Annotated in this window: 52 protein-coding genes, 2 tRNA genes and 1 riboswitch (2 of these 55 cut by a window edge); of the genes, 22 read left to right on the top strand and 32 right to left on the bottom strand. The window is 71.3% G+C overall.

The features are described from left to right. The 4 genes from ACZ7LY_RS06340 to ACZ7LY_RS06325 all read right to left on the bottom strand — a co-directional run. Nucleotides 1–437, bottom strand: the 5' portion of a protein-coding gene (locus tag ACZ7LY_RS06340; RefSeq protein WP_471623361.1) for a glycoside hydrolase family 3 protein. It extends 1,144 nt beyond the left edge of the window; the window shows 437 of its 1,581 coding nt (coding positions 1–437); the start codon lies at nt 435–437; its stop codon lies beyond the left edge, outside the window. Between the two features lie 9 nt (nt 438–446). Further along, nucleotides 447–1,277 carry a carbohydrate ABC transporter permease gene (locus ACZ7LY_RS06335; RefSeq protein WP_471623360.1) on the bottom strand — a complete coding sequence of 277 codons (831 nt, stop codon included), beginning with the start codon at nt 1,275–1,277 and terminating at the stop codon, nt 447–449. Then, nucleotides 1,274–2,266: a carbohydrate ABC transporter permease gene (locus ACZ7LY_RS06330; RefSeq protein ID WP_471623359.1), complete on the bottom strand. Its 993-nt coding sequence runs from the start codon at nt 2,264–2,266 to the stop codon at nt 1,274–1,276. Before ACZ7LY_RS06330 ends, ACZ7LY_RS06335 begins: the two co-directional genes overlap by 4 nt. Before the next feature lie 110 nt (nt 2,267–2,376). Beyond that, a complete protein-coding gene (locus tag ACZ7LY_RS06325; RefSeq protein ID WP_471623358.1) occupies nt 2,377–3,657 on the bottom strand; it encodes an extracellular solute-binding protein in 1,281 nt (426 codons plus the stop codon). A gap of 438 nt (nt 3,658–4,095) precedes the next feature. Here ACZ7LY_RS06325 and ACZ7LY_RS06320 point away from each other — a divergent pair, with 438 nt between their 5' ends. The 6 genes from ACZ7LY_RS06320 (at nt 4,096) to ACZ7LY_RS06295 (ending at nt 11,711) form a co-directional block, all read left to right on the top strand. Continuing rightward, entirely contained in the window at nt 4,096–4,860 is a 765-nt protein-coding gene (locus tag ACZ7LY_RS06320; RefSeq protein WP_471623357.1) for a GntR family transcriptional regulator, read from the top strand. Between the two features lie 166 nt (nt 4,861–5,026). Beyond that, nucleotides 5,027–5,284, top strand: a complete 258-nt coding sequence (locus ACZ7LY_RS06315; protein WP_471623356.1) for a DUF3311 domain-containing protein — start codon at nt 5,027–5,029, stop codon at nt 5,282–5,284. Then, nucleotides 5,281–6,906 carry a monocarboxylate uptake permease MctP gene (gene mctP / locus ACZ7LY_RS06310; protein WP_471623355.1) on the top strand — a complete coding sequence of 542 codons (1,626 nt, stop codon included), beginning with the start codon at nt 5,281–5,283 and terminating at the stop codon, nt 6,904–6,906. Before ACZ7LY_RS06315 ends, mctP begins: the two co-directional genes overlap by 4 nt. 104 nt (nt 6,907–7,010) lie before the next feature. After that, on the top strand, nt 7,011–7,988 hold the full coding sequence (locus ACZ7LY_RS06305; RefSeq protein ID WP_471623354.1) for a nucleoside hydrolase: 978 nt from the start codon (nt 7,011–7,013) through the stop codon (nt 7,986–7,988). 63 nt (nt 7,989–8,051) lie between these two features. Then, a riboswitch (cobalamin riboswitch) is annotated at nt 8,052–8,183 on the top strand. Nucleotides 8,184–8,307: 124 nt separating this feature from the next. Further along, entirely contained in the window at nt 8,308–10,692 is a 2,385-nt protein-coding gene (locus tag ACZ7LY_RS06300) for a ribonucleoside-diphosphate reductase subunit alpha (protein WP_471623353.1), read from the top strand. Further along, nucleotides 10,692–11,711 carry a ribonucleotide-diphosphate reductase subunit beta gene (locus ACZ7LY_RS06295; RefSeq protein ID WP_471623352.1) on the top strand — a complete coding sequence of 340 codons (1,020 nt, stop codon included), beginning with the start codon at nt 10,692–10,694 and terminating at the stop codon, nt 11,709–11,711. The genes ACZ7LY_RS06300 and ACZ7LY_RS06295 overlap by 1 nt, the downstream gene beginning before the upstream one ends. Nucleotides 11,712–11,737: 26 nt before the next feature. Here ACZ7LY_RS06295 and ACZ7LY_RS06290 read toward each other — a convergent pair whose 3' ends face one another. After that, on the bottom strand, nt 11,738–11,899 hold the full coding sequence (locus tag ACZ7LY_RS06290; RefSeq protein WP_471623351.1) for a hypothetical protein: 162 nt from the start codon (nt 11,897–11,899) through the stop codon (nt 11,738–11,740). 93 nt (nt 11,900–11,992) lie between these two features. On the opposite strand from ACZ7LY_RS06290, the gene ACZ7LY_RS06285 reads away from it, so the two are divergent. Beyond that, complete coding sequence (locus ACZ7LY_RS06285; RefSeq protein WP_471623350.1) at nt 11,993–13,009, top strand: GlxA family transcriptional regulator; 1,017 nt, start codon at nt 11,993–11,995, stop codon at nt 13,007–13,009. Between the two features lie 55 nt (nt 13,010–13,064). Here the strand turns inward: ACZ7LY_RS06285 and ACZ7LY_RS06280 are convergent, their stop codons facing one another. The 10 genes from ACZ7LY_RS06280 to ACZ7LY_RS06235 form a co-directional block, all read right to left on the bottom strand. Then, nucleotides 13,065–14,450 (bottom strand): bifunctional albaflavenone monooxygenase/terpene synthase, encoded by a 1,386-nt coding sequence (locus ACZ7LY_RS06280; protein ID WP_471623349.1) that lies wholly within the window; start codon nt 14,448–14,450, stop codon nt 13,065–13,067. Continuing rightward, the gene (locus ACZ7LY_RS06275) at nt 14,447–15,520 is read right to left on the bottom strand and encodes a terpene synthase family protein (protein WP_471623348.1); all 1,074 of its coding nucleotides are present in this window, start codon (nt 15,518–15,520) and stop codon (nt 14,447–14,449) included. Before ACZ7LY_RS06275 ends, ACZ7LY_RS06280 begins: the two co-directional genes overlap by 4 nt. A gap of 293 nt (nt 15,521–15,813) precedes the next feature. Continuing rightward, a complete protein-coding gene (gene def / locus ACZ7LY_RS06270; RefSeq protein ID WP_471623347.1) occupies nt 15,814–16,464 on the bottom strand; it encodes a peptide deformylase in 651 nt (216 codons plus the stop codon). A 406-nt stretch (nt 16,465–16,870) separates the two neighbouring features. Then, a complete protein-coding gene (locus tag ACZ7LY_RS06265; RefSeq protein ID WP_471623346.1) occupies nt 16,871–17,851 on the bottom strand; it encodes a tetratricopeptide repeat protein in 981 nt (326 codons plus the stop codon). A 139-nt stretch (nt 17,852–17,990) separates the two neighbouring features. Further along, nucleotides 17,991–19,274: an HD-GYP domain-containing protein gene (locus ACZ7LY_RS06260; RefSeq protein WP_471623345.1), complete on the bottom strand. Its 1,284-nt coding sequence runs from the start codon at nt 19,272–19,274 to the stop codon at nt 17,991–17,993. Beyond that, nucleotides 19,271–20,608: an HD-GYP domain-containing protein gene (locus ACZ7LY_RS06255; RefSeq protein ID WP_471623344.1), complete on the bottom strand. Its 1,338-nt coding sequence runs from the start codon at nt 20,606–20,608 to the stop codon at nt 19,271–19,273. The genes ACZ7LY_RS06260 and ACZ7LY_RS06255 overlap by 4 nt, the downstream gene beginning before the upstream one ends. A gap of 128 nt (nt 20,609–20,736) precedes the next feature. After that, nucleotides 20,737–21,033 carry a mycothiol system anti-sigma-R factor gene (rsrA, locus tag ACZ7LY_RS06250; protein WP_471623343.1) on the bottom strand — a complete coding sequence of 99 codons (297 nt, stop codon included), beginning with the start codon at nt 21,031–21,033 and terminating at the stop codon, nt 20,737–20,739. Further along, a complete protein-coding gene (gene sigR / locus ACZ7LY_RS06245) occupies nt 21,030–21,704 on the bottom strand; it encodes an RNA polymerase sigma factor SigR (protein ID WP_471623505.1) in 675 nt (224 codons plus the stop codon). The genes rsrA and sigR overlap by 4 nt, the downstream gene beginning before the upstream one ends. A 243-nt stretch (nt 21,705–21,947) precedes the next feature. Further along, entirely contained in the window at nt 21,948–22,610 is a 663-nt protein-coding gene (locus ACZ7LY_RS06240; RefSeq protein WP_471623342.1) for an alpha/beta hydrolase family protein, read from the bottom strand. Nucleotides 22,611–23,037: 427 nt separating this feature from the next. Continuing rightward, nucleotides 23,038–23,853 carry an SOS response-associated peptidase gene (locus ACZ7LY_RS06235; RefSeq protein ID WP_471623341.1) on the bottom strand — a complete coding sequence of 272 codons (816 nt, stop codon included), beginning with the start codon at nt 23,851–23,853 and terminating at the stop codon, nt 23,038–23,040. 53 nt (nt 23,854–23,906) lie between these two features. Between ACZ7LY_RS06235 and ACZ7LY_RS06230 the strand changes: the two genes are divergently transcribed. From ACZ7LY_RS06230 to ACZ7LY_RS06215, 4 genes are all read left to right on the top strand, one after another. After that, nucleotides 23,907–24,608, top strand: a complete 702-nt coding sequence (locus ACZ7LY_RS06230) for a M50 family metallopeptidase (RefSeq protein ID WP_471623340.1) — start codon at nt 23,907–23,909, stop codon at nt 24,606–24,608. Between the two features lie 36 nt (nt 24,609–24,644). Beyond that, on the top strand, nt 24,645–25,970 hold the full coding sequence (gene aroA, locus ACZ7LY_RS06225) for a 3-phosphoshikimate 1-carboxyvinyltransferase (protein ID WP_471623339.1): 1,326 nt from the start codon (nt 24,645–24,647) through the stop codon (nt 25,968–25,970). A gap of 12 nt (nt 25,971–25,982) precedes the next feature. After that, nucleotides 25,983–26,993, top strand: a complete 1,011-nt coding sequence (gene rsgA / locus ACZ7LY_RS06220; protein ID WP_471623338.1) for a ribosome small subunit-dependent GTPase A — start codon at nt 25,983–25,985, stop codon at nt 26,991–26,993. Between the two features lie 87 nt (nt 26,994–27,080). Beyond that, a complete protein-coding gene (locus ACZ7LY_RS06215; RefSeq protein ID WP_161302440.1) occupies nt 27,081–27,404 on the top strand; it encodes a DMT family transporter in 324 nt (107 codons plus the stop codon). Between the two features lie 35 nt (nt 27,405–27,439). Here the strand turns inward: ACZ7LY_RS06215 and ACZ7LY_RS06210 are convergent, their stop codons facing one another. Then, complete coding sequence (locus ACZ7LY_RS06210; protein WP_471623337.1) at nt 27,440–28,033, bottom strand: TetR/AcrR family transcriptional regulator; 594 nt, start codon at nt 28,031–28,033, stop codon at nt 27,440–27,442. 153 nt (nt 28,034–28,186) lie between these two features. Between ACZ7LY_RS06210 and hisN the strand changes: the two genes are divergently transcribed. Together hisN and ACZ7LY_RS06200 are read left to right on the top strand one after the other, a co-directional pair. Beyond that, nucleotides 28,187–28,981 carry a histidinol-phosphatase gene (gene hisN / locus ACZ7LY_RS06205; protein WP_471623336.1) on the top strand — a complete coding sequence of 265 codons (795 nt, stop codon included), beginning with the start codon at nt 28,187–28,189 and terminating at the stop codon, nt 28,979–28,981. 328 nt (nt 28,982–29,309) lie between these two features. Next, complete coding sequence (locus ACZ7LY_RS06200) at nt 29,310–29,726, top strand: CBS domain-containing protein (RefSeq protein ID WP_471623335.1); 417 nt, start codon at nt 29,310–29,312, stop codon at nt 29,724–29,726. Between the two features lie 136 nt (nt 29,727–29,862). Here ACZ7LY_RS06200 and katG read toward each other — a convergent pair whose 3' ends face one another. Next, nucleotides 29,863–32,085 carry a catalase/peroxidase HPI gene (gene katG / locus ACZ7LY_RS06195; RefSeq protein WP_471623334.1) on the bottom strand — a complete coding sequence of 741 codons (2,223 nt, stop codon included), beginning with the start codon at nt 32,083–32,085 and terminating at the stop codon, nt 29,863–29,865. A 138-nt stretch (nt 32,086–32,223) separates the two neighbouring features. Here katG and ACZ7LY_RS06190 point away from each other — a divergent pair, with 138 nt between their 5' ends. From ACZ7LY_RS06190 to ACZ7LY_RS06175, 4 genes are all read left to right on the top strand, one after another. Further along, nucleotides 32,224–32,640, top strand: coding sequence for a Fur family transcriptional regulator (locus tag ACZ7LY_RS06190; protein WP_471623333.1), 417 nt, complete (start codon nt 32,224–32,226; stop codon nt 32,638–32,640). A gap of 624 nt (nt 32,641–33,264) precedes the next feature. Next, nucleotides 33,265–34,026, top strand: a complete 762-nt coding sequence (locus ACZ7LY_RS06185; protein WP_471623332.1) for an ABC transporter ATP-binding protein — start codon at nt 33,265–33,267, stop codon at nt 34,024–34,026. Further along, a complete protein-coding gene (locus tag ACZ7LY_RS06180; protein ID WP_471623331.1) occupies nt 34,023–34,931 on the top strand; it encodes an ABC transporter permease in 909 nt (302 codons plus the stop codon). Before ACZ7LY_RS06185 ends, ACZ7LY_RS06180 begins: the two co-directional genes overlap by 4 nt. 47 nt (nt 34,932–34,978) lie before the next feature. Then, the gene (locus tag ACZ7LY_RS06175; RefSeq protein ID WP_471623330.1) at nt 34,979–36,133 is read left to right on the top strand and encodes an ABC transporter substrate-binding protein; all 1,155 of its coding nucleotides are present in this window, start codon (nt 34,979–34,981) and stop codon (nt 36,131–36,133) included. A 61-nt stretch (nt 36,134–36,194) separates the two neighbouring features. Here ACZ7LY_RS06175 and ACZ7LY_RS06170 read toward each other — a convergent pair. The 4 genes from ACZ7LY_RS06170 to ACZ7LY_RS06155 all read right to left on the bottom strand — a co-directional run bounded on the left by ACZ7LY_RS06170 (nt 36,195) and on the right by ACZ7LY_RS06155 (nt 41,542). Further along, a tRNA-Met gene (locus ACZ7LY_RS06170) sits at nt 36,195–36,268 on the bottom strand. Between the two features lie 89 nt (nt 36,269–36,357). Further along, nucleotides 36,358–38,166, bottom strand: a complete 1,809-nt coding sequence (locus tag ACZ7LY_RS06165) for a tetratricopeptide repeat protein (protein ID WP_471623329.1) — start codon at nt 38,164–38,166, stop codon at nt 36,358–36,360. A 248-nt stretch (nt 38,167–38,414) separates the two neighbouring features. Continuing rightward, nucleotides 38,415–38,488, bottom strand: a tRNA-Met gene (locus ACZ7LY_RS06160). Nucleotides 38,489–38,584: 96 nt separating this feature from the next. After that, nucleotides 38,585–41,542: a UPF0182 family membrane protein gene (locus ACZ7LY_RS06155; RefSeq protein ID WP_471623504.1), complete on the bottom strand. Its 2,958-nt coding sequence runs from the start codon at nt 41,540–41,542 to the stop codon at nt 38,585–38,587. Nucleotides 41,543–41,682: 140 nt separating this feature from the next. Here ACZ7LY_RS06155 and ACZ7LY_RS06150 point away from each other — a divergent pair, with 140 nt between their 5' ends. After that, a complete protein-coding gene (locus ACZ7LY_RS06150; protein ID WP_471623328.1) occupies nt 41,683–42,225 on the top strand; it encodes a PPA1309 family protein in 543 nt (180 codons plus the stop codon). Between the two features lie 121 nt (nt 42,226–42,346). Here ACZ7LY_RS06150 and ACZ7LY_RS06145 read toward each other — a convergent pair whose 3' ends face one another. The 4 genes from ACZ7LY_RS06145 to ACZ7LY_RS06130 form a co-directional block, all read right to left on the bottom strand. Continuing rightward, complete coding sequence (locus tag ACZ7LY_RS06145) at nt 42,347–43,435, bottom strand: YlbL family protein (RefSeq protein WP_471623327.1); 1,089 nt, start codon at nt 43,433–43,435, stop codon at nt 42,347–42,349. Nucleotides 43,436–43,533: 98 nt separating this feature from the next. Next, nucleotides 43,534–43,698 carry a hypothetical protein gene (locus ACZ7LY_RS06140; RefSeq protein ID WP_471623326.1) on the bottom strand — a complete coding sequence of 55 codons (165 nt, stop codon included), beginning with the start codon at nt 43,696–43,698 and terminating at the stop codon, nt 43,534–43,536. 167 nt (nt 43,699–43,865) lie between these two features. Then, entirely contained in the window at nt 43,866–44,330 is a 465-nt protein-coding gene (locus ACZ7LY_RS06135; protein ID WP_471623325.1) for a molybdenum cofactor biosynthesis protein MoaE, read from the bottom strand. A 206-nt stretch (nt 44,331–44,536) separates the two neighbouring features. Next, the gene (locus ACZ7LY_RS06130) at nt 44,537–45,646 is read right to left on the bottom strand and encodes an SDR family oxidoreductase (protein WP_471623324.1); all 1,110 of its coding nucleotides are present in this window, start codon (nt 45,644–45,646) and stop codon (nt 44,537–44,539) included. A 192-nt stretch (nt 45,647–45,838) separates the two neighbouring features. Between ACZ7LY_RS06130 and ACZ7LY_RS06125 the strand changes: the two genes are divergently transcribed. Further along, nucleotides 45,839–47,374, top strand: a complete 1,536-nt coding sequence (locus tag ACZ7LY_RS06125; RefSeq protein WP_471623323.1) for a zinc-dependent metalloprotease — start codon at nt 45,839–45,841, stop codon at nt 47,372–47,374. After that, nucleotides 47,371–47,907, top strand: coding sequence for an NUDIX hydrolase (locus tag ACZ7LY_RS06120; protein WP_471623322.1), 537 nt, complete (start codon nt 47,371–47,373; stop codon nt 47,905–47,907). The genes ACZ7LY_RS06125 and ACZ7LY_RS06120 overlap by 4 nt, the downstream gene beginning before the upstream one ends. A gap of 161 nt (nt 47,908–48,068) precedes the next feature. On the opposite strand, the gene ACZ7LY_RS06115 is transcribed toward ACZ7LY_RS06120, so the two are convergent. The 4 genes from ACZ7LY_RS06115 to ACZ7LY_RS06100 form a co-directional block, all read right to left on the bottom strand. Continuing rightward, nucleotides 48,069–48,821 (bottom strand): AIM24 family protein, encoded by a 753-nt coding sequence (locus tag ACZ7LY_RS06115; RefSeq protein WP_471623321.1) that lies wholly within the window; start codon nt 48,819–48,821, stop codon nt 48,069–48,071. Nucleotides 48,822–48,838: 17 nt separating this feature from the next. Continuing rightward, entirely contained in the window at nt 48,839–49,519 is a 681-nt protein-coding gene (locus ACZ7LY_RS06110; protein ID WP_471623320.1) for an AIM24 family protein, read from the bottom strand. Nucleotides 49,520–49,530: 11 nt separating this feature from the next. Next, nucleotides 49,531–51,276 (bottom strand): TerD family protein, encoded by a 1,746-nt coding sequence (locus tag ACZ7LY_RS06105; RefSeq protein WP_471623319.1) that lies wholly within the window; start codon nt 51,274–51,276, stop codon nt 49,531–49,533. Nucleotides 51,277–51,402: 126 nt separating this feature from the next. Further along, nucleotides 51,403–51,999 (bottom strand): M48 metallopeptidase family protein, encoded by a 597-nt coding sequence (locus tag ACZ7LY_RS06100; RefSeq protein WP_471623318.1) that lies wholly within the window; start codon nt 51,997–51,999, stop codon nt 51,403–51,405. A 225-nt stretch (nt 52,000–52,224) separates the two neighbouring features. On the opposite strand from ACZ7LY_RS06100, the gene ACZ7LY_RS06095 reads away from it, so the two are divergent. Both ACZ7LY_RS06095 and ACZ7LY_RS06090 read left to right on the top strand, forming a co-directional pair. Further along, nucleotides 52,225–53,391, top strand: coding sequence for a ThiF family adenylyltransferase (locus ACZ7LY_RS06095; protein WP_471623317.1), 1,167 nt, complete (start codon nt 52,225–52,227; stop codon nt 53,389–53,391). Nucleotides 53,392–53,459: 68 nt separating this feature from the next. Continuing rightward, nucleotides 53,460–54,899, top strand: a complete 1,440-nt coding sequence (locus ACZ7LY_RS06090) for an ABC1 kinase family protein (RefSeq protein ID WP_471623316.1) — start codon at nt 53,460–53,462, stop codon at nt 54,897–54,899. A 70-nt stretch (nt 54,900–54,969) separates the two neighbouring features. Here ACZ7LY_RS06090 and ACZ7LY_RS06085 read toward each other — a convergent pair whose 3' ends face one another. From ACZ7LY_RS06085 to ACZ7LY_RS06075, 3 genes are all read right to left on the bottom strand, one after another. Continuing rightward, on the bottom strand, nt 54,970–55,173 hold the full coding sequence (locus ACZ7LY_RS06085; protein WP_471623315.1) for a hypothetical protein: 204 nt from the start codon (nt 55,171–55,173) through the stop codon (nt 54,970–54,972). A gap of 122 nt (nt 55,174–55,295) precedes the next feature. Beyond that, nucleotides 55,296–55,619, bottom strand: coding sequence for a hypothetical protein (locus ACZ7LY_RS06080; RefSeq protein ID WP_471623314.1), 324 nt, complete (start codon nt 55,617–55,619; stop codon nt 55,296–55,298). Then, nucleotides 55,616–55,951: the 3' portion of a WhiB family transcriptional regulator gene (locus ACZ7LY_RS06075; RefSeq protein ID WP_471623313.1), read on the bottom strand. Its footprint extends 33 nt past the window's final position; the window shows 336 of its 369 coding nt (coding positions 34–369); its start codon lies off the right edge, out of view; the stop codon is at nt 55,616–55,618. Before ACZ7LY_RS06075 ends, ACZ7LY_RS06080 begins: the two co-directional genes overlap by 4 nt.

The raw sequence follows: 55,951 nt of genomic DNA, 5'->3' as shown, positions 1-55,951 counted from the left end.
GAGCGGACACCGATGACGGGGTTGTCGGGGTTGGCGTTGACGTCGGCGGACGGCGCCCAGTTGAGGTTGACGCCGCAGGCGGCGAGCCGGCGGCCGAGTTCGTGGGCGACGCCGCGCGTCAGGTCCACGTCGTCGACGGCGCCGAGGGCGTGATTGCCGGGGAACGAGGAGCCCGTACGGACTTCGAGGCGGGTGACGTCGCCGGACTCCTCGTCGATGGCGACCAGGACGTCGTCGCGTTCGGCCTTCAACTGGGAGGTCAGGGCGGCGACCTGGTCCGGGGTGGCGATGTTGCGCCCGAACAGGCCGACGGAGGCGAGCCCTTCACCGAGGCTGCGCAGCACCCAGTCGGGCGCGGTCGTGCCGGTGAAGCCGGGCTGGAGGACCGCGAGGGCGTCGCGGGTCAGTGTGTCGGTGCCGCGTGCGATGGTCGTCATCGGGTGGCGTTATCCCTTCACGGCGCCGGCGGTCAGGCCGCTGACGGCCCTGCGCTGGAGGAAGACGAAGAGGATCAGGATCGGGACGGCGAAGAGCGAGGACGCCGCCATCGTCGCACCCCAGTCGTCGCCGAAGGCGGTACGGAACTGGGAGATCCACAGCGGGAGCGTCTGCGACTCGACGCTCTTGTTGAGGATGAGGACGAGGGGGAACTCGTTCCAGGCGGTGATGAAGCCGAACAGCGAGGTGGCCATGAGGCCGGGCGCCAGCAGCGGGAAGATCACCTTGACGAACGCCTGCGGGCGCGTGCAGCCGTCGACCATCGCGGACTCCTCCAGCTCCTTGGGCACGGCGGCGACGTAGCCGCGCAGCGTCAGGATCGTGAAGGGCAGCACCATCATCATGTAGAAGACGGTGAGCGGGACGAGGCTGTCGAGCATGTCGTTGTCGCGGACCAGCATGTAGATCGCGATGACCATGACCTCCCAGGGGGCCATCTGCGCGATCATGAACACGATGATGAAGCCGCGCCGCCCCTTGAACCGCATGCGGGCGAGGGCGAAGGACGCGACCAGCGCGATGGCCAGGGAGAGCACGACCGACAGGACGGTGACGGTGAGCGAGTTGCGCACCAGCGTCCAGAAGTGGTCGGCGTGGACGGCCTTGTCGAAGTGCTGGAGGGTGACGTTCGTCGGGATCCAGACGGGGCTGTCCGTGACGATGTCGTTGGTCGGCTTGAACGCCGTGGCGAACATCCAGTAGACGGGGAACGCGAAGACGACGAAGAGGGCGACGGCGGTCGCGTTGGGCCAGAAACGGCCGAAGAGTGAGCGCTTCACAGCTCGTCCTCCTCTTGCTTGAGCACCAGGCGCAGGTAGTACGAGGTCAGCGCGAGCAGCACCAGGATGGTCAGGAACGAGATGGCGGAGCCCATGCCGAAGTGCTGGTTGCCGACGCCCTCGACGAAGGCGTAGATCGGCAGGGTCTCGGTGAGCCGGTCCGGGCCGCCCTCGTTCATGGCGAAGATCTGCGGGAACGCCTTGAAGACCCAGATCACTTCGAGGAAGGTCGTGGCCAGCAGGAACGGCTTGAGGAAGGGCAGCGTGACGGAGGTGAAGGACTTCCACACGCCGGCGCCGTCGAGGGACGCGGCCTCGTACAGCTCCTTGGGGATGGTGGTCGTGGCGGCGTAGAGGTTGATCGCCACGAAGGGGATGGACTGCCACACGATGAGCAGGGTGACCACGGAGAAGGTGGACATCTGCGTGCCGAGCCAGTTGTGGTCGGCCATGGAGTGCCAGCCGAGCGAGTCGAGCACGGCGTTGATGACGCCGAAGCGCTGGGCGAACAGCCACTGGAAGACGGTGGTCGCCGCGAGCACGGGCATGGCCCAGGCGAGGACCAGGCCGAACATGAGCAGGAGCCGCATGCGGGTGCCGAGCCGGGCGATGAGCAGCCCGACGAGGGTGCCGATCACCATGATCAGGACGACGTTGACGGCAGTGAACAGGACCGTCCGCTCGACGACCTTCCAGAAGTCCGAACTGGTGAGGACTTCCTTGTAGTTGTCGAAGTCGTTCCACTCGGTGAGGTGGAGGATGAGCTGGCGCGGGTTGAGGTTCTGGAACGACAGCATGCCGTTCTTGACCAGGGGCCAGCCCAGCAGGACGAGCGTGGCCACCAGCGCCGGCAGCAGCAGGAGGTAGGGGGCGTACGCGCCGGCCCGGCGGCCGGGCGTCTTGCCGCCCGTGTCACGCGGGGGCGGTGCCTCGGTCTTGCGGACACCGGTCGCCCCGGCCGTGTCCGTGCCTTCGGTCTGCACTGACATGACTCGCCATCTCTTCCGTGGCCGTACGGTCGAACACGCCTGTGCCGGGGGGCGGCCAGGGCCTGTCCCGTGGGATCAGGACCCGGCGGCCGCCCCCCGGCGCGCGAAGGTCAGTTCTTCTGCGCGAGGCGCTTGTTGATCTCGCCCTCGACGGCCTTGGCGGCCTCGGCGGGCGACTTACCGTTGAGCACGGAGGTCATGTAGTTCTTGATCGGGTTCGGGGTGTTCTCCACCGCGGCCCACTCGGGGATGAGCGGGGTGGTGCCACCGAACTCGGCGGCCGGGGCGGCGGCCTCGGCGACGACGTTGCCCTTGAGGTTGGACTCCAGGGACTTCTTGTTCGGGATGACGCCGTTCTCCTTGGCGAGGGCACCCTCGAACTTGTCGCCCAGGGCCAGCTTCAGGAACTCCTTGGCCAGCTCCTGCTTCTTGCTGCCCGCGGCGACCGCGAAGTTCGAGCCGCCGAGGAAGACGCCCTCGGGCTTGTCGGCGGTCTCACCGGGGATGGTGAAGTAGCCGATGTTCTTCTCGATCTTCTTGTTGGCGGCGATGGCCGTGCCGGCCTCCCAGCCCATGCCGATGAAGGCGCCGGTCTTGCCCTTGGCGAAGACCTCGGCCTGCTGCGGGGTGGCCTCGTCCTTGTCCTTGGGGGCCTTGGAGTAGGAGGCGTACTTCTTGTAGATCTCCATGGCCTTGCCCACCTTGGGGTCGGCGAGGTTGGAGACGTACTTGTCGCCTTCCTTCTTGACGAGGTCGGCGCCCTGGCCGATGGTCAGGCCGTCGAAGAAGTACCAGTTCTGGCCGGGCATGTAGAGCGGCTCGGCGTCCGTCTTCTTGCCGATGGTCTCCAGGTCCTTGAAGAACTCGTCCCGGGTCTTCGGGGTGTCCTTGATGCCGGCGTCGGCCCAGACCTTCTTGTTGTAGATGACGACGCGGTTGGCGAAGTACCACGGCGCGGCGTACTGCTTGCCCTCGTAGACGGAGGACTTGGAGACGGAGTCGGTCCACTCGGAGCCGATCTCCTTCTTGAGGTCGCTCAGGTCGGCGAGGCCGCCGGTGGCCGCGTAGGCGGGCGTCTGGGTGTTGCCGACCTCGATGACGTCCGGCGGGGTGGACTCGGAGAGCGCCGTGGTGATCTTCTGCTGGATGCCGTCCCACTTCTGGGTCTCGAACTTCAACTTGGCGCCGGTCTTCTTCTCGAAGGCAGCCTGCAGATCCTTGGTCCACTTGGGCGGCGTGGAGCCGTCCATCGCCCAGACGGTCAGCGTCTGGCCCTTGAAGCTCTCCGGGCCCGCCTTCTTGTCGCTGGACTTGTCGTCGCCGCCGCCACACGCCGCGATCGAGACCAACATGCCCGCGACGCCGATGGCCGCAATGAGCTTGCGCTTCATGTCACCCTCCTCAGGGATGCCTGCAACCCCCCACCCACAGCGATGACATACGGCGAGCACGCGAAGGCGTACGCGGATACGGCTGATGGGACTGGGATCTGGTCTCTAATGGTGTAGACCAGTACCGGGAGCTTGGCCCAGACCAATAGGGCTGTCAAGGGTGGCCGAGAAAGGACTGTGCGTCCGTTATCGGAACGACACCGACCGGCTTCGCCCGAGGGGACCCAGGGGGGACACAGGGGGCCACAGAGGCGGAGGCCGGCCCGGGGAACCGCTCCCATCGGGCGGCGGCGTGGACTAGACCAGGCGGTCACCGGGCGGTATAAGGAGGGATCACGGAGCGTGCGAGGACTCCCCCGCCGCGCGCCGTGCCACGATGTGAGCCGTGGCCGATGGGGTACGTCGGTCGCATCGGCACCGGAGCCGGGAAGGCGGAGCATGAGCACCGACGTCAGCAGTGCGGAGAACGAGAGCGGGGCGCCCGTCCGTACCGCACGCGTGCCCAAGTACTACCGCCTGAAGAAGCACCTGCTCGACATGACGGAGACGCTGCCCCCGGGCACCCCGGTCCCGCCCGAGCGCACGCTCGCCGCCGAGTTCGACACCTCCCGCACCACGGTCCGCCAGGCCCTCCAGGAGCTGGTCGTCGAGGGCCGGCTCGAACGCATCCAGGGCAAGGGCACCTTCGTCGCCAAGCCCAAGGTCTCCCAGGCGCTCCAACTCACCTCCTACACCGAGGACATGCGCGCCCAGGGCCTTGAGCCCACCTCGCAGCTCCTCGACATCGGGTACGTCACCGCCGACGACACCCTCGCGGGCCTCCTCGACATCACGACCGGCGGGCGCGTCCTGCGCATCGAGCGGCTGCGCCTGGCGAGCGGCGAGCCCATGGCCATCGAGACCACGCATCTGTCGGCCAAGCGCTTCCCCGCGCTGCGCCGCAGCCTCGTCAAGTACACATCCCTCTACACCGCGCTCGCCGAGGTCTACGACGTCCGTCTCGCCGAGGCCGAGGAGACCATCGAGACCTCGCTCGCCACCCCGCGCGAGGCCGGGCTGCTCGGTACGGACGTGGGGCTGCCGATGCTGATGCTCTCCCGGCACTCCATCGACGGCTCGGGCAAGCCCGTGGAGTGGGTGCGCTCGGTCTACCGGGGCGACCGCTACAAGTTCGTCGCGCGCCTCAAGCGCCCCATCGACTGACAACTGCCCCGCCCGCCGGGCCGGTTCGTCCCGGTCCGGCCCCGACTCGCCTTTCCGGCACGTCCGTTATGCGGACAGGGGTTCCATGAGGCGGGACTCTCGCTTAGATTTCCCGCACGTTAAAGAAGACATAAGTGGGACCAGCGAGGGGACGGGAGCCTGCGTCATGTCCGATGCGCCTGAAGTGAAACCACCGGTGATCACACCGGTGCGCGTGATCATCGCCCTCTGTCTGGTGGCGCCGTTCGTCGCCATGCTCTGGGTCAGCTCGTACGCGAAGATCGACCCCACGTTCATCGGCATCCCGTTCTTCTACTGGTACCAGATGCTCTGGGTCGTCATCTCGACGGCGCTGACCATGCTCGCGTACAAGCTGTGGCAGCGTGACCAGCGCTCCCGTAAGACCTCGGGAGGCGCGGCGTGAACGACGGCGTGAACGGCGTCGCACTCGCCGTCTTCATCTTCTTCTTCGTGGCCGTCACGGTCATGGGCTTCCTCGCCGCGCGCTGGCGCAAGGCCGACGCCGAGGCCAGCCTCGACGAATGGGGCCTGGGCGGGCGCTCGTTCGGCACCTGGATCACCTGGTTCCTGCTCGGCGGCGACCTCTACACCGCGTACACCTTCGTCGCCGTCCCCGCGGCGATCTACGCGGCGGGCGCCTCCGGCTTCTTCGCGGTGCCGTACACGATCCTCGTGTACCCGCTGATCTTCACGTTCCTGCCGCGCCTGTGGTCGGTCTCGCACCGGCACGGGTACGTCACGACCTCCGACTTCGTGCGCGGCCGGTTCGGCTCCAAGGGGCTGTCCCTCGCCGTCGCGGTCACCGGCATCCTCGCCACGATGCCGTACATCGCACTGCAACTCGTCGGCATCCAGGCCGTCCTGGACGTCATGGGCATCGGCGGCGGCGAGAACACCAACTGGTTCGTCAAGGACCTGCCGCTGCTGCTCGCCTTCGGCGTACTGGCCGCGTACACGTACTCCTCGGGCCTGCGCGCCCCCGCGCTGATCGCCTTCGTGAAGGACACCCTGATCTACCTCGTGATCGCGGTGGCCATCATCTACATCCCGATCAAGCTCGGCGGCTTCGACGACATCTTCGCCGCGGCCGGCAAGAAGTTCTCCCAGATCAATCCGGCGACCGACAAGCCCGTCGGGGCGCTCGCCCCCGGCTCGCAGGGCACCTGGACGTACGCGACGCTCGCGCTCGGCTCGGCGCTCGCGCTGTTCATGTACCCGCACTCGATCACCGCGACGCTCTCCTCCAAGAGCCGCGACGTGATCCGCCGCAACACCACGATCCTGCCGCTGTACTCGCTGATGCTGGGCCTGCTCGCGCTGCTCGGCTTCATGGCGATCGCGGCCGGGGTGAAGGTGCAGAACGGGCAGCTGGCGATCCCGCAGCTGTTCGAGGACATGTTCCCCGACTGGTTCACGGGCATCGCGTTCGCGGCCATCGGCATCGGCGCGCTGGTGCCGGCCGCCATCATGTCGATCGCGGCGGCGAACCTGTTCACGCGCAACATCTACAAGGACTTCCTGAAGCCCGACGCGACGCCCGAGCAGGAGACCAAGGTCTCCAAGCTGGTGTCGCTGCTCGTGAAGGTCGGCGCGCTCGCCTTCGTCCTCACCATGGACAAGACGGTCGCCATCAACTTCCAGCTCCTGGGCGGCATCTGGATCCTCCAGACGTTCCCCGCGCTGGTCGGCGGCCTGTTCACCCGCTGGTTCCACCGCTGGGCGCTGCTCGCGGGCTGGGCCGTCGGCATGGTGTACGGCACGGTCGCCGCGTACGGGGTGGCCTCGCCGACGCAGGCCCACTTCGGCGGCTCGGCGAAGGAGATCCCGGGCATCGGCCAGATCGGCTACATCGGCATGACCGCCTTCGTCCTGAACGTCGCCGTCACCGTCGTCCTGACCTTCGTCCTGAAGGCGCTGAAGGCCCCGGAGGGCGTCGACGAGACGTCTCCCTCGGACTACACCGCCGACGCGGGCGACAAGGGCGTCAAGGTCGAACTGCCCACCGTGGGGGCCTCCGGCCACTGAGCCCCGGCGCCCGCCGCCCCCCTCGTCAGCGCACGAGCCCCTCCCTGGTGGAGGGGCTCGTGCGCTTACCGTGTCCCCCTGACCACCTACGGAGGAGAACCGCCATGCCCGCACCCATCGTCCTCGACAGCGACCCCGGCATCGACGACGCCGTAGCCCTCCAGTACCTGCTCGGCACCGGGCTGTGGGACCTCAAGGCGTACACGACCGTCGGCGGCAACGCGCCCGCCGAGCAGACCTTCCGCAACGGCCGCTCGCTGGCCCGCGCCTTCGGCATCGACGGCGACGTGCCAGTCCACCGGGGTGCCGGACGCCCGCTGACGCGGCTGCCGTACTCGGCCGCCGGCGAGTTCCACGGTGCGGGTGGCCTCGGCACCGAGTCCCTCGCCGCGTCGGCCGTCCCGGAGCTGACCGAGTCCTCCGCGCAGGCCATGCTGCGTCTCTCGCGTACGTACGAGGGTGAGCTGACGGTGTGCGCGACCGGGCCGCTCACCAATGTCGCCATCGCGCTCAGCGAGGACCCCGGGTTCGCCCGGCGGGTCAAGCACCTGGTGTTCATGGGCGGCGCGGCCGAGGTGCCGGGCAACATCACGCCCGTCGCCGAGTTCAACGCCTGGGCCGATCCGGACGCCGTGGACATCGTCGTCTCCTCCGGCATCCCGTACACGATGGTCGGGCTCGACGCGACGCACGGCTGGCGCTTCCGCGAGCAGGATCTGACGGTCCTGGAGGAGGCGGGCGCCGGGCAGGAGCTGACCGCGCGCCTGATGCGGTTCTACCTGAACGCCTACCGCGCCGCCGAGGGCTGCCCGCTGCACGACCCGCTGGCCGTCGGGGTCTGCGCCGACGAGTCGTTCGTGACCGCCGCCGAGGGCACCGTCGTCGTGGAGTGCGCGAGCGAACTGACGCGCGGCAAGACCGTGTTCATCCCGCACGACGCGGACTACCCGCGCGCCTACTACCAGGAGTCCCCGCTGGTGTCCGGCCGCACCCGGCACCGGGGCCGCGTCGCCCTCGGCACCGGCCCGCGCGACTTCACGCAGGACTTCGTCGCGGGCCTGCTGAAGTGGCCCGCCGTCTGACGAAGCCGTACGGCACCGCCCACCCCGACACAACATGTGGGCATGCTTCAGAGCACCGGCACAACATGTATGCTCGCTCTCGCTGTCGCAGCAGGGGAATCCGGTGCGAATCCGGAACTGTCCCGCAACGGTGAACGTACGCCCGCAAAAGGCCCGTACGTGAGTCCGATGACCTGCCGACGGCACGCCCGAGCCGCCCGGCCCGGGCGTCCACGACGTCCGGGCCTCGCGGAATGGGCCGGTGACGCGGGCCGCTTCGTGCGTGTGCCCGGGCCACTTCCTCCCCGCGGGCCCCGAGCCCAGCGAGGGAGAGCCCCACGTGACCATCGCGCCCGTCGATCCTGCGTCAGCCGCAGCCGGCGCCGATGCCGACGCCCCCGGGACCGCGCTGCTGCGCACCCTGACGGAGCTGACCGCCGACCTCCCCGACACCGACCCCGGCCGGGTCGCCGCCGCCGCGCTGCGCGGACGCAGCGCCCGCGCGGACGAGGCCGAGCTGCGGGAGCTGGCCACGGAGGCGGCGGCCGGGCTGATCTCCGAGGACCCGGCGTACTCTCGGCTCGCCGCGCGGCTGCTGACCCGGTCGATCGCCGCGGAGGCCGCCTCGCAGGGCGTCACGTCCTTCACCGCGTCCGTCGCCACCGGCCACCGCGAAGGGCTCGTCGCGGACCGCACGGCCGCCTTCGTCCGCACGCACGCCGCGTACCTGGACGCCCTGATCGACGTGCGCGCCGACGACCGCTTCGGCTACTTCGGCCTGCGCACCCTCTACAGCCGCTACCTGCTGCGCCACCCGATCACCCGCAAGGTCGTCGAGACGCCCCAGCACTTCATGCTGCGGGTCGCGGCCGGGCTCGCCGACGACGACAGCGTCCGCGCGCTCGACGAGGTGACCGCCCTGTACGGCCTGATGAGCCGGCTGGACTATCTGCCGTCCTCGCCGACCCTGTTCAACTCCGGCACCCGACACCCGCAGATGTCGAGCTGCTACCTGCTGGACTCGCCGCTGGACGAGCTGGACTCGATCTACGACCGCTACCACCAGGTGGCCCGCCTGTCGAAGCACGCCGGCGGCATCGGCCTGTCGTACTCCCGCATCCGTTCGCGCGGCTCCCTGATCCGGGGCACCAACGGCCACTCCAACGGAATCGTCCCCTTCCTCAAGACGCTGGACGCCTCCGTCGCCGCCGTCAACCAGGGGGGCCGCCGCAAGGGTGCCGCCGCCGTCTACCTGGAGACCTGGCACGCGGACATCGAGGAGTTCCTGGAGCTGCGCGACAACACCGGTGAGGACGCGCGCCGTACGCACAATCTGAACCTCGCGCACTGGATCCCCGACGAGTTCATGCGCCGCGTCGCCGAGGACCGCCCCTGGTCGCTGTTCTCGCCGTCGGACGTGCCCGAGCTGGTGGACCTGTGGGGCGAGGAGTTCGACGCCGCCTACCGCCGCGCCGAGGCCGAGGGCAAGGCCCAGCGGACCGTCGCCGCCCGCGATCTGTACGGCCGCATGATGCGCACCCTCGCGCAGACCGGCAACGGCTGGCTGACCTTCAAGGACGCCGCCAACCGCACCGCGAACCAGACGGCGGAGCCCGGCCACACGGTCCACTCCTCGAACCTGTGCACGGAGATCCTGGAGGTGACGGACGACGGGGAGACGGCCGTGTGCAACCTCGGCTCCGTCAACCTCGGCGCGTTCGTCGACACCGACGCCGGCGACATCGACTGGGAGCGCCTGGACGCGAGCGTCCGTACGGCAGTGACGTTCCTCGACCGGGTCGTCGACATCAACTTCTACCCGACCGAGCAGGCGGGCCGCTCCAACGCCCGCTGGCGCCCGGTCGGCCTCGGCGCGATGGGCCTCCAGGACGTCTTCTTCCAGCTCCGGCTGCCCTTCGACTCGCCCGAGGCCAAGGCGCTGTCCACGCGGATCGCCGAGCGGATCATGCTCGCCGCGTACGAGGCGTCCGCCGACCTCGCCGAGCGCGGCGGCCCGCTGCCCGCGTGGGACAAGACCCGCACCGCGCGCGGGGTGCTGCACCCCGACCACTACGCCACCGAACTTGCCTGGCCCCAGCGGTGGGCCGCGTTGCGGGAACGTATCGCCGCCGTCGGCATGCGCAACGCGCTGCTGCTCGCCATCGCGCCGACCGCGACCATCGCCTCCATCGCGGGCGTCTACGAGTGCATCGAGCCGCAGGTCTCCAACCTGTTCAAGCGCGAGACGCTGTCCGGTGAGTTCCTCCAGGTCAACTCGTACCTCGTGGACGAGCTGAAGCGGCTCGGGGTGTGGGACGCGCGCACCCGCGAGGCGCTCCGCGAGGCCAACGGCTCGGTCCAGGGCCTCACCTGGATCCCCGCCGAGGTCCGCGAGCTGTACCGCACCGCGTGGGAGATCCCGCAGCGCGGGCTCATCGACATGGCGGCGGCCCGCACGCCCTTCCTCGACCAGGCCCAGTCCCTGAACCTGTTCATGGAGACGCCGACCATCGGCAAGCTCTCCTCGATGTACGCGTACGCCTGGAAGTCGGGCCTGAAGACGACGTACTACCTGCGCTCGCGCCCGGCGACGCGTATCGCCCGCGCGGCCGGCCGCTCCACGGTCCCGGCCCCGGCCGCCCCCGAACCGACCGCTGTCCCGGCCGACGCCGACGCGGTCGCCTGTTCCCTGGAAAATCCCGAGTCCTGCGAGGCATGCCAGTAATGACCACCGCTCCCACGGAAAAGAACCTGCTCGACCCGGGCTTCGAACTGACCCTGCGGCCCATGCGCTACCCGGACTTCTACGAGCGCTACCGCGACGCCATCAAGAACACGTGGACGGTCGAGGAGGTGGACCTCCACTCGGACGTCGCCGACCTCGCCAAGCTGTCGCCGGGCGAGCAGCACATGATCGGGCGCCTCGTCGCGTTCTTCGCCACGGGTGACTCGATCGTCGCCAACAACCTCGTGCTGACGCTGTACAAGCACATCAACTCCCCCGAGGCGCGGCTGTATCTGAGCCGGCAGCTGTTCGAGGAGGCCGTGCACGTCCAGTTCTATCTGACGCTGCTCGACACCTATCTGCCCGACCCGCGGGACCGGGCGGCGGCCTTCGCGGCGGTGGAGAACATCCCCTCGATCCGCGAGAAGGCCGAGTTCTGCTTCACGTGGATGGACTCGGTGGAGCAGATGGACCGGCTGGAGAGCCGCGCCGACCGCCGCCGCTTCCTGCTCAACCTGATCTGCTTCGCCGCCTGCATCGAGGGCCTGTTCTTCTACGGCGCCTTCGCCTACGTCTACTGGTTCCGCTCGCGGGGTCTGCTGCACGGGCTCGCCACGGGCACCAACTGGGTGTTCCGCGACGAGACGATGCACATGAGCTTCGCGTTCGACGTGGTGGACACGGTCCGCAAGGAGGAGCCGGACCTCTTCGACGACGAACTGCGCACGCAGGTCACCGACATGCTGCGCGAGGCCGTGGAGGCGGAGCTGCAGTTCGCCCGCGACCTGTGCGGCGAGGGCCTGCCCGGCATGAACACGGACTCGATGCGCCAGTACCTGGAGTGCGTCGCCGACCAGCGCCTGGTGCGCCTCGGCTTCGCGCCGGTGTACGGCTCGGAGAACCCGTTCTCCTTCATGGAGTTGCAGGGCGTCCAGGAGCTGACCAACTTCTTCGAGCGGCGGCCCTCGGCTTATCAGGTCGCGGTCGAGGGCTCGGTCGAGTTCGACGAGGAGTTCTAGGAGGGACACGCCCTTCGGGCCGGGCGTCAGGCGGCGCGGGTGAAGCGGGCGCGGGAGGACTCGAACCCCTCCCGCGCCTGCCGCAGTTGGCGGTCGACGCGCCGCTCGTGTGCGATCCCGTACAGGGAGGGCACGGCCAGGAGGAGGAAGACGGCGAGGACGGTGAGGTAGTTCAGCGCGGTGTTCATGTCTCTACTGTCGTCCGCCGGGGCCCCGCGCGGCAGTGGCAGGACTGACACGCACCCTCGAATTCCTGCCAGCGATGCGGCACACTGTCGGCCATGCTGAAGAACGTGGCCGCGGTGCTGCTCCAAGGCGTCCATCCCTTCGAACTCGGCGTGGTGTGCGAGGTGTTCGGCCTCGACCGCTCCGACGCGGGGCTGCCCGCGTACGACTTCGCGGTGGTCTCCGCGCAGGGCCCGTCCCTGTCCACACACGTTCCGGGCCTGACCGTCTCCACGCCCTACGGACTGGAGCGGCTCGCCTCCGCCGACCTCGTCTGCGTCCCCGCCGCCGCCCGCCCGGCGGACGGCTATCCCCCCGAGCTGCTGGACGCGCTGCGGGCCGCCGTCGCGCGCGGGGCGCGGGTGCTGAGCGTCTGCTCGGGCGTCTTCGTGCTCGCGGAGGCGGGACTGCTCGACGGCCGCCGCTGCGCGGTCCACTGGCGGTACGCGGACGATCTGGCCCGCGCCTTCCCGCGCACCCGCGTCGACCCGGACGTGCTGTACGTGGACGAGGGCCCGGTGATCACCTCCGCGGGCACGGCCGCGGGCATCGACGCGTGTCTGCACCTCGTGCGCACCGAACACGGCCCGGACGTGGCGAACGCGGTCGCGCGCCGCATGGTCGTGCCCCCGCACCGCGACGGCGGTCAGGCGCAGTACGTGGAGCGCCCGCTGCCGCCGACCCGCTGCGACACGGTCGGCGAGGTCCTGGCCTGGATGGAACGGCATCTGGACCAGCAGGTGACCGTGGAGGAGCTGGCCGCGCGGGCGCTGATGTCGCCGCGCACCTTCGCCCGCCGCTTCCAGCAGGAGACGGGCACCACGCCCTACCGCTGGCTGCTGCGCCAGCGCGTCCTGTACGCCCAGGAGTTGCTGGAGCGCACGGACGAGACGGTGGACGCGGTCGCCGCGCGCTGCGGGTTCGGCAACGCGCCCGCGATGCGCCATCAGTTCATGAAGGTGCTCGGCACCACACCCCACGCCTTCCGGCGGACCTTCCGCGTCCCCGCGCCCGTACGACGTGAACGGCCCGCCGTCCCGGATGGTTCCGGGCGGCGGGCCGTTCACGGTTGAGCGTTGTCGGTTCCTCGGGCCTTCTAGGTCCCCCGGGCCTTGTCGGGAGCCGCGCCTAGTCGCGGGCCTCGACCTTCAGCAGGGCGCGCCGGGGCTGGAGCGTGATGCCGATGCGGGGCGTGCCGTCGGTCTCGGGCGCCGGGGTCAGCCGCCACTTCTGCACCACCGCGCCCAGCGCCAGCGAGAGTTCCGCCATGCTGAAGTGGTCGCCGGGGCACTTGCGGTTGCCGACGCTGAACGGGGCGTGCGCGGCCGGTGTGACGTCGGCGGCGCGCTCCGGGAGCCAGCGGTCGGGGTCGAAGCGGAGGTGCTCGCGGAACGCGCGCGCGTCGCGCTGCATGGCGAGCGGGCTGTAGACGATGTCCGCTCCGGCCGGAATGCGGTATCCGCCGAGGGTGGTGTCGACGGCGGCGAGCCGTGTCAGAATCCAGACGGCAGGCCGAATCCGCATGCCTTCCGTGATGAGATTCCGCATATATGCGAGTTCTTTGACGTCACCGAAAGCGATCGGCCGGCCACCGGTGACCGATTCCACCTCCTCGTACAACCTCCTTTCGTGCTCGGGGTGTTCGGCGAGAAGTTGAAGGATCCACGTGAGGGTCTTCGCCACATTCTCGGCGCCGGCCACGACGAGGGAGACGACTTGGTCGTGCACCTCCTGCTCGCCGACCGTTTCGCCATTCTCGTCGCGGTCGTCCAGCAATGCGGCGAGCAGATCGTCCGGATTGCTTCCGGCGGCGGTCTGCGCCCGTCGTTCGGCGATGATCTCGTCGACCAGGCGGTGCAGATCGGCCAGCGCGTTCTCGAATCGCCGATTGGCCGGCAGCGGCAGCCGGTACAGCGGGCCGAAGGACAGGATCATCCGCCGGTACAGGCCCTCGAAGACGGTGTGCAGGGCCGTACTGAGCCGGTCGGCGCGCTCGTCGATCGAGTCGACCTGGAGCACCGAGCGGGCGACGACCCGCGTCGCCGTACGGAAGGTCTCCTCGCCCATGTCCACGGTGGCGCCCACGCTCCAGCGGCCGGCCATCGCGCGGGTCTCCTCCTCCATCACGCGCGCGTACTCGTGGATCTTGTCCATGCGGAACGCGGGCTGGATCGCCCGGCGCTGGCGGCGGTGCAGCGGGCCGTTGCTGGTCGCCACGCCCTTGCCGAGAAGCACGCCCATGGTCTCCCACAGCGGGCCGCCGACCAGGAAGTCGGGGCTCTTGAGGAGCGCGGCCACGAGGTCGGGGTCGCACACGGCGTACGCGGTCTTCGGTCCGAGGCGCAGACGTACGACCTCGCCGCCGTCACGCAGCCGGGTCAGGAAGCCGAGCGGGTCGCGCAGCAGGTTCCAGGCGTGGCCGAGCAGCGGGGCACCGCCCGGCGCGGGTGGTGGCTCGCCGGGGCCGGGTCCGGCGCCCGCCGTGGCCGGGGGCAGGGTCGATCCGACGCTCATGCGCACTCCCCCACCTGGTCCGGCTGTTCGTCCGATATGTAGGGCGGAGTGGCGCGGTCGTCCCAGCTGTCGACCGCGTACCGCCCGGACTCGTGGTGGAACCAGTAGACGGAGCTGAACCAGTTGCGCATATTGGCGACGCTGCACCTGAGGGCCGCCGCGAGTTCTTTTCCGTGCGGCCCCACGTTCTCGGTGACGGCCGCGAGCCGTTCCACTTCCTGTTCCGCCGCGAGGAAGTCCTCGATGGTTCCCTCCACCCGGCGGCGGACTTCCGCTATCGCTTCCTGGAGGGACATCCCCTCGTGTTTGATGAGGGATATTCCAAGGTTGTGCAATTCTTCGCCCGCGAGTTCCTTGGGGAGCGAGCAGAGGTCGTTGTACCAGGCGGCGAAATCCTGGCAGGCGAGCGCCGCCCGCGTGAATGCCTCGTTCTTCCGCACCCAGGCCGGGAGTTCGTACTGCGCGGTGGGTTCCAGCAGGTCGAGCCATATCCAGTGGGCGAAAGTGTTGCGCCGCAGCGCGATGTATTCGTCCACCGTCGGGACGGTGCCGGTGATCCGGTTCTGGAACTCCTGGTCGTACGCGTCGATCACCACATGGAAGTGGCGGGCGAACCGCGCGTTCCACGTCCGGCTCAGCGAGCCGTACAGCCGCTCGACGCTCTCCGCGAACCCCGCCACCAGCGGATCTGTGTGGCCGGTGTGAAGATGTGGGGCATCTGTGGCCGCGTGCAGTTGAACCGCGAGCCGCCGCCAGCTCGCCACTCTGCCGTGGATCACATCGCGGTCGTGGCGGTCGTCCCAGACGAAGAACCACGCGCTGTAGTCGCAGATCGCGGCGATCACATCGTCGGGTGCCCCGAGGTAGTAGCCCGCCATGAGGTCCGTGTAGCACAGGCCATCGGCATATTTCTTCACCTTGTCGGCGGACATCAGGCGTTTTTCGAGCAACCAGGAGCGGGTCTTCTCCTGAAGCTGGGGCCAATACGGGTGCAGATTGCGAGGAAACGCATCCTCGATCACCGGTAGTGCCAGCGCCGGTGGGACCGCTGTGTGTGGATAAGCAGGCACGAACAAACCCCTCTCTGCCGCCTGAAGGCGTGCGCCCCTCTCGCGGTGCCGGGCGCGCGCCGTTGCGTATCCCCGCGCTTTCTATTCAGCACTACAACTGACCGTTCTGGGAACGGATTTGCCCTCCTCACTCCAAGAGACCGCCGGAATCGTCCCCTTACATGACCGAATATGGGCCGACGGAGATGCCGGCCCGGGCGCGGACGTGGGCGCGGACGCGGGCAGCACGACGAGCGGCGCCCGGCCGGAAGGTTCCGGGCCGGGCGCCGCTCGTCGCTGGGTGCGGGGTGGGGTCAGTCGTTGGGGACCACCGGGTAGCGGGGGGTGCCCTCCGCCATCTGCTTCAGCGCGTCCTTCCGCTCCCGCTTGGAGAGGCGGTCGATGTACAGGTAGCCGTACAGGTGGTCCGTCTCGTGCTGGAGGCAGCGCGCGAAGTAGCCGGTGCCGCGGACCGTGATCGCGTTGCCCTTCTCGTCCTGGCCGGTGACCACCGCGTAGTCGGGGCGGGCCAGTTCGGCGTACGCCGTCGGTACGGACAGGCAGCCCTCGTTGGAGTCGTCCAGGCGGCGGCGCTCGGCGGGCAGCTCCTGGAGCACGGGGTTGCACACGACGCCGGTGTGGCGCACGCCCTCGTCGTCGGGGCAGTCGTAGACGAAGACCTTGAGGTCGACGCCGATCTGGTTCGCGGCGAGGCCGACGCCTTCCGCTGTGCGCTGGCTGGCGAACATGTCGTCGACGAGGCGGGCCAGCTCGTCGTCGAAGGCGGTGACGTCCTTGCACTCCTTGTGCAGTACCGGGTTGCCGACGACGGTGATCGGGCGCGATGTGCCGCGCTCGCGGTACGCGGCCTCTCGGGCCTCGCAGTCCTCCGTGTCGATGACGAAGCCCTCGTCGTCGACGGGGAGCACGCCGCCGTGCTGCTTCTCGGTCTCCTGCTGCGCCATGAGCGACGTGAGCCTTCCTGAGCTACCGGAACTTTTCCCCTACACCCTACGGCGCCCACCCCCTCCCCCGGTAAGCCCGCCCTAAGCCCAGCCCCGCTCCTCAATCGCCGGAGGGGCTGGAAGTAGGCGCTGAGGCCAGCCCCCTCAGGGGCGCGGGGAACTGCGCGACCAGCCACGACGCACCCGGCACTCTGGGGCTCCGCCCCAAACCCCGCTCCTCAAGCGCCGGAGGGGCTGGATGTTGGCGCTGAGGCCGGCCCACCAGGGCACAAGGAGTCAGCGCTGAGGCCAGCCCCGTAAGGGGCGCGGGGAACTGCGCGACCAGCCACGACGCGCGCCGCGCGCGAAGAACCACCGGCCGGGGCTGCCCTGAACCCATGAACGAGCACGCCCCCCGCAAAGGGGATCAGCAGACCTCTTCCAGATCCCGCCAGTCCCGAGAATCCGGCGAATCCGCGACCCACCCGTCCAACAACCCCCGAACCAACGAAGCCGGCGCAGCCACCCCGCACTCCCGCTCCGGCACCCACAACTGCCCATCGGTCCGATGCCCCAGCGGCCCGGGATGCCCCGGCTCACTGTGATCGTGCGGATCCAGATGCTCCCCGTCCCCCTCATCGGACGGCATCCGCGACTCCGAACACATCCGGCACAGCAACCGCACCGACGACGACCAGTCCTCCGCCGCGAACCCGGCGTCAGCCGCCAGCCGCTCCAGCGCGTCCCGATCCGCCTCGGTGGCCGCCTCCAGCAGCACCACCCACGTCGGCACGGGAGAGGGCGCCCACAGCTCTATCTCGTCGAACACCGGGAACGACTGCCCGGAGGCGATGGTCCGCTCCCCGTGCGGAACCCCGTCGTGCAGCACGACCTCGCCCCAGCGCCGCCCGGACGACGGCAACGGGATCGACAGCACCTCGATCCGCGCCGGATCGAGCCGCCGCCCCCACACGACCTCGGCCTCGCCCTCCGGCGACAACCGCACGGCCGCGCTGCCCAGGTCCATCCCGGCCGGCTCCTCGGCGGCAGCCGCCCCGCCCGGCACCTTCAGCCCGTACGCCTGCCAGGACCGCCGGGCCAGCGGCCAGTCCTGGAGCGCGGTCGCCGCGATGCCCACGTTCCACCAGTCGGGCGCGCCCGTCTCACGGTCGAGCAGCGCCACCGCCCGCAGTCCCGCCGCCCGCGCCTGCTCCCAGTCGTGCCGGAACTTGTGCAGCAGCGCGAGGTTGAACCAGGACTCGGAGAGCCATGGCTCCAGGTCGGCGGCGCGGGTGAGCAGTGCTCCCGCGTCCTCGTAGCGGCCGTCGCCGATCAGCGTGAACGCACGATCTGTGGCCTGCCGCCACGAGGCGGAGGGCCGGTGCCGTCCCTTGCCGAAGATCCTCACGATTCCCGCCTGCCGATGCTTGAGGCCAGTGCCCCCGGACACCCCTTTCCCGGGGCTCGTTCGCATCCAACCACGTACGGTCGGACGCCCGCTCATTACCCATGGGTTACCCATCCCACCCCGGGCCCTCCCCTCCCGATCAGACCGGGAGGGCGACCACCCTGGCCAGCGCCTCCACCACCTCCGGCTGATACTCACGACCGGTGGCCAGACGCAGCCGTTCCAGGGCGGTGAGCGGCCCCTGAGGGCCCTCTTCCCTCGCCATCTCGTCGTACGCGTTCGCTGTCCGCACAATCCGCGCGGTCAGCGGCTGCTCACGGTAGGGGTCGGCCTGCCGCTCGACGACCACGGCGACCCGCGCGTCCACCCCGGTCTGCCGCACGACCGCGCCGCCGAGCAGGGCGATCCGCCGCTGCTGCGCCCCGGGCAGCGCGGCGGTGGCGCCCTCGGCCACCGGGTCGACGAGGGAGAGCTGCCCGATGTCGTGCATGAGCGCCGCGTACTCCAGGACGGTCAGATCGGGCTCGGACAGGCCGAGGTCACGCCCGACGGCCCGGCTGAGCGCGGCGACCCGGTGCGCGTGCCCGTGCGGTGTGTACCCCGCGATCTCGGTGGCCCGCGCGAGCGAGGCGATGGTCTGGCGGTACGTGGCCTTCACCGCGGAGTAGCGGCGGAACGCGAGCTGGGTCAGCAGCAGCGGCAGGCTGAGCACGGGCAGCGCCCACAGCCCCGCGACGGCCACCGCGAGCGCCATCACCGCGCCCGTCGCGCAGACGGCGGAGCCGATCCCGAGCATGGCCCGCAGTTCGTCGCGCAGCAGCGGGCCGAACGGCCAGCGGGTGCGAGCGCGGGCCAGCGCGGCGGCGAGCACGGCGTCGCACAGCGCGGTCGCGGCGAACAGCGCGACGATGAGCAGCGCGTACCCGGGCCCGTCGCCGAACCAGCGGCTGAGCACGCCCCGGTTGTACAGCGGCTGGAAGCAGAGCGCGGCGAAGCCCACCGTCAGGACGCGCCGGGCCATGTGCTCGGCGGACGGCCCCTTGCCCCGGGCCACGTGCGGCACGCAGCCGGCCAGCGACCCGGCGACGGTCACGGCGACGACCTGGAACACGCCGTGGTGCGTGGGCAGCCCGGCGACCTCCCCGGTCAGCGCGTACGCAAGGGCTCCCGCGGCCCCCAGCGGCGCTGGCTCCCGCTCCCCGCCGCCGGCCCAGCGGGCCAGCTCGCCGCCCGCGACGAGGGTGCCGAACGCGAGAGCGACCCCGCGCTCGTCGACACCGCGCCAGGCGGTCACGGCGAGCGCGGCGAGGGTGAGCAGAGCGGCCAGCAGGTAGACGGCGGCGACCGCGCAGGGCACGGCCGGCACGGGCGCGGGCCCGGCCGCGTCGGCGCCGGCGCGCCGCCTGGCCGTACGGTCCCTCATGGCGCGGCCGCCCGGGTCGCGGGGGTGTCGCCGGGCCGGGGCGCGGGCACGGCCGCTGCGGTCTCGTCGGCGGTGACGACCGGGTGCCAGCCGTCGCGCTTCAGCGCCCGCGTCAGCGCCCCGACCATCACCGGGTCGAACTGGGTGCCCGCGCACCGCTCCAGCTCGGCGAGCGCCACGGGCACGGGCCGCGCGCGGGAGTACGTACGGGTGGAGGTCATGGCGTCGAAGGCGTCGGCGACGGCGACCACGCGCGCGAACTCGGGGATCTGCGCGCCGGACAGGCCGTACGGATAGCCGCTGCCGTCGAGGCGCTCGTGGTGGTGGAGGATCGCGGAGCGCGCCTCTCCGAGGAAGGAGATGCCGCGCACCATCTCGTGGCCGTACTCCGGATGCAGTTCGATGATCTTGCGTTCCTGCGGGGTCAGCGGGCCGTCCTTGCGCAGCAGGCGGGTGGGGACGCCGAGCTTGCCGACGTCGTGCAGGATGCCGGCGAAACGCAGTACTTCGACGCGCTCGTCGGCCATGCCCAGTTCGCGGGCGATGAGCATGGACGCCTGGCCGACGCGCTCGCTGTGGCCGCGCGTGTAGCCGTCCTTGATGTCGACGGCCTGGACGAGGGCGCGGATGGTCGCCTGGTGGGCGGCGCGCTCGCGCTGGTACTGGGCGAAGACCCAGCAGGAGATGTACATCGGCAGCAGCACGAGCAGCGAGGCGAGCGGCCCGTACGCGCTGGTCCACAGCACGGCCATGACCAGGCCCGCCGCCCCGTGCACGGCCACCGGGGCGAGCGTGCGCAGGAACAGGCCGCGCCAGGCGGTGCGCGGCGGGACGCGCTCGGCGGCGGACAGGATCGCCCCGTCGAGGACGGCGAGCGCGGCGCTGAAGGCGAGCACGGCGCCGGCACAGGGCACGAAGGCGTACGGGAAGCGGGCCCCGGCGACGGCACCGGTCCCGGCGAGCGTGTCGAAGCCGCCCGCGGCCGCGCCCGAGGCGAGGGCGAGCCGGGCGGCGCGCCAGACGCGGCGCAGGCGCGCGGGGCGCTGGTCGACGCGGGCGAGCAGGGCGCCGGGGACGGCGACGAGCGCGGCGGCGCCCGGCGGCAGCAGGAACGCTCCTGCGAGCAGGACCGGGAAGAACGTGCCCATGCCCTTGGGCGCGCGGCGCCCGATGAGCCGGCAGCGGCCGGCCTGCTCGCAGCCCGCGTAGACGAGGGCGAGCAGGGCCACGGCGGGCCAGGGGGTCGCGGGGGTGAGCGCGGGGGCGGTGAGGGCCAGTGCGGCGCCGACGGCGAGCAGCACACAGGCGCGAGCCACCGGCGGAACCGACCGCATGCCCCAACTCCCTCCCCAAGGCGTCCAGTTCACGGAGGATAGGACGGGGCCCGGGTGGCGCGAGGGGCATCGGCGGGTATTGCCGGGGCGCGCGGCCCCGGATTCCCACGATCGGGTGAAGCGCCGGCTCAGGTCAGGGAGTTGCCCATGTCCTCGTCGGGGGTGACCTGGCCGGAGCGGATCAGCTCGATACGGCCCATGACCTTGGCGCGCAGATCGCTCGGCACGTCGTCATGGCCGCAGCACCGCTTCACCAGCTTCTTCACGGCCTGCTCGAGTCCGTACTTCTCCAGGCACGGGGAGCACTCCTCGAAGTGCACCTCGAACTTGGTGCAGTCACTGTCCGGCATCTCGTGGTCGAGAAACTCGTAGAGATGGTCCAGGACCTCACTGCAGTCCGTCTCGTGCGGCTCTCCGCAGCTCATGAGCCCGAGCCTTTCGCTTCGTTCGACTCACCGGCGCCGGCCGGGACGAGCCCGCGGTCGCGGGCGTAGTCCTCGAGCATGCCGCGCAGCTGGCGACGGCCCCGGTGGAGCCGGGACATCACCGTCCCGATGGGTGTCCCCATGATGTCCGCGATCTCCTTGTACGCAAAGCCCTCGACGTCCGCGAGATAGACCGCGATCCGGAACTCCTCGGGGATCGCCTGCAGCGCCGACTTCACGTCGGAGTCCGGCAGGTGGTCGAGCGCCTGGGACTCGGCGGAGCGCAGACCGGTGGACATGTGCGACTCCGCGCGCGCGAGCTGCCAGTCCTCGATCTCCTCGGCGGCGCTGCGCTGGGGTTCGCGCTGCTTCTTGCGGTACGAGTTGATGAAGGTGTTCGTGAGGATCCGGTACAGCCACGCCTTGAGGTTCGTGCCCTCGCGGAACTGGTGGAACGACGCGTACGCCTTGGCGTACGTCTCCTGCACCAGGTCCTCGGCGTCGGCCGGGTTGCGCGTCATGCGCAGGGCCGCCGAGTACATCTGGTCGAGGAACTCGAGCGCGTCCCGCTCGAAGCGTGCGCTGCGCTCGGCATCCGTCTCCGCCGGCTCGGGGCGCTCGTCCGCCTGGCCGTGCTCGGTCCCTGCGTCGGTCCCTGTGACCGGACCCACCTCCTCGAACGACGTGGCAAGGCCGAAGGAGACCCCGCTCGAATCGGAGGATAGACGACGATCCGGTCCGCCCGCCGCCCGAACGGGAGCGGTCTTGGCCGCGCTCAGCACGCTCCACTCCAGGTCAGGAGCAGTGGCGCGACTGGGGCAGATGGTCGAACCCATGCGGCGGACTTCCTCTCGTACGAACTCGTGCACCGACAGTCGGGACAACAGTGATCCCGCGCCGCGCATTCCCGTCCGTCACACGAGTGAGCGGGTCCACTCCACGACGGCGTCCGTGAGCGTGCGCAGCGCCTCCTCCTGCGTGAGCGGCGCCCGCTTCGGCACGGCGAACCCGTGGTCCCCGTACGGCACTTCGACCAGCCGGTTCGGGGGTGCCTGCGCGGCGGTGTCCCGCGCCGGGGGCGGGAACTCGGGGGGCTTGCCGAAGGGGTCGTTGCCGCCCTGGACGACGAGAGTGGGCAGGCCCGTGCCGAGGAGTTCGTCCGCGCGGGACTTCTCCGGCTTGCCGGGCGGGTGCAGGGGGAAGCTCAGGGCGAGTACGGCGGTGGCGGCCAGGTCCTTCGCCGTGCGGCACGCCACGCGGGCGCCCGCGCTGCGGCCCGCCGCGATCACCGGGAGGCCCGGGTTCTCCAGTGCGGGCCACAGGTCGCGCCAGCAGGCGTCCAGGGTCTTGGGGGCGGGGGCGAGTTTCTTGCCGGCGACGCGCCAGGGCTGTTCGACCAGGGCGACGGTCACTCCGTGGGCGGGGAGGGTGGCGGCCAGGGCCTGGAGGTCTCTGGCCTCTACGCCGCCGCCCGCGCCGTGGCCTGCGGCCAGCAGTAGCCGGGGTTCGCCTTGCGCCGGATACCAATGAACTCGGGCATCCCCGCCCCCTGTCCTCACGACCTCATCCACACTCACCCCTACATCTTGCCTCCGGCCGGGTGGGTGGGGGGCGTGCCCGGCGAGCACCTTCCCTCTCGTCGTGGCTGATCGCGCAGTTCCCCGCGCCCCTGGGTAGGTGGTGGCTCCGGCCGGTGGGTTTCCTCGACTTTCGTCGTGGCTGGTCGCGCAGTTCCCCGCGCCCCTGGAGGGGCGACTGCGTCGCCGCCTCCTCCCCTGGGGAGCTGGGGCGAAGCCCCGCTCCTTCAGGGGCGCGGGGAACTGCGCAACCTCAGCTACAAGCAGCCTCCGCCTGGAGAACTCCCCAGGGGCGCGGGGAACTGCGCGAGACGCCCCACCGGCCCGCAGGTGACCACGCGCGCGTAGTGCCCCGATAGGGGCGCGGGGAACTGCGCGAGACGGTCACTTCAAGCGGCCTCCGCCCGGAGAACTCCCCCGGGGTGGGTCAGAACAGGGTCGCCTCTTCTGGGCCGGGGAGTTCCTTGAGGAGGTCGGGGCCGTTGTTGCGGACGTTACTGACCGCAGTAGACACCGGAAACGCCCGCATCAGCCCCGCAGGAGGCACCGCCAACAACTCCCGCACCTCCTCCACCCCCGTCCGCCGAGGATCGAGCCACGCATCCCACCGATCCGGCGTCAGCATCAACGGCATACGGGGATGGATGTCGGCCAGCGACCGGGGCCCTTCCTCCGGCGCCACCCCCAGCGGCCCGCTCTCCGCCTCCGTAGTGATCACGGAACACGTCACCCACCAGGCGAGCGGATGCTCGTCCGGCAGCGTCCGGTCCCGCCAGAACTCGTACAGCCCCGCCATGGCGAACACGGACCCGTCCGCCGGAGTGACGAAGTACGGCTGCTTGCGCGGCCGCTTCTTCTTCCCCTCGACCTCGAGCTCCCGCTCCTGCGGCGCCGTCACCCACTCGTAGTACCCGTCGGCCGGGATCACACAGCGCCGCGCGGTGAACGCCCGCCGGAACGCCGGCTTCTCGTGCACGGTCTCGGCCCGCGCGTTGATCATGCGGGCCGCGCCCTCCGGCGTCTTCGCCCACGACGGCACGAGCCCCCACTTGAGCTTGCGCAACTGGCGAACCGGACGCGGGTCATCGGCGTCTTTCAGGGGACGGTCGAGGACGGCGTAGACCTCTTTGGTGGGCGCCACGTTGTAGTCGGGCTCGAAGGACTCCTCGGGCTCCCACTTCTCGACCTCGAAGATGCCTGCGAGATCCTCGGGGCTACGACTCGATGCATACCGTCCGCACATACGTGCCACAGTGCCAGAACTCGACCCCTCGCTGAACGGGAGCGCCGCAACACATGGACGCCAGCCTCTGGGACCGGATCTTCGGAACCCAGTCCGACCCCGACCAGTGGGTGGTGATCGCCACCGGCGTCGCCGCGCTCGCCGTGACCGTCCCGCACTCCGTGTGGCGGCTCAGCCGCAACGCGATCACGATCGCCCACGAGGGCGGCCACGGCCTGGTCGCGCGCCTGATGGGCCGCCGGCTCGACGGCATCCGGCTGCACTCGGACACCAGCGGCCTCACGGTCAGCCGCGGCAAGCCCACCGGCATCGGCATGGTCCTGACCGCGGCCGCCGGGTACACCGCCCCGCCGCTGCTCGGCCTCGGCGGCGCGGCCCTGCTCGCCGAGGGTCACATCACGCTGCTGCTGTGGCTGGCGACGGCCCTGCTCGTGGCGATGCTGGTGATGATCAGAAACGCGTACGGCGTGCTGACGGTGGTGCTGGCGGGCGGTGCGTTCCTGCTGGTGTCGTGGCTGACGGGCCCGCAGGTGCAGGCGGCTTTCGCGTACGCCGTGGTGTGGTTCCTGCTGCTGGGCGGGGTGCGTCCGGCGTTCGAGCTGCAGGGCAAGCGGCGCCGGGGCGGGGCCGGTGACTCGGACGCCGACCAGTTGGCCCGCCTGACGAACGTGCCGGCGGGCATGTGGCTGTTCTTCTTCCACGCCGTGTCGCTGTGTTCGCTGCTCGGCGGCGGGCGCTGGCTGCTCGGCCGCTGAACCGTTCGCCCCGGCCGGGCGCACTAAAGTAAAGGCATGACCTCGAACCCCGCGCCCACCGACCTCTGGCCCGCCCCTCTCGCGAGCGGAGCCGTCGACGCGACGGTCCAGGTGCCGGGGTCGAAATCCGTGACCAACCGCGCGCTGGTGCTCGCCGCGCTGGCCGCCGAGCCGGGCTGGCTGCGCCGCCCGCTGCGCTCGCGCGACACGCTGCTGATGGCGGGCGCGCTGCGCGCGATGGGCGTCGGCATCGAGGAGGGCGTCGGCCCGGACGGCACGGGCGAGGCATGGCGGGTCTTCCCCGGCCGGCTCCAGGGTCCGGCCACCGTCGACGTGGGCAACGCGGGCACGGTGATGCGCTTCCTGCCGCCGGTCGCGGCCCTCGCGGACGGCCCGATCCGCTTCGACGGCGACCCGCGTTCGTACGAGCGTCCGCTGCACGGGGTGATCGACGCGCTGCGCGCGCTGGGCGCCCGTATCGACGACGACGGCCGGGGCGCGCTCCCGCTGACCGTGCACGGCGGCGGCGCCCTGGACGGCGGTCCGGTGGAGATCGACGCGTCGTCCTCGTCGCAGTTCGTCTCGGCGCTGCTGCTGTCGGCTCCGCGCTTCAACCAGGGCGTCGAGGTGCGGCACACCGGCTCCACGCTGCCGTCGATGCCGCACATCCGGATGACGGTCGACATGCTGCGCGCGGTCGGCGCCCAGGTCGACACCCCGGAGTCGGGCGGCGAGGCGAACGTGTGGCGGGTGACGCCGGGCGCCCTGCTCGGCCGGGACATCACGATCGAGCCGGACCTGTCGAACGCGCAGCCGTTCCTCGCGGCGGCGCTCGTCACCGGCGGCCGGGTCGTCGTACCGGACTGGCCGGAGCACACGACGCAGCCGGGTGACGCGCTGCGGGAGATCTTCACGCGGATGGGTGGTTCCTGCGAGCTGACCGAGCAGGGGCTCGTCTTCACCGGTTCGGGGCAGGTGCACGGCATCGACGTGGACCTCGGCGAGGTCGGCGAGCTGACGCCGGGCATCGCCGCGGTCGCCGCGCTCGCCGACTCCCCCTCGACACTGCGCGGGGTGGCGCATCTGCGGCTGCACGAGACGGACCGGCTCGCCGCGCTCACCAAGGAGATCAACGAGCTGGGCGGTGACGTGACCGAGACCGCCGACGGTCTGAGCATCCGGCCGCGCCCGCTGCACGGCGGCACGTTCCACACGTACGACGACCACCGCATGGCGACGGCGGGCGCGATCATCGGCCTGGCCGTCAGCGGCGTGCTGATCGAGAACGTGGGGACGACCGCGAAGACACTGCCCGACTTCCCCGACCTGTGGACCGGGATGCTCGGGGCGGACAGGCCGTAGGGACGTAACGCGATGCGCCGCTACGGCAAGCACACCGACGAGGACGACATCCGCCAGCGCCCCAACCGCAAGGGGAACAGGCCGCGTACGAGCCTGCGCCCCAAGCACGAGGACGCGGCGGAGGGCATGGTCCTGACCGTCGACCGGGGCCGGCTGACCGTGCTCATCGACGGCACGGCCGTGACCGCGATGAAGGCCCGCGAGCTGGGCCGCAAGGCCGCGGTCGTGGGCGACCGGGTGTCCGTGGTCGGCGATCTGTCCGGCCGCAAGGACACCCTCGCCCGGATCGTCCGCATCGAGAGCCGTACGTCGGTGCTGCGCCGCACGGCCGACGACGACGACCCGTACGAGCGGGTCGTCGTCGCCAACGCCGACCAGTTGGCCGTCGTCACCGCGCTCGCCGACCCCGAGCCGCGCCCGCGCATGATCGACCGCTGTCTGGTGGCCGCGTACGACGGCGGGCTCGACCCGCTGCTCGTGCTCACCAAGTCCGACCTGGCCTCCGCCGACAAGATCCTCGACCTGTACGGCGACCTCGACATCCCGTACGTGGTGACGAGCCGGCAGGAGCTGGAGGACGGGACGGCCGTGGCGCGGGTGCGCGAGCAGCTCGACGGCAAGATCACGGCGTTCGTCGGCCACTCCGGCGTCGGCAAGACGACCCTGGTCAACGCGCTGGTCCCGGACGACCGCAGGCGTACGACGGGCCATGTCAACTCGGTCACCGGGCGCGGCCGGCACACGACGACCTCGGCGCTCGCGCTGCCGTTGTCGGGCGACGCGGGCTGGGTGATCGACACGCCGGGCGTGCGTTCGTTCGGGCTGCATCACGTGGACCCCTCGCGCGTGATCCACGCGTTCCCTGATCTGGAGCCGGGCACGGCGAACTGCCCGCGCGCGTGCAGCCACGACGAGCCGGACTGCGCGCTCGACGCGTGGGTGGCCGAGGGGCACGCCGATCCGGCGCGGCTGTACTCGCTGCGCCGCCTGCTGGCGACCCGCGAGCGCCACGAGGGCGACTGATCCGGTCGTCCAAGGGCATAATCGCACCAAGCCGGACGCAAGATCGAAGTGACCTGTGAGATCAGTGGGACGCGGGAGGCACTACACATGGCGTGGCTGCTGGTCATCGTCGCCGGAATCCTGGAGACCGGTTTCGCCGTCTGTCTGAAGCTCTCGCACGGTTTCACGCGCCTATGGCCGACGGTCGCGTTCGCGTCGTTCGCCCTCGGCAGCTTCGGCCTGCTGACCCTGTCCCTCAAGAAGCTGGACGTGGGTCCCGCGTACGCGGTGTGGACGGGCATCGGCGCGGCCGGTACCGCCATCTACGGCATGATCTTCCTCGGTGACGTGGTCTCCACGCTGAAGATCGTCTCCATCAGCCTGGTCATCGCGGGCGTGATCGGCCTCCAGCTCTCGGGCTCGGCGCACTAGGTTCTTTCGGCTTACGTGCCACTACGCGCGCGTGGTCAGGCGGGACGTGCTGTCGTCTCCCTGACCAGCCGGGCCACGGCGCGGGCGTCGCCGGGCGGCGGAGCGACGACGCAGGACAGGGCGATCCGTACCGCCACCTCACACGCGCGGGCCAGCGCTTCCTGTTCGCACTTGGCGGCGCCCGGCGCTGCGAGCACGGCGAGGGAGCGGTCCCGTACGGCGGCCACGAGGTCGGCCGGGGCGGGCAGCGGGCCGTCCGCGCGGCGCTGGGCGGGCACGGACGACGACGAGGGCGCCCCGGTCAGGGCGGGGGCGGGCAGCCGGTCGTCCCAGCAGCCGGTGAGCACGGCCCGTACGAGGGGGCCGCGGCGGGCGGCGGTCACGGTCCACTCGGCGACGGCGTCGAGGCCGCCCTCGCGCAGCGCCCGGTCGACGCCCGCGAGGTAGGCGTCGGCCTCGCGGCGCACGAGGGCCCGGCCGAGCCCTTCCTTGCTGCCGAACTCGTTGTAGAGGGTCTGCCGGGACACGCCGGCGCGGGCGGCGACCTCCACCATGCGGACCGCGCTCCAGGGGCGCCGGGCGAGCGCGGCCTGGGCCGCGTCCAGCAGGGACTCCCGCGCTGCGGGCATCGTCGCCTCCCCCCGGCCGCCGGTCGGTGCGGCGTGTCCCGTCAGAGTTGACGGGGCCCGGAGCGCTGTCAAGGGTCCGCGGCGAAGCCCGTACGGCCCGCCCGGGAGCGACCGTTGTGGCCCCGGGCCGACCACGGTCGATACTGTGCACTCATGCCCGATTACCACGATGATCTGCGTCTTGCCCATGTCCTCGCGGATGTCGCCGACGCCGCGACGATGGACCGGTTCAAGGCCCTCGATCTCAAGGTCGAGACCAAACCGGACATGACGCCGGTCAGCGAGGCCGACAAGGCCGCCGAGGAGCTGATCCGGGGCAACCTCCAGCGGGCGCGGCCGCGGGACGCGGTGCTCGGCGAGGAGTACGGCATCGAGGGCACGGGCCCGCGCCGCTGGGTCATCGACCCGATCGACGGCACGAAGAACTATGTGCGCGGGGTGCCCGTGTGGGCGACCCTGATCTCCTTGATGGAGGCCGGCGAGGGCGGCTACCAGCCGGTCGTCGGCGTCGTCTCGGCGCCCGCGCTGGGGCGGCGCTGGTGGGCGGCGAAGGGCGCGGGCGCGTACTCGGGCCGCAGCCTCACGTCGGCGACGCGGCTGTCGGTGTCCAAGGTGGGGCGGCTGTCCGACGCGTCCTTCGCGTACTCCTCGCTGAGCGGATGGGAGGAGCAGGGGCGGCTCGACGGCTTCCTCGATCTGACGCGGTCGGTGTGGCGTACGCGCGGGTACGGGGATTTCTGGCCGTACATGATGGTCGCGGAGGGGTCCGTGGACATCTGCGCGGAGCCGGAGCTCTCCCTGTGGGACATGGCGGCCAACGCGATCGTGGTGACCGAGGCGGGGGGTACGTTCACGGGGCTCGACGGGCGGCCCGGGCCGCACAGTGGCAACGCGGCGGCCTCCAACACGCTTCTCCACGACGACCTCCTCTCATACCTCCGCGGCTAGCCCTCCGGGGTGCGGTGCGGGGCTTCAGTACCGTCCACTTCAAGCCCCTCCGGCGATTGAGGAGCGGGGTCCGGGGCGGAGCCCCGGGGTTCGTCGCCGGGTGCGGGCTTCGTCGTGGCTGGTCGCGCAGTTCCCCGCGCCCCTGGCGGCGCTGATCTCGGCGCGCACTTCCCGCGAGCCGCGCCGGCGCTCCCGTACGCCCCTTGCCGACGCGTCCGACCCCTGCCACCCTGAAAGTCCCCCCACTTGTGAACTTGTGAATCCTTTCTCGTGACCCGGCGAGGGACGCTCACAGGTGCTCCACAAGAACAGGAAGGTGGCTACGCCCATGCTCGTCCGAGACGCCATGAGCACGCTGATCCTCACCATCGGCCCCACCCACACCCTGCGCCAGGCGGCCCGCCTGATGTCCCAGCGCCGCGTCGGCTCGGCGATCGTCCTCGACCCGGACGGCTCCGGCATCGGCATCCTGACCGAGCGCGACATCCTCGACGCCATCGGCTCCGGCCAGAACCCCGACCACGAGACCGCCGGCGCGCACACCACCACCGATGTCGTCTTCGCCGCCCCCGCCTGGACCCTGGAGGAGGCGGCCGGCGCGATGGCCCACGGCGGCTTCCGGCATCTGATCGTGCTCGACGGCGAGGCGGCCGTCGGCATCATGTCCGTACGCGACCTCATCCGCTGCTGGGCCCCGGCCCGCCGCACCCCCGCCCCGCCGGCGGCCGAACCCACCCCCGCCTGAGCGGCACGCATGACAAAGAGGGCCGGCTCCCCGTGGGGAACCGGCCCTCCCGCTCTCGGCAGGCGTCCGGGTCAGCGGCCGCGAAGGGCCATGATCACGGCCTCCGGTCGCGTGCCGAAGTCAGCGACCGGACCGCTCAGTGGCGGTCGAGGTCGAACCGGTCGAGGTCCATGGCCTTGCTCCACGCGGCGGCGAAGTCGCGGACGAACTTCTCCTTGGCGTCGTCGCTCGCGTAGACCTCGGCGACCGCGCGCAGCTCGGAGTTGGCGCCGAAGACGAGGTCGGCGCGCGTACCGGTCCACTTGACGGCACCGGAGGCGTCCCGGGCCTCGAACTCGTCCTGCGCCTCGGACGTGGACGTCCACTCGGTGTCCAGGTCGAGCAGGTTGACGAAGAAGTCGTTCGTCAGCGTGCCGGGACGCTCGGTGAGGACGCCGTGCTTGGTGCCGCCGTGGTTGGCGCCGAGGACGCGCAGACCACCGACGAGGACCGTCATCTCGGGCGCGCTCAGGGTGAGCAGGTTCGCCCGGTCGACGAGCAGGTACTCGGCGGGCAGGCGGTTGCCCTTGCCCAGGTAGTTGCGGAAACCGTCGGCGGCCGGCTCCATCGCGGCGAACGACTCGACGTCCGTCTGCTCCTGCGAGGCGTCGACGCGGCCCGGCGTGAACGGCACCTCGATCTCGACGCCGCCCTCCTTCGCGGCGCGCTCGACGGCCGCCGTGCCCGCGAGCACGATCAGGTCGGCGAGGGAGACCTTCTTCGCGCCCTGCGCGTTGAACGACTCCTGGACGCCCTCCAGGGCGCGCAGCACCTGAGCCAGCTCGGCCGGGTTGTTGACCTCCCAGTCGCGCTGCGGCTCCAGGCGGATACGGCCGCCGTTGGCACCGCCGCGCTTGTCGCTGCCGCGGAACGAGGAGGCCGCGCCCCAGGCCGCGGAGACGAGCTGGGCCGTGGTCAGACCGGTGGCGAGGATCTGCTGCTTGAGCGAGGCCACGTCGGCGGCGTCGATCAGCTCGCCCTCACGCGCGGGCAGCGGGTCCTGCCACAGCAGCTCCTCGCTGGGCACCTCGGGGCCGAGGTAGCGCACGACCGGGCCCATGTCACGGTGCGTCAGCTTGTACCAGGCGCGGGCGAACGCGTCGGCGAACTCCTGCGGGTTCTCGTAGAAGCGGCGCGAGATCTGCTCGTAGACCGGGTCGAAGCGGAGCGACAGGTCCGTGGTGAGCATCGTCGGGCGGTGCTTCTTCTCGGCGTCGAAGGCGTCCGGGATGATCTCGTCGGACGTCTTGGCGACCCACTGGTGGGCGCCGGCCGGGCTCTTCGTCAGCTCGTACTCGTACTCGAAGAGGTTCTTGAAGAAGTTGTTGCTCCACCGCGTGGGCGTCTCGGTCCAGGTGACCTCGAGGCCCGAGGTGATGGCGTCCTTGCCGACACCCGTGTTGTACGAGGACTTCCAGCCGAGGCCCATCTGCTCCAGCGGGGCGGCCTCGGGGTCGGCGCCCACGTTGTCCGCGGGGCCGGCGCCGTGGGTCTTGCCGAAGGTGTGGCCACCGGCGATGAGGGCAACGGTCTCCTCGTCGTTCATCGCCATGCGGCGGAACGTCTCGCGGATGTCCCGGGCGGCGGCGACCGGGTCGGGGTTGCCGTTGGGGCCCTCGGGGTTGACGTAGATCAGGCCCATCTGGACGGCGGCCAGCGGGTTCTCCAGCTCACGGTCGCCCGAGTAGCGCTGGTCGTCGAGCCAGACGGTCTCGGGACCCCAGTAGACGTCCTCGTCGGGCTCCCACTCGTCGACGCGGCCGCCGGCGAAGCCGAAGGTCTCGAAGCCCATGGTCTCCAGCGCCACGTTACCCGTGAGGATCATGAGGTCGGCCCAGGAGATGGCCTTGCCGTACTTCTTCTTGACGGGCCACAGCAGACGGCGGGCCTTGTCGAGCGAAGCGTTGTCCGGCCAGCTGTTGAGCGGCGCGAAACGCTGCTGACCGGCGCCGGCGCCACCGCGTCCGTCACTGATGCGGTACGTACCGGCCGAGTGCCAGGCCATACGGATCATCAGGGGGCCGTAGTTGCCGAAGTCCGCGGGCCACCAGTCCTTGGAGGTGGTGAGCACCTCCGCGATGTCGCGCTTGACGGCGGGCAGGTCGAGGGAGCCGAACGCCTCGGCGTAGTCGAACTCCTCGCCGAGCGGGTTCGCCACGGCCGGGTTCTTGGCGAGGATCTTCAGGTTCAGCCGGTCCGGCCACCACTGGCGGTTGCCGCCGCCCTGCGTCGGGTGCGCCGCGCGCCCGTGCGCGACGGGGCAGCCGCCCGCGCCCTCCGCCTTCGGATCCGTGACGATTGCTTCATGGTTCTCGGACATTGGGGGCGCCCTTCGCGAGTTGTCCTGTCACTTGGCCTGAGCCGTGCTTGATCCTACAATGGACATTGTCTAAGTCAAGCAATGCTCCAAGGTTACGCTCGTTCGGGACACGGTCCCCCGACTGTTAGGCTGGTCTTCATGAGTGACCTGTTGGATCGACTGCGCGGGCGTGGTTGGCGGATGACCGCGCAGCGGCGCGTCGTGGCCGAGGTCCTCGACGGGGACCATGTCCATCTGACCGCCGACGAGGTGCACGCGCGCGCTGTGGCCAAGCTTCCCGAGATCTCCCGCGCCACCGTGTACAACACGCTGGGCGAGATGGTCTCCCTCGGTGAGGTCATCGAGGTCGCCACGGACAAGCGGGCGAAGCGGTACGACCCCAATGCGCATCGGCCCCATCAGCATCTTGTGTGTGCCCAGTGCGGGCAGATCCGGGACGTGCATCCCAGTGGGAACCCGTTGACGGATCTTCCGGCGTCGGAGCGGTTCGGGTTCACGATCTCTGACGTCGAGGTCACGTACCGGGGCCTCTGCCCGGGCTGCGCCACGCCTTGACCGTCACATGAAAGGGGCCTCACCTAACCGGTGGGGCCCCTTTTGCATCCCCCTGCCCGGCACCGGGCTGGTCGCACCCCTGAGGAACCAGGCCCGCCCGCAGCCCGCCACCCACGGGCCGGTGGGGGCTGATCGCGCAGTTCCCCGCACCCCTAGGCGAGTGGGCCTGCCCGTGGTTTTCTTCGTCCTCGACTCCGTCGTGGCTGGTCGCGCAGTTCCCCGCGCCCCTGTCGGGGCGACTGCGTCGCCACCTCCATCGGGGGAAGCAGGGGCGAAGCCCCGCTTCCCAACGGGGAAGCTGCACGAAGTGCATGCTTCAGGGGCGCGGGGAACTGCGCGAGAAGCCCCACCCACCCGCAGATGACCACGCACGCGTAGTGCCCCGAAGGGGCGCGGGGAACTGCGCGACCAGCCCCCACCGGCCCGCAGGTGAGCGACGGCCCCAGGGGGCACCGCCCCCCTCAGGGGCGCGGGGAACTGCGCAGTCCGCCCACTCCAACCCCCCGCACCCCAAAAACCCCGCACCCCAAAAAACCCCGCCCTGAAAGAACCCCCTTCCACAATCTGACGCCCCGTCATATCCTCACGCGCGCCCACCAAAATCCCCCGCACCCCGGAGGGCACATGCACAAACTGCGCGCCCACAACCTCACCCGAACCTTCGGAGAAACCCCCGCCCTGGGCCCCTTGGACCTGACCGCCGCCCCGGGCGAGTTCCTCTGCGTCGTAGGCCCCTCGGGCTGCGGCAAGTCCACGCTCCTGCGGATAGCCGCCGGCCTGACCCGCCCCTCCACCGGCACCCTGGAGATCCGCACCTCCAGCCCCCGCCCAGCCGCGATGATCTTCCAGGACTACGGCATCTACGACTGGAAGACGGTCCTGGCGAACGTCAGATTCGGCCTGGACGTCCAGAAGGTCCCGCGCCGCCAGGCGAACGCCCGCGCCCACGACTGGCTCACCCGCATGGGCCTCGCCGACCGCGCCGACGCCTACCCGGCGACCCTCTCCGGCGGCATGCGCCAACGCGTCGCCATCGCCCGCGCCCTCGCCGTGGAACCGGAGATCCTGCTCATGGACGAACCGTTCGCCGCGCTCGACGCCCAGCTCCGCACGATCCTCCAGGACGAACTGCTGGAACTGACGCAGTCGACCCGTACGACCACGCTGTTCATCACGCACAGCCTGGAGGAGGCCATCGTGCTCGGCGACCGCGTCCTCGTGATGTCGGCCCGCCCCGGCAGGGTGATCGCGGAACGCCGCCCGCCCTTCCCCCGCCCTCGTACCGGCGACATCCGGGCGACACCCGAGTTCACCGCGCTCAAGGGCGAGTTGTGGGACCTGCTGCGCGGCGAGGTCCACGCGGACACGAAGGCGGTCCCCGCATGACGGACCCGAGGCCCACGAAGACAGCACCCCCATCAGACGCGGCACCCGCCCAAGACCCCCCGCCCGCGAACGCGCCCCTGACCCGCACCCCCGGCCCCGCCGAACTCCACCCCGCCCGCACCCGCCGCCGGCGCCGCGCGCTGGAGCTGGCCCTGGCGACCGCCGTCCCGCTCGTCCTCGTCCTGCTCTGGCAGCTCGCCGCCGCGCGGTCCTGGATCGACGCCCGCGTCTACCCCGCCCCCTCCACGATCCTCGCGGACGGCTGGGACAGGGCCGCCGACGGCACCCTGTGGCCCGACGTACGGGCCACCCTGGTCCGGGTCCTCGCGGGCTACGCGATCGGCACGGTCAGCGGCTATCTCCTCGGCCTGCTCATGGGCTCCGTCGCCCTGATCCGCGCCGCCCTCGAACCCCTGCTCGACGCCCTCTACGTGGTGCCGAAGCTCGCCCTGCTCCCCGTCTTCCTCAACATGTTCGGCCTCGGCGAAGGCCCCCAGATCGCCCTGGTCGCCGCCACGGTCTTCTTCTTCGTATGGATCTCGACGATGGCCGCCGTGGTCGCCGTGCCGTCCGGGCACCGGGACGCGGGCCGGGTCTTCGGCGCGTCCCGCCTCCAGATGTTCCGGCACGTCCTGCTGCCCGCCTCGCTCCCGGCGGTCCTGGTCGGCGCCCGGATCGCGGCGGGCGTCGCCGTCCTCGTCATCGTCGCCTCCGAGCAGATCGCCGCCGCGAACGGGCTCGGCCACCTCATCTTCGACGCCCGCGCGCTGTTCCAGAACGACGTGATGTTCGTGGGCATCGTCTGCGTGGCCGTACTCGGCGTCGTCTTCTCCGAGGTCGTACGCCTCCTCGGCCGCCTGCTCACCCCCTGGGCGCCGCGTGACCGGGGCCGCGCCCAGTCCTGACCGCGCCCGCCCGCCGGCCCGCCGCCGCAACCCCGTACGGAGGCCCCATGCACCCGCGCTCCCCGCGCCCCCTCGCCACGTCCCTGCTCCTGGCCTGCGCGCTGCTCGGCACCGCCACCGCCTGCGCGAAGAACGACTCCCCGGCCGGCACCGCCGACGCCCGGCCGCGCGCAGTCAAGCCCGTCGCCGGCTGCGGCGCGAAGAGCTGGACGGACCCCGCCGACCGCGCCCCGGACCGCGCCCCCGCCCGCTGCGCGTCCGGCGCCCCCGCTCCCGTGAAGCTCGGCAAACCGCGCAAGCTGACGATCGCCACGGGCACCCTGGCCGCCGAGTACGTCGCCCCGCTCGAAATGGCCGCCCGGAAGGGCGAGTTCAAGAAGGAGGGCCTGGACGTCACCCTGAAGGTGCTGCCCACCCCGGACGCCCTGCCGCTGCTGGCCAAGGGCGACATCGACGCGCAGTGGGCCGCGCCCGAGGCCGCCGTCATGAACGGCATCCGCGGCGGCTTCGCCATCAAGTGGGTCGCGGGCAACTTCTCCCCCGCGCCCGCCTCCAAGAGCGGCCTGTGGGTCCGGCTGAAGGACGGCGAGAGCCCCGCGCACGTCACCATGGCGGGCCGCAGACTCGGCACGATGATCGGCAAGGGGTCCGTCATCGCGTACCCCATGAACAGCGCGCTGAAGAAGCACGGCGGCGGCCTCGACAAGATCCAGTTCCAGCAGCTGGGCTCGGCGGACGTGCTGACCGCCCTGCGCAACGGCGGGGTCGACTCGGCCTGGCTGCTCGACCCGGTCTGGCGCAAGGTCGACGGCGACAAGCGGTACGCGTTCCTCGGCGGCCAGCCGCAGGGCGAACCGCTCGGCGGCCTGCTGTTCGGCCCGAAACTGCTCACCGAGGACCCGGACGCGGGCGTCGCCCTGCTGCGCGCGTACATCCGTACGGTGAACACGTACTTCGCCGGCGACTACAAGAAGGACCCCGCCTTCGTCAGCGAACTGGCCTCGCTGCTGAAGACCGACAAGGAGGTCCTGCGGTCCACGCCGTCGCTGCGCATGGACTGGGAGATCCGCGCGGGCACGACCGACCGCCTCCAGCGGGCGTACAAGGCGGCCGGAGTCTTCGGCGGCACACCGCTGCCCGAGTCCCGCACGGTCGACAGGAAGCTGTACGAGGAGGCCGTGGGCCACAGCGCGACACCCTGACCGCCCCCCCCTGAACACACCGAAGGCCCGGAGTGCGGACACTCCGGGCCTTCGGCCTTTGTAGCGGGGACAGGATTTGAACCTGCGACCTCTGGGTTATGAGCCCAGCGAGCTACCGAGCTGCTCCACCCCGCGTCGGTGAACACCACTTTACGGGAAGCCCCCGACCAGCGCAAATCCCGGCCGCCCCCGCCGGAGCGCGGGTCCCGCGCGGCGCCGCTCGCTCAGGCGGACAGCTCCTGATGCAGCGCGTCCCGCAGCCGTCCGGCCCGCTCGGCGACCTCCGCCGGGCCCAGTTCCACGGCCCGGGACGCCCAGCGCCGGCCCTCGGCGAGATCACCGCGGCGGGCGCACAGCAGCGCGAGCCGCAGCGCCGCGCGGCCGTGCCCGGCGTCGGCGGCGCGGGTCCACCACAGGGCGGCCTCCGGCTCGCTGCCCTCGCGCGCGAGGAGCAGGCCGAGGTTGAACGCGCCGTTGCGCGAGCCCGCCTCCGCCGCCTTGCGGTACCAGCGGGCTGCCTCCACCACGTCACCGCGCGCGGCGGCGAGCATGCCGACCCGGACCTGGGCGCGCCGGTGCCCGTGCTCGGCGGCCCGCTCGTACCACTCCTCGCACTCGCTCTTGACGGTGACGGGCTCGCCCAGCTCGTGCCGGGTCTCGGGCGGGCGTCGCACGTCGAGCAGGGACGCGAGCCGGTAGGCGGCCTCCGCGCTGCCGCCGCCCGCCGCGCAGCGGAGGTGCCGCTCGGCGCTCTGCTCGTCACCGTCGCGCAGGCGGGCGATGCCGACCTGGAGCGCGGCCTCGGTGTGGCCTCCGGCGGCGGCCCTCTCGTACCACTGGAGCGCCTTCTCCGCGGCGCTCTCGTCGTCCTCGCGGCCCGCGTACAGGATGCCGAGGTTGAAGGCGGCGTCGACGCTGCCCGCCTCGGCGGCCTTGGAGAACCAGGGCTCGGCGCCGGCCGCGTCGCCGTTCTGCAGGAGCAGCACGGCCAGCGCGTTCGCCGCTTCGCGGTGGCCCGCGTAGGCGGCGCGCCGGTACCAGCTCTCGGCCTGCACGGTGCGCTTCTGCTCGGCGCACAGCAGGCCGAGGTTGTACGCGCCGTTGTTGTCGCCCGCGTCCATGGCGGCCCGGTACCAGCGCTCGGCGGTCTGCGTCTCGCCGCGCTGGGCGTGCAGGGCGCCCAGCGCGTTCGCCGCGTTGCCGTCGCCTTCCTGGGCGGCGCGCAGCCACCACACGGCGGCGCTCTCCTCGTCGCCCGCGTCGCGCAGCAGGAAGGCGAGGGCGCAGGCGGCGCGCGGCTCGCCGTCCTTGGCGGACGTCAGATACCAGCGGGCGGCCTCCTTGAGGTCGCCGCGCTTCTCCAGGATCGCGCCGAGGTGCAGCGCGGCTCTGCGGTGGCCGCGGGCGGCGGCCTGCCGGTACCACTGCTCGGCCTCGGCGGCCGGTGCGGTGTCGTCGTCGGAGTTAAGCAGGTCGGCGGAGGACTTGCGGTCGAGGGCGCGGGCGAGCCGGTAGGCGGCCTCGCGGTGGCCGCGCTCGGCGGCGACCCGCATCCAGCGCTCGGAGCCCACGTCGCTGCGGTGTTCCAGCAGGTCGGCGAGGGCGTACGCGCCGAGGGTGTGGCCCTGCTCGGCGGACTGGCGCAGCCAGTACTCGGCGGCGGGCTCGTCGCCGCGCTCGCGGTGGTGGCGGCCGAGGGCGTGCGCGGCGGCGGCGGACCCGGCGACGGCGGCCACCCGCCACCAGCCGGCGGCCTCGTCGGCGTAGCCCCGCTGGTGGAGCAGGACGCCCAGGTTGTTGGCGGCGGCGCGGTCGCCCTCGGCGGTGGCGGCGCGCAGCAGGGGCTCGGCTCCGTCGAGATCACCGCGGCGCAGCAGCATGGCGCCGAGGACGCTCATCGCCTCGACGTCACCGGCCTCCGCGGCCAGTCGCTGCCGTACTTCTTCCGCCGCCTCGCCGGGATCGTCCCGATCTGTCGGCTGCACAAACCGCCCTGTCTCCAACAGAGTTGCCTTGTCCCCCATAACGTCCATCGTCGCACCACCTGCAACCTGGGTACACCTCGTATACCGCAGCCATTGAGGTCACTACAGAGCCAGTGAGGTCACTACAGCGTTTTGTCGACATGCCCACAGAGAGACAAGTGAAACACAGTTTGCTCAACTCGCCCCGGGCGGCGCACGGTTCGCACACTCTTCGCACATGCCCGGGGCTCTTGCCATTAAGGCCCTTGACGCACCGAAGGCCCGGAAGCCATTGCTTCCGAGCCTTCGATCACCAGTAGCGGGGACAGGATTTGAACCTGCGACCTCTGGGTTATGAGCCCAGCGAGCTACCGAGCTGCTCCACCCCGCGCCGTTGTGTCGCAACCGTATCACGGTCACGCGGTGCGGGGCGCCGCCCGCCCGGCGGCCCGCTCAGCGACTCCCGGGCCGCCCGCGAGCGCCCGGGTCAGCCGCTCGCCGAGGAGGCGTCACCGCCCTCCCCGTCGCTCTTGCCGTCGCCCTTCTGGTCCTTCTGATCGCTCTGGCCGCCGCCGGCGCTCTTGTCGCCCTTGTCGCCCTGGCCGGCCTTGTCCGCCTGCGACTGCGCCTTGTCGGCCCGCCGCAGCGCGTCACTGAGCTTGTCCTGCGCCTCGCCGTACGCGGTCCAGTCGCCGTCCTTCAGGGCCTTCTGGCCGTCCTGGAACGCCTTCTCGGCGTCCGCGAGGGCCTCCTTGACCGTGGAGTCCGACGGCTTCTGCGTCGAGCCGCCCGGCTTCTCGGGCTTGGCCGGCGTGGCGCCGTCCACCTCGAACGCCTGGTTGAGCGCCTCCGGCAGCGAGTTGGCGAAGCCGATGCGGTCCCCGTAGGCGACCGCGACCTTGCGCATCAGCGGATACTCCGAGTTGCGGCCCTGGGCGTAGATGGGCTCCACGTACAGGAAGCCCTTGTCGAGCGGCACCGTCAGCAGATTGCCGTACAGGACCGTCGAGTCGGCGCCCTTCATGTCGCGCACCCAGTTCGCCACGGGGTCCGAGGAGTTGAGGCGGTTCTGCACCTGCTCGGGTCCGTAGACCTTGTCCTCGGTGACTCTCAGCAGCCTTATGGTGCCGTAGTCCTTGCTGGTGGCGTCCGCGTCGACCGCCATGAAGGCGCGCAGGTTGGGCCGCCCGCTCGGGGTGAACGTCGTCGTCAGCGAGAACTGCTGGCTGTCCTGGCCCGGCATCTTCATGGACAGGTAGTACGGCGGGACCGCACTGTTGTCCTTCTTGGTCGGGTCGTTCGGCACCTGCCAGGCGTCGGAGGCGTTGTAGAACTGCGACGAGTCCTTCACGTGGTACAGGCTCAGCAGCTCGCGCTGGACCTTGAACATGTCCTGCGGGTAGCGCAGGTGCTCCTTCAGCGCCGCCGGGATCGCGCTCTTGGGCTCGACCGTGCCCGGGAAGGCCCGCTTCCACGTCTTGAGGACCGGGTCCTTCTCGTCCCACGTGTAGAGCTTGACCTCGCCCGTGTACGCGTCGACGGTCGCCTTCACCGAGTTGCGGATGTAGTTGACCTGGTTCTGCTGGGCCACCACCGCGCGCTGGCTGTCCGCCTCGTTGAGCGAGTCTGCGGTGCTGTCACCGAGCGTCGTCCGCGACGCGTACGGGTAGCCGTTCGACGTCGTGTAGGCGTCGACGACCCACTTGATCTTGCCGCCGACGACCGTCGGATACGGGTCGCCGTCGATCGTCAGCCAGGGCGCGACGGCCTCGACGCGCTCCTTGGGCGTGCGGTTGTACAGGATGCGCGAGCCCTCGCCGATGGCGCCCGAGTAGAGGATCTGCGGCTCGCTGAAGGCCACCGCGTACGCGGCGCGGTTGATCGGGTTCGAGAGGTTCACACCGCTCTTGCCCTTGTAGCTCGTGGTCTTCTGGGTGCCGTCCTCCTGCTCGTAGTCGAGCTCCTTCTGCGGCCCGCCGACGATCGAGTACTGCGTCGTCTTCTCGCCGTAGTACACGCGCTGGTTGTACTCGCCGAGGTGGCCGGAGGTGGGCAGGCCCGACTCCGTGAACTGCGGCGAGCCCTGGGAGGTGGAGGTGCCCTTGGCGGTGATCGCGCCGTACCCGTGGGTGTACACGAAGTGGTCGTTGATCCAGTTGCGCTTCTCCAGCTTGCCGAGGTTCAGCTCGCGCAGGCCCACGACGGTGTCCTCGCCGTTGTAGCGGTCCACGTCCAGCGTCGTCGGGAACTGGTAGTACTTCCGCTGCTGTTCGAGCTGCTGGAAGGTGGGCGAGACCACGTTCGGGTCGTTGAGCCGGTAGCTGGCCGCCGAGTCGGCCTCGGTGCGCTGCTTCTTGGTGTCGTCCGAGCTCTTGCCGCTGTAGTCGACGGGGTCGGCCTTGTCGATGCCGTACGCCTTGCGGGTCGCCTCGATGTTCTTCTGGATGTACGGGGCTTCTTTGGACTGCTCGTTCGGCTGCACCTGGAACTTCTGCACGATGGCCGGGTACAGGCCGCCGATCAGGATCGCGGAGAGCACCATCAGGCCGAAACCGATGACCGGGAGCTGCCAGGTGCGCCGCCACAGGGTGGCGAAGAACAGCACCGCGCAGATCGCGGCGATGCAGAACAGGATCGTCTTCGCGGGCAGGTACGCGTTGGCGTCGACGTAGCGCAGGCCCGTCCAGTTGTCCGTGGCCTTGAAGTCACTGGACTTCACCGCGAGCCCGTACCGGTCGAGCCAGTAGGCGACCGCCTTCAGGGCGACGAAGACGCCCAGCATGACGGAGAGGTGACCGGTGGCGGCGGCCGTCGCGCGCGCGCCCGGGCTGGTGATGCGCAGCCCGCCGTACAGGTAGTGCGTGAGCGCGGCGGCGACCAGGCCGATGACGGCGGCCGCGAAGCCGAAGCCCAGCAGGAACCGGTACCAGGGCAGGTCGAAGGCGTAGAAGGCCACGTCGAGGTGGAACTGCGGGTCCTTCTGGCCGAACGGCACGCCATTGACGTACATGAGCCAGGTTCGCCACTGGCCGGCGGCGGACGCGCCCGCGATCAGGCCCACGACGGCCGTGATGGCGATGAGCAGCCACTTCTTGAAGGGCGCGATGCTCATCCGGTAGCGGTCGAGGCTCTGCTGCTCCATCGACATGGCGCTCAGCGGCGGGCGCATGCGGTGCGCCAGCCAGATGTTCAGCCCGACGGCCAGGGCCATGAGCAGGCCGAAGACGAAGAACAGGCCGATCTTCGTCCACAGGGTCGTCGTGAACACGGACGAGTACCGCACCGAGCGGTACCAGAGCCAGTCGGTCCAGAAGCCCGCGAACATGACGAAGGCCATGCCCAGCACGGCCAGCACGCCCAGTGTCAACAGCAGCGTCCGGGCCCGCCGGGACGGCCGGCCCACTCTCATCCGCGGCCCCGTCGGGCCTCCGCCGCGGTCCGGCATCTGGAAAGCCAAGGTGCGCACCTCGAAGTTCAGTGATCGGTAGGTCGGGGCCCCCGAGATCGCGGACCCATCACCTATGCAACTTACTCACGCTTTACTCAGTTCCCGGTTCGGGGGAGGAACGAGGCAGGATTGTGACCATGTCCAACACTCCCATGGCAGCGAGCCCCCTCACCCGGGCCGTCCTCGAGATCGACGAGTACGCCTCCGGCCTCGGCTGGGACCAGCCCGCCCGCCTCTTCGCCCTCGTCGACACCGCCGCGCTGCGCGCGCAGGAACCCGCCCTGGCCGCACAGCTCGGCCTTGAGGGCGAGCAGGAGGCCCCCGGCCTCACCCCGATCGAGCAGGAAGAAGTGCCCGCGGACAAGCCGCTGGACGAGTTCCTCGGCACCATCGCCTGGCCGGACGCGGTCGTGGGCTGCGCCCTGACGGTCGAGCGTCTGATGCTTCCGCCGTCGGCGGAGGCGTCCGTCCCCGAGGGCCTGAGCGACAAGAAGCTCGCCAAGTGGGTCGCCGAGCACCCGGACCGGCAGGAGGTGCGGATGACGGTCGCGGTGCTGCGTGACGGCGCCCGCGACTCGGCGCTGCGGCTGCGCGAGAAGGACTCCGCGACGGAGGTCCTCACCGGTGCGGCGCTGGTGCCGGGCCTCGCCGAAGCGCTGGCGGCGACGTTCGCCGAGTGACGCCCGCGGCGTTTTCGTTCGCTATGTAGTTCGCTATGTAGTTCGCTATGTAGTTCGCTATGCAGGTGGGGCGCCCCCGGAGATCCGGGGGCGCCCCACTGTCGTGCTCGTGACCGCGCGGTCAGCTCTTGGCGGCGCAGGTGGACAGCGCGGCCGTGTTCCCCTCGCGGATGTCCTTGAGGGCCTTCATCGCGTCGTCGATGGTGTCCACCTTGACGAGGGTCAACCCGCTCGGGGTGTCCTTCGCGGCGGACGCGCAGTTGTCCTTGGGCGTCAGGAAGTACTGTGCGCCTTTCTCGCGCGCGCCGACGGTCTTCATCTGGATGCCGCCGATCGGGCCGACCTTGCCGTCGTCGTCGATGGTGCCGGTGCCGGCGACGAACTTGCCGCCCGTCAGATCGGTGGGCGTCAGCTTGTCGACGATGCCGAGGGAGAACATCAGTCCCGCGCTCGGGCCGCCGACGTCGGCGAGCTTGATGTCGATCTGGAACGGGAACGTGTGGTCGGTGCCCGCCTGGATGCCGACGATGGCCCGTCCGTCGTCCGCCTTGCGCGTCCGTACGGTCACCTGTTCCGTGCGGGTGGCCTGCTTGCCGGCCTTCTCGGCGGCGGCCGCCTCCTTGACGGGGACGACGGTGAAGGTGACGTTCTCGCCGGGCTTGTGCTTGGTGACGAGCTTGGCGACGTCGGCGGGCTTGGTGATCTTCGTGCCGTCCACGGCCTTGATGACGTCACCGGCGTGCAGCGTGCCCTCGGCGGGGCTGCCCTTGACGACCGTGGAGACGATGACCCAGGACTTCACCGGGATGTTCAGCTGGCGCAGGGCTGCGACCTTGGCGCTCTCCTGGGACTGGCTGAACTCCTCGGCGTTCTCCTGGGAGGACTGCTCCTCCGTCTGACCGTCCGGGTAGAGCGTGTCGTGCGGTACGACGATGCTGTCGTGCGCGAGCCAGCCGTAGACCGCGGAGGCGAGGTTCATGTTGTAGTCGGCGCTGGTGACGCGGACCGTCGTCATGTTCAGATGGCCGGACGCGTCGTACGTCTTGTGTCCGTTGATCTGGATGACGGGCTCGCCCTCGTGGTCCGCGAGGGTGTTCACCGTCGGGCCCGGGGACATCTCCGCGTAGGGCACTTTGATGAGAACCCCGGCGCAGAGAAGCGCGATCAGCATGAGGGTCGAGGCGAGCATCGTCGCGGTGCGGCGTGGCATGGAACGACAGTACGGGACAGCCCTGTGAGCGCACCTGTGGGGCCGGTCCGTACGGGCCCCGCGAAGGGCGCCACGTCGGCTCCTGAGCGCCCCGCGGCTCACATCGGGGAGTGCGACTTCTCCATCGCCTCGCGGAACTTCTCGTAGCCGCTGAGCTCGGTCACGTCACCCGTCTTGTGACGGCTGCGCCCGGCCCAGGTGCCCCACAGCCCGGCGCCCACCGCAGCGACCACCGGAATCAGCAGCCACATGAGCGCTGCCATGCCGACCTCCCGACCCCATGAGCGACCGCACCTGACTGATCAGCAGATTAACCATCCGCACAGTCAACGCTCGCCGCCGGGGTGCGGTTACGCAACCGGAGCCCGCGTAAGCCTTTTGCGCGGGTTCCCGCCGCTGCGGCCCGGGCCGCAGCGCCGCGCGGGGAGTCTCAGCAGGCGCCGACCCACTCCTCCGTACCGTCGGAGAACGTCTGGTGCTTCCAGATGGGCACCTCGTGCTTGAGGTCGTCGATGAGCTTGCGGCACGCCTCGAACGCCTCACCCCGGTGCGGGCACGACACGGCGACGACCACCGCGAGGTCGCCGACGGTCAGATCGCCGACCCGGTGGACGGCGGCGAGGGCGCGCACGGGGTACTGCGCGACGACCTTCTCGGCGACGCGCCGCAGCTCGGCCTCGGCGCTGGGGTGGCAGGAGTAGCCGAGCTTGTCGACGTCGGCGCCGCCGTCGTGGTTGCGCACGGTGCCCACGAACAGCGTGGTGCCGCCCGCCGCGTCGTCGCCCGCCGCCCGAAAGACCTCGTCCACGGACAGGGGCGTGTCACGGATGGCGAGCAGCTTGATGGGGTCCTGTGCCGCCTGCTCGCCGGGGTGCTCGTGCTGGGTGGGTGCCATGCCCACATCGTGCCGCACCCCACTGACAACCGGGAATTGGAGCCTCCTACAGCGCGCCGCCCACACGCGCGGGCGATCCGCACGGCAGGCGCCCCCGCGCTCGAACCGTGCCGGGCCGTGCCGCCACAGGGCGCGGCGGCCCGCCCCGGTCACGCGCCTCGCCACCCGCTCGGCCCCCACCCGGCCGTCCGAGTCAGCCGGACGGCTCAGCGGCGGCGCGCCTTGCGGACCCGGCGTACGACCGCCGCGGTGCCCAGCAGGGCGACCGTCGCGCCCGCCGCGCCCGCCGCCGTGGCGTCCTTGCGGCCCAGGCGCCGGCCGGCCACCGTGCGCCGGCCCGCGACCTCCTCCAGCAGCTCGGCGAGTACCTCCTCGTTCGTCCACTGGGGCCGCCACCCGGCGTCGTGCAGCCTGCTCCCGCTGACGACCCAGGGGTGCATCGTGTACGCGAGGTCGCCCGCCGGGGACGGGGTGAGCCCGATGCGGTGCAGCCGGGCGGCGGCGCCGAGCGCGACGGCGGACGGCAGCTCCATGCGGCGGATGCCGCTCAGCTCCTCGACCTCCTCCTGCTCCAGCCAGCCCTCGCAGCCGACGGCCAGCTCGCCCTCGACCTTCTCCACGACGGCGTACTCCAGGGCGCTGCACAGGTCGTCCACATGGCAGAACTGCCAGGCAGGCCGTGAACCGGCGACCACGAGCAGGCGCGGCGACTCGAAGTAGCGGGTCAGGGCCGTGTCCGTGCCGCCGACGAGGACCGCGGGACGCACCACGGTGACGTTCAGGCCGGGGTGCGCGCGGGGCGCGCGGCGGGCCAGGCGCTCGATCTCCAGGAGGTCGCCGACGCCGGTGGCCTCGGCCGTGGCGCGCAGCTCGGCGTCCTCGGACAGCGGCAGCTCGTTGTCCGGCAGGGCGCCGTAGACCATCGCCGAGGTGCACAGGACGACCCGGTGCACCCCGGCGGCCGCCGCGGCGGTCAGGACGGTCTGCGTGCCGCGTACGTTGTAGGCCGTCCGGGCGGCGGGGTCGGACTCCAGGTCGAGGTCGAGGGCCAGGTGCACGACGACGTCGGCGCCGCGCAGCTTCTCGGCGATGGCCGGGTCCCTGACATCGAGGATGTGCCAGGTGGCGGACGCGCACTCGCCGCGCCGCTCGTCGATGGCGAGCACCTGCTTGACCGCGTCCGAGGCGGCCAGGCGCTCGGTGAGCAGGGCGCCGACGCCGGACGCGGCACCGGTGACCGCGACGACGGGCCCGCGCACGGCGGGACTGGTTGAAGGGTTTCGCGCTGCGCGAACCTGCGGATCTGGGGAACTCACCGGGCGTCTCCAGCGGTTGTCTTCTGTACGTACGTGTGAGACGCGTACGTACCAGGAGGCATCCATCCTGCCGCAGGCGATGAGTCGGCGGAGCACCGAGGCCCGATCGCGTCGCGGTGTCTACGCTGGGTGTGTGTAGTCGGGCAGTCGCCACCGGGTCAGAACCGGTGGCCTTACCAGCCGAGGAATCCCGTGAGTGACACCCCATTCGGTTTCGGCCTTCCGCCGGAGGAGCCGGAAGACGGCGACGAGGGCAAGAAGAAGGACCAGCAGGGCGGTGGCGGTCAGGGACCGGCCAACCCCTTCGGACTCGGCTTCCCGGGCCTGCCCGGCGCGGGTGGTCCGGGCGGCGACAACCCGTTCGCGGCCATGTTCGGCTCCATGAATCCGAACGATCTCGGGGCGGCGTTCCAGCAGCTCGGCCAGATGCTCTCCTACGAGGGCGGCCCGGTGAACTGGGACATGGCCAAGGACATCGCCCGCCAGACCGTCTCGCAGGGCACACAGGACGGCGTCAAGGACGCCAGCGTGGGCCCGGCCGAGCGGACCGCCGTGCAGGAGGCGGTGCGCCTGGCGGACCTGTGGCTGGACGACGCCACGTCGCTGCCCTCCGGCGCCGCGTCCACGGTGGCGTGGAGCCGCGCGGAGTGGGTCGAGGCGACGCTGCCCGCGTGGAAGGAGCTGGTCGACCCGGTCGCCGAGCGCGTCGGCATGGCCATGGGCGATGTGCTGCCCGAGGAGATGCAGGCCATGGCGGGCCCGCTCATCGGCATGATGCGCTCGATGGGCGGCGCGATGTTCGGCTCGCAGATCGGGCAGGCGCTCGGCACGCTCGCGGGCGAGGTCGTCGGCTCCACGGACGTGGGCCTGCCGCTGGCCCCGGCCGGCAAGGCGGCGCTGCTCCCGCTGAACATCGAGTCGTTCGGCAAGGACCTCGGCGTGCCGCAGGAGGAGGTGCGCCTGTACCTGGCGCTGCGTGAGGCCGCCCACCAGCGGCTGTTCGCGCACGTGCCGTGGCTGCGCTCGCACCTGTTCGGCGCGGTCGACGGGTACGCGCGCGGGATCAAGGTCGACACCTCGAAGCTGGAGGACGTGGTCGGCCAGTTCGACCCGCAGAACCCGGAGCAGATCCAGGAAGCGCTCCAGCAGGGCATGTTCCAGCCCGAGGACACCCCGGAGCAGAAGGCGGCCCTGGCCCGCCTGGAGACGGCTCTGGCGCTCGTGGAGGGCTGGGTCGACGCGGTGGTCCACGCGGCCGCGAAGCCGCGCCTGGCGTCCGCCGACGCGCTGCGCGAGACGCTGCGCCGCCGCCGGGCGACCGGCGGTCCGGCCGAGCAGACGTTCGCCACGCTGATCGGTCTGGAGCTGCGTCCGCGCCGGCTGCGGGACGCCTCGCGCCTGTGGGCCTCGCTCACGGACGCGCGCGGGGTGGACGGCCGCGACGGTCTGTGGGCGCACCCGGACATGCTGCCGACGGCCTCCGACCTGGACGACCCGGACGGCTTCGTCCACCGGGAGCAGCTGGACTTCTCCGAGCTGGACAAGATGCTGGGCGAGGCGGCCGACGGCCCCGCCACGGGCACGGCGCCCCGCTCCGGGTCCGGGGCCGGTTCTTCCGACTCCGGTGCGAAGCAGGACCTCACGAAGGACACGCCCGAGACCCAGGACGGCCCCGGGAAGGACGACGGCAAGTCCGCCGGCGAGCGCGAGGACGACGGCGACAAGTGAGCGGCCTGTACGACGACGCGGTCCTCGTGCTGAAGGGCTACGAGGACCAGCCGGAGCTGCGTGACGCCTATCTGGCCCATCTCGACACCTACGGCGAGGCCGGCCTCGGCAAGCCCTGCACGGCCGGGCATCTGACGGCGAGCGCGCTGGTCGTCGACCCGGAGCGCGGGCGTGTCCTGCTCACGCTCCACAAGAAGCTGCGGATGTGGCTCCAGATGGGCGGTCACTGCGAGCCGGGCGACGCCTCGCTCGCGGCGGCGGCGCTGCGCGAGGCGACGGAGGAGTCCGGCATCCCGGGCCTCACGCTGCTCGCGGGCGGCCCGGTGCGGCTGGACCGGCACCCGATCCCGGGCCCGTGCACCCAGCACCTCGACGTGCAGTACGCGGCGCTGGCCCCGGCCGAGGCCACGGAGGCGATCAGCGACGAGTCGCTGGCGCTGCGCTGGTACCCGTACGACGAGGTGGCGGGGGTGGCCGACGAGTCGGTGGTGCGGCTCGTGACGGCGACGCGGGAGCGGCTCGCGCGGCTCTGAGAGCACGGCTTCGGCGAGATACGTGCTTCGGTAGAGACGTACTTCGCTGAGAGACGTGCTTCGGTAGAGACGTGCCTCGGTGAGAGACGTACTTCGGTGCGAGATGTAAGGGGCGGTTGCTATTGGCGACCGCCCCTTACATCTGCCGAGCACCGCGCGCCTCAGCTCCAGGCGTTGCCCTGGTTCTGGCCGCGGGCGCCCTGCTGGCCGAGGCCGTACTGGGCGGCGAGGCCCTGCATCACCGCGTTCTGCGGGGGCAGCAGCTCACTGGGCTGGACGAGCGCGTAGCCGGTGCCCATGAAGCTCAGCTCCCAGCCCTCGCCCGTGCTGCCCCGGCGCCGCCAGACGCCCGAGGAGTGCGTCTGCGCCTGCATCTGGACGCGCAGGCCGGTCGACCAGGCGACGATGGCGTCCGCGTCGACGTTGACGTACTTGTCGGGCGTCACCTGCATCATCAGCGGCTGACCCGACGTCATCAGGGCGACCTTGCCGCGACCGGTGATGTTGAGCTGGTACTTGCCGGATCCCGAGATGCCGAACTGGCTGTCCACGGCGATCACTTCGTGGTGCAGCGAGGAGTCCATCGCCAGGACGTAACCGCTGTCGACCGTGAGGCCGTCCTGCTCCACGTCCACGACATGGATGTACTGCGCGAGGTTCGCCAGGTAGACCGTGCCCTGCCCGTGGCAGCGCATCAGGCTCAGACCCTCGCCCGTGTACGCGCGGGCGCGCTGCTCGCCGGACGTCTGGATCTCGCCGTCGAACTCCATGAGTCCCTGGTAGGCGACCATCGCGCCCTTACGGGCGAGGATGTCGTCGTGGCCCTCCAGGACGACCCGCAGCATCTGCGGGTTCTGCACGGTGTAGCGCTCGGGCGACTGCTGCTCGGTGTACGCGAAAAGCGGGCTCTGCATGATGTGTTCGCTCCCCCTCAGCCCCGCGCCCGCAGGCGGTCGGTGCTGTCCTCACTGGGCTGTACGACGACGATCCCCTCGCCGGAGAAGCCCATCTGGTAGGCCTCGCCGCTGCCCCGGCCGATGAGCGAGCCGGCCCGGAAGCTGCGCTTGCCCTTGACCTTGAGCCGGGGCGACCAGGCGAGCAGCGCGTCGGGGTCGACGTACGTCTCGTCCTCGCCGCGGCCGCAGTCGACGACGATGGGCGTGCCGCGCGAGGTCAGCGCCACGAAGCCCTGGCCGCCGACCGTGATGTTCCACAGGCCCTGGCCGGCGAACTTGGCGAGGCCCTTGACCCGCTCGACGCCCCACTGCAGGTGCGCGTCGAAAGCGAGCAGGTTGGTGCCGTTGACGGAGAGGGACTCGCCGGCGAGGTTGATGACGACGACGTCGGCACCGTAGTCGGCGAGGTAGAGCAGGCCGTCGCCGGAGCACTTCATGAGGGGCGCGCCCTCACCGGTGATCCAGTCGCGGGCGATCTGGCGGACGGCCGGCGGGTTGGGCTCGTACTGGACGAAGCCCTCGTAGGCGACCATCGAGCCCACGCGCGCGAAGAGGTCGTTCCCGGTCTGCATGGCGACCTTCAGCATGTTGCTGCCGTGGTTCTCCATGCGGGCGGCGACGGGGGTCGGGGCGTAGCCCGTGAGCGGCTGGTTCATTTCGGGCTCCCTCAGACCTCGTACGGCTGGACGACGATGAAGTTCCCGGGGGCGCCCCGGAACTGGAGATTCACGCTCTCCCCGCTGTGCCCGGGGTAGGAGTTGCGGCGCATCCGGACCTGGCTGGAGACGATGGCCTGCGCGGCCGCCGACCAGGCCACGACCGCGTTGCAGTCGGCGAAGGTGGTGGGCGTGACCGGCAGCACGACGGGCGTGCCGTGCGTCTTGACGACGATGGTGCCGGTGCCCTGGAACTGCATGACGAACAGCGCGCCGCCGGGGATGCCGTGGCCCTCGATGCGGCGGACCTCGTACTGGAGGGACTCGTCGAACGCCAGCACGTTCTCCGCGGAGACGCAGATGGCGTCGCCCTGGAGCTCGATGGGGTGCAGATGGGTGGCGTCCTCGGCGAGGAAGACCTGGCCGCGGCCGGTGCAGCGCATCAGCTGCATCTCCTGGCCGGTGGCGTGGCCCACGATGCGTCCCGCGAAACCGGCGCCCTTGTAGCTGAATTCGACCTTGCCCTGGTAGAGCACCATGCTGCCCTGCCGCGCGAGCACGGGCTGCTCGCCGCCCGCGCCGAGGTCGACGCGGATCAGCTTCTTGTTCTGCGGGGTCCAGCGCTGCCCGGTGGGCGCCTCGCGGTACTTCTCCAGGGCGGCGGCCACGCCCGGCGCGGGCGCCTGCTGCGGGATGCCCTGCGGCGCGCCGTGCGGTGCCCCTTGCGGGCCGCCGTACGGGGAGGGGGCTCCGGGCTGCTGCGCGTAGCCGGGCGGCGGCGCGGGGGCGTGCGGGGGCTGGCCGTAGGCGTGCGGCGCGGCGGGCGCGTGGCCCTGCTGTCCGTATCCGGGTGGCAGGGAGCCGCCGCCCTGGCCCGGGACCTGCCCGAACTGCGGCTGCTGCGGGGGCTGCTGTCCGTACGGGGACGGCGGCGGGGGCGGCGGCGCGGTGCCGCCCGGCGGTGTGGACAGCGGCGCGATGATCGTCGGCGCGGCGTGCACGTCCGGGGGTGTGGCCGGGGTGGGCGCCTGCGGCGGCGTCGGGGTCTGCGGCGGCGCGAAGTGCTGCGGGGCGGGCTGCGGCGCGGGCGCCTGGGCGGGCGCGGGCGCCGGGGCGGGGCCTGCGGGGGCGCCGAAGGCGGGCGGCGCGGCGGCCTGGGCGGGCGGCGCGAAGCCGGGGGCGGCGGACTGCTGCTGCGGCGGCGCGGGGGCGGCCGGGGCGGGCTCCTCCTCGGCGACCTCGCCGCCGAAGTTCTTCAGGAGCGCTTCCAGGCCCCCGTCGAAGCCCTGTCCGACCGCGGCGAACCGCCACACGTCCTTCAGGTAGAAATCGCCGAGCATCACCGCGCGCTCGGTGGAGAACTCACCGCCCTGGAAGGAGTACCGCGCGACTTCCTCGCCCCCGGCGACGATCCGCAGATAACCGGGCGCCACCTGCGACATCTGGCCGGCGCCGTCGATCGTCGCGGTGAAGGAGAGCTTCTGGATGTGGGCGGGGATCTTGTCGAGCGTGACGCGGAAGGACTCGGTGTCACCGGCCTGCGCGCCGAGGAGCTGGACCGACTCCTCCGGCGTCTTCGGCTGGTTGAAGAAGACGAAGTACCGGTCGTCGGAGAGCCGCTCGTCACCGTCGAGGCCGAAGCAACTGATGTCGAAGGTCAGGCCGGGGCCGCCGATCTGCACGCCGACGTACAGGTCCGTGCCCGCGGTGAGGTCACTGATCTTGGCCTTGTGGCCGCGTTGGAATTCCCTGGCCATGCGTAACGACCGTCCCCCATCCGGATGGTGATTGCGTCGCGTCAGGCTAACGGCAAACACTGACATCCGAGGAGTTCGGTACGGGCGTCGGTACAGCCCTGGTACGAAACCGCCCGCCCCGCGCGGTTACTCGCCGCGCCCGGGAGGAAGATGGGGCAGACGGTCCGCCGCGACGACACCTTCGAGGTAGCCGCGGGCCCGCTCGGTGCGCGGGTACGCCTCCAGCAGCCGCCAGAAACGCGGGCCGTGCCCCGGGACCAGCAGGTGCGCCAGCTCGTGCAGCAGTACGTAGTCGACGACGTACTCGGGCATGCCCTGGAGGCGGTGCGAGAGGCGGATGCTGCCTTCCGCGGGGGTGCAGGAGCCCCAGCGCGTGTTCTGGTTGGTCACCCAGCGCACGGACGCCGGCCGCGCCTTCGCGTCGAGGAACTGCCCGGACAGCCGCTCGGCGCGCTCGGCCAGCTCCGCGTCGCCGAGGACGCGCTTGCTCTCCTGGGCCGCGAGCTTGTCGAGCATGACGGTGACCCAGCGCTGCTCCTCGGCCTCCGACATGCGGGCCGGGATGAGGACGACCGTGCGGTCGCCCTCGCGGTACGCGGAGACCGTGCGGCGGCGCCGGGCGCTCCGGCGGACCTCGACCGCGCTCGCCCGAGGCCCGCTCGGCGGCGGGCTGGTCGTGCTGCGCTGCGTGTTCGTGGCACGGTGCGGTGGGTCGGCGGGCACGCCCCGACGTTACCCGCTGAGCAGGGCGGAAGTCCCGCCTCCGGGCCTCTTCGGTGTGCTGCCGCGCGTCCCCGCACCCCCGATCGCTGCATTAGTACGACTATCACCCCCACCCTGTGGACAACTCGACGCACGCGAGCGGCCTCCGGGTCCATGCTGGCTGTCGTACGACACCGCCGGGGCCGCCCGCCCCGGCGGGAGCACGGCACGGCACGGGGGACAGTCATGCATCCGATCCTGAAGCCGGCGCTGCGGCGCGGGTGGCACGACCTCAACACGGTGCAGTTCGGCGTCACGCCGGCGCACGCGGTGGTCCTGGGCCCGGTGGACACCGCCACCGGCACCTTCCTCACCCTCCTCGACGGGACACGCGGGGTCCCTCTGCTGCGCGAGGAGGCCCGCCGGATGGGCCTGCCCGACGGGCACGCCGACTGCGTCCTCGACCGGCTCTCCGAGGCGGGTCTTCTCGACGACGCGACCGGCGGGGGCCCGGCCGCCGTCGCCCTGCGCGAGCGGACGGGGGTCATGGACCGGCTCCGGCCCGACCACGCCGCGCTGACGGTGACCACCCGCGAACCGGCGGCGGCGCTGGAGAGACTGGCGGCACGCCACGCCGCGCGCGTGCAGGTCAGAGGGGTCGGCCGGGTGGGAGCGCTGGTGGCGTCGGTGCTCGCCGCGGCGGGCGTGGGCCATGTGGAGGTGCGGGACGGCGGCTGCGTGGAGGCGGCTGACGTGGCGCCGGGCGGGCACGCCGTGGACGCGGTGGGAGAGCGCCGGGACGTCTCCGCGCGGCGGGCGGTGCGCGCGGCGGCGCCGGTCCGGGCCCCGCGCCCCGACCGGCGGAGCGGCCCCCCGCAGCGCCTCGCGGAGCCCGATCCCGCGGCGCCTCCGCTCTCCCTGGCCGTCATCGCGCCCCGCGACGGCCTCGCCGTCCACTCCCCCGAACCGGAGAGCGCCGACGACCTGATCGCGGACGGCGTCCCTCATCTGTACGCGGGGGTGGCCGAGGCGACCGGGATCGTCGGCCCGCTGGTGCTGCCCGGCGGCTCGGCGTGCGCGCGGTGTCTGCTTCTCGGGCGCACGGACCGGGACGCGATACTGCCCCGGCTGCTCGCGCAGTGGCGTTCGGGGCGGGCCTCCCGCCAGGTGCAGGCGTGTGACGTGGCCCTGGCCACGGCGGTGGCGGGTCTGGCGGCGGCCCACGCGCTGGCGTTCCTCGACGAGGAGCTGCCGTCGAGCACGGGCGCCCGCTGGGAGGCGTCGTCGCCGGGCCTCGACTGGCACGCCCGCCCGGTGTGGCCGCATCCCCGGTGTCCTTGCGGTGCTGGTGAGAGAGGTAACGGGCAGGAGGTCTCCGTGGACGCGGAGCCGCACGACACAATGGCCCGGTGAGCGCATGGCTGTCGGCGTCCCGGTGCCTGGGCACGCGCGGCTGAGCTGTCCGGCACTTGGAGGGGTGTATGTCTGATCTTCCCCGTAAGGCGGTTACCCGTACCGCCAAGCTGGCCGCGCTGCCGATCGGCTTCGCGGGCCGCGCGACCTGGGGCATCGGCAAGCGCATCGGCGGCAAGTCGGCGGAGCTGGTCGGCAGAGAGCTGCAACAGCGCACGGCGGACCAGTTGTTCAAGGTGCTGGGCGAGCTGAAGGGCGGTGCGATGAAGTTCGGACAGGCGCTGTCCGTCTTCGAGTCGGCGCTGCCGGAGGAGGTCGCGGGCCCCTATCGGGCCGCCCTGACCAAGCTTCAGGAGGCGGCGCCTCCGATGCCGACCCGGACCGTGCACGCGGTGCTCGCGGAGCGGCTCGGTGAGGACTGGCGGGAGCTGTTCGCCGAGTTCGACGACAAGCCCGCGGCCGCCGCGTCGATCGGGCAGGTGCATCGCGCCGTGTGGCACGACGGGCGGGCGGTCGCGGTGAAGGTGCAGTATCCGGGCGCGGGTGAGGCGCTGCTGTCGGACCTGACCCAACTGAGCCGCTTCGCGCGCCTGTTGGGCCCGCTCATCCCGGGCATGGACATCAAGCCGCTGATCGCGGAGTTGCGCGACCGGGTCTCCGAGGAGTTGGACTACGACCTGGAGGCGCGGGCCCAGCGCGCGCACGCCGAGGAGTTCGCCGACGACCCGGACGTGGTCGTGCCGCAGGTGGTCCACCAGTGCGAGCAGGTGCTGGTCACGGAGTGGATCGAGGGGACCCCGCTGTCCGAGGTGATCACGGACGGTTCGGCGGCGATGCGGGACCGGGCGGGGCAGTTGCTGGCCCGTTTCCTCTTCTCCGGCCCGGCGCGCACGGGCCTGCTGCACGCCGACCCGCACCCGGGGAACTTCCGGCTGCTGCCGGACGGCTCGGGCGGCTGGCGCCTCGGTGTGCTGGACTTCGGCACGGTCGACCGGCTGCCCGGGGGCCTGCCCGGACCCATCGGCGTCACCCTGCGGATGACGCTCGACGGCGACGCGGACGGGGTCTACGAACTGCTGCGCGAGGAGGGCTTCGTCAAGGAGTCCATCGAGCTGGACCCGGAAGCGGTCCTGGAGTACCTGCTGCCGATCATCGAGCCGGCGCAGGTCGAGGCGTTCACCTTCACGCGCTCGTGGATGCGCACGCAGGCGGCGCGCCTCGCCGACATCCGCTCCCCCGCCCACCAGTTGGGCAAGCAGTTGAATCTGCCGCCCGCGTATCTCCTCATCCACCGGGTGACGTTGAGCACGATCGGCGTGCTGTGCCAGCTCGGGGCGACGGTCCGGCTGCGGGAGGAGCTGGAGCGGTGGCTGCCGGGGTTCGTACCGGAGGGCGAGGAATTGGCGCCGGAGGGAGAGGGGTTGGCGTCAGACGCCGAGGACGCGGCGGCGGAGGGTGCGGAGCCGTCGGCGCGGGCGGCGGAGCCGTTGCCCGCGGCGGAGGGGTGATCACCAGCGGTCGGCCGGGCGCTGAACACCATCGGTCGCGGGAGCTGATCACCACCGTCAGGGGCGCTGATCACCACCAGTCGGAGTCGAGACGCCCCTCGATGGATCTGATGTTCTGGCGGGCGCACGCCTCGCAGAAGTAGCGCCGGACGCCGCTTTCGACGGAACACGTCCAGGTCAGCGGCGGCCCCTCGGCCGTCGTACCGCAGCGCGCGCACGCGACGGTCTGCTGTTCGGATTGCCGCGCGGAGTCCCCGCCAGGAAGAGACGTCACCCCGTGACGATAACTCCATGGACCGATCATCTTCAGGCATTACACGCCTCGGGGGCCGGTCCGATGGGACCGGCCCCCGAGGAAGCCGCCGCGCCGCGCGGGGCGCGGCGGGCGCCGTGGCGCTACTGCATGACGGCCATGGCCAGCGCGCGCCGGGCGCGCAGTGACGCACGCTCCGCTCGGCGCTGCATCCGGCGGGCGACCACCAGGCGCAGGGCCTGGCGCTCTGCGTGCGCGTCCCTCAGTTGGTCGTGCATATGCGCACGAGCCAAGGCTTCTGGGATGAGTTGCATCTGACGGGTCCTGTTCTGACGCGAGTCGTTCGCGCCTGTGGTGGTGAAGTCGGGGGTCGCGGAGCCGATGGGCTCACTCGTGGACGGCTTCATCGAGTCCTGCTTCTGGGGGTCGTGCGTCAGGGGGCGGTCGATCGTTCCTCGCGTGTTCATGCGACGACCGGGTTCTTGCGCGGGCGGCCACGCGGCCGCTTCCGGGCGACGACCACGCCCTGGACGAACAGTTCGCCACCCCAGACGCCCCACGGCTCGCGGCGCTCCTTGGCGCCGGCGAGGCACGCCTCGACGAGCGGGCAGGTGCGGCAGAGCGACTTGGCGTACTCGACGTCGGCCGGCTGCTCGGCGAAGAAGACCTCGGGGTCGAAGGCGCGGCAGGGGACGGGCACGCCGAGGTTCTCGATGGCGTCGTCGAGCGCGGTGAGCGCGGTCAGCGGGTTCAAGGCGGAGTCCTCCGTGGACACGGGCGGGGAAAGAGCGTCGGAAGG

Source organism: Streptomyces sp. NPDC107550 (genome assembly GCF_055639095.1).
Note: the sequence above shows the minus strand (reverse complement) of the source record. Positions and strands in the feature narration are given on the sequence as shown.

Coding starts and splice junctions, on each gene's coding strand:
- def (WP_471623347.1), bottom strand. CDS start 16,464: ATGGCGCAGCAGGAGACCGAGAAGCAGCACGGCGGCGTGCTCCCCGTC.
- hisN (WP_471623336.1), top strand. CDS start 28,187: ATGCCCGATTACCACGATGATCTGCGTCTTGCCCATGTCCTCGCGGAT.
- ACZ7LY_RS06150 (WP_471623328.1), top strand. CDS start 41,683: ATGTCCAACACTCCCATGGCAGCGAGCCCCCTCACCCGGGCCGTCCTC.
- ACZ7LY_RS06180 (WP_471623331.1), top strand. CDS start 34,023: ATGACGGACCCGAGGCCCACGAAGACAGCACCCCCATCAGACGCGGCA.
- ACZ7LY_RS06210 (WP_471623337.1), bottom strand. CDS start 28,033: ATGCCCGCAGCGCGGGAGTCCCTGCTGGACGCGGCCCAGGCCGCGCTC.
- ACZ7LY_RS06305 (WP_471623354.1), top strand. CDS start 7,011: ATGCCCGCACCCATCGTCCTCGACAGCGACCCCGGCATCGACGACGCC.
- ACZ7LY_RS06280 (WP_471623349.1), bottom strand. CDS start 14,450: ATGAGCGTCGGATCGACCCTGCCCCCGGCCACGGCGGGCGCCGGACCC.
- ACZ7LY_RS06145 (WP_471623327.1), bottom strand. CDS start 43,435: ATGCCACGCCGCACCGCGACGATGCTCGCCTCGACCCTCATGCTGATC.
- ACZ7LY_RS06255 (WP_471623344.1), bottom strand. CDS start 20,608: ATGCGGTCGGTTCCGCCGGTGGCTCGCGCCTGTGTGCTGCTCGCCGTC.
- ACZ7LY_RS06135 (WP_471623325.1), bottom strand. CDS start 44,330: ATGGCACCCACCCAGCACGAGCACCCCGGCGAGCAGGCGGCACAGGAC.
- ACZ7LY_RS06110 (WP_471623320.1), bottom strand. CDS start 49,519: ATGAACCAGCCGCTCACGGGCTACGCCCCGACCCCCGTCGCCGCCCGC.
- ACZ7LY_RS06330 (WP_471623359.1), bottom strand. CDS start 2,266: ATGTCAGTGCAGACCGAAGGCACGGACACGGCCGGGGCGACCGGTGTC.
- ACZ7LY_RS06285 (WP_471623350.1), top strand. CDS start 11,993: ATGCTGAAGAACGTGGCCGCGGTGCTGCTCCAAGGCGTCCATCCCTTC.
- ACZ7LY_RS06215 (WP_161302440.1), top strand. CDS start 27,081: ATGGCGTGGCTGCTGGTCATCGTCGCCGGAATCCTGGAGACCGGTTTC.
- ACZ7LY_RS06140 (WP_471623326.1), bottom strand. CDS start 43,698: ATGGCAGCGCTCATGTGGCTGCTGATTCCGGTGGTCGCTGCGGTGGGC.
- ACZ7LY_RS06165 (WP_471623329.1), bottom strand. CDS start 38,166: ATGGACGTTATGGGGGACAAGGCAACTCTGTTGGAGACAGGGCGGTTT.
- ACZ7LY_RS06095 (WP_471623317.1), top strand. CDS start 52,225: ATGCATCCGATCCTGAAGCCGGCGCTGCGGCGCGGGTGGCACGACCTC.
- ACZ7LY_RS06115 (WP_471623321.1), bottom strand. CDS start 48,821: ATGCAGAGCCCGCTTTTCGCGTACACCGAGCAGCAGTCGCCCGAGCGC.
- ACZ7LY_RS06290 (WP_471623351.1), bottom strand. CDS start 11,899: ATGAACACCGCGCTGAACTACCTCACCGTCCTCGCCGTCTTCCTCCTC.
- ACZ7LY_RS06155 (WP_471623504.1), bottom strand. CDS start 41,542: ATGCCGGACCGCGGCGGAGGCCCGACGGGGCCGCGGATGAGAGTGGGC.
- ACZ7LY_RS06260 (WP_471623345.1), bottom strand. CDS start 19,274: ATGAGGGACCGTACGGCCAGGCGGCGCGCCGGCGCCGACGCGGCCGGG.
- ACZ7LY_RS06090 (WP_471623316.1), top strand. CDS start 53,460: ATGTCTGATCTTCCCCGTAAGGCGGTTACCCGTACCGCCAAGCTGGCC.
- ACZ7LY_RS06200 (WP_471623335.1), top strand. CDS start 29,310: ATGCTCGTCCGAGACGCCATGAGCACGCTGATCCTCACCATCGGCCCC.
- ACZ7LY_RS06190 (WP_471623333.1), top strand. CDS start 32,224: ATGAGTGACCTGTTGGATCGACTGCGCGGGCGTGGTTGGCGGATGACC.
- ACZ7LY_RS06320 (WP_471623357.1), top strand. CDS start 4,096: ATGAGCACCGACGTCAGCAGTGCGGAGAACGAGAGCGGGGCGCCCGTC.
- ACZ7LY_RS06315 (WP_471623356.1), top strand. CDS start 5,027: ATGTCCGATGCGCCTGAAGTGAAACCACCGGTGATCACACCGGTGCGC.
- ACZ7LY_RS06175 (WP_471623330.1), top strand. CDS start 34,979: ATGCACCCGCGCTCCCCGCGCCCCCTCGCCACGTCCCTGCTCCTGGCC.
- rsgA (WP_471623338.1), top strand. CDS start 25,983: ATGCGCCGCTACGGCAAGCACACCGACGAGGACGACATCCGCCAGCGC.
- rsrA (WP_471623343.1), bottom strand. CDS start 21,033: ATGAGCTGCGGAGAGCCGCACGAGACGGACTGCAGTGAGGTCCTGGAC.
- katG (WP_471623334.1), bottom strand. CDS start 32,085: ATGTCCGAGAACCATGAAGCAATCGTCACGGATCCGAAGGCGGAGGGC.
- ACZ7LY_RS06105 (WP_471623319.1), bottom strand. CDS start 51,276: ATGGCCAGGGAATTCCAACGCGGCCACAAGGCCAAGATCAGTGACCTC.
- ACZ7LY_RS06235 (WP_471623341.1), bottom strand. CDS start 23,853: ATGTGCGGACGGTATGCATCGAGTCGTAGCCCCGAGGATCTCGCAGGC.
- ACZ7LY_RS06295 (WP_471623352.1), top strand. CDS start 10,692: ATGACCACCGCTCCCACGGAAAAGAACCTGCTCGACCCGGGCTTCGAA.
- aroA (WP_471623339.1), top strand. CDS start 24,645: ATGACCTCGAACCCCGCGCCCACCGACCTCTGGCCCGCCCCTCTCGCG.
- ACZ7LY_RS06325 (WP_471623358.1), bottom strand. CDS start 3,657: ATGAAGCGCAAGCTCATTGCGGCCATCGGCGTCGCGGGCATGTTGGTC.
- ACZ7LY_RS06185 (WP_471623332.1), top strand. CDS start 33,265: ATGCACAAACTGCGCGCCCACAACCTCACCCGAACCTTCGGAGAAACC.
- ACZ7LY_RS06230 (WP_471623340.1), top strand. CDS start 23,907: ATGGACGCCAGCCTCTGGGACCGGATCTTCGGAACCCAGTCCGACCCC.
- ACZ7LY_RS06080 (WP_471623314.1), bottom strand. CDS start 55,619: ATGAACACGCGAGGAACGATCGACCGCCCCCTGACGCACGACCCCCAG.